49 protein-coding genes are annotated in these 57671 nt (G+C 61.3%); 18 read left to right on the top strand and 31 right to left on the bottom strand.

Annotated features, from left to right (window positions below; all coding sequences use genetic code 11):
• Positions 1-136: 136 nt before the first annotated feature.
• Both CH256_RS21695 and CH256_RS21690 read left to right on the top strand, forming a co-directional pair.
• Positions 137-976 carry a hypothetical protein gene (locus tag CH256_RS21695; RefSeq protein WP_037189180.1) on the top strand — a complete coding sequence of 280 codons (840 nt, stop codon included), beginning with the start codon at positions 137-139 and terminating at the stop codon, positions 974-976.
• Between the two features lie 82 nt (positions 977-1058).
• Complete coding sequence (locus tag CH256_RS21690; RefSeq protein ID WP_037189115.1) at positions 1059-2549, top strand: NAD-dependent succinate-semialdehyde dehydrogenase; 1491 nt, start codon at positions 1059-1061, stop codon at positions 2547-2549.
• A 126-nt stretch (positions 2550-2675) separates the two neighbouring features.
• On the opposite strand, the gene CH256_RS21685 is transcribed toward CH256_RS21690, so the two are convergent.
• Together CH256_RS21685 and CH256_RS21680 are read right to left on the bottom strand one after the other, a co-directional pair.
• Entirely contained in the window at positions 2676-3722 is a 1047-nt protein-coding gene (locus CH256_RS21685; RefSeq protein WP_037189181.1) for an NAD(P)-dependent alcohol dehydrogenase, read from the bottom strand.
• 98 nt (positions 3723-3820) lie between these two features.
• On the bottom strand, positions 3821-4483 hold the full coding sequence (locus CH256_RS21680; protein ID WP_037189116.1) for an SDR family NAD(P)-dependent oxidoreductase: 663 nt from the start codon (positions 4481-4483) through the stop codon (positions 3821-3823).
• A 497-nt stretch (positions 4484-4980) separates the two neighbouring features.
• On the opposite strand from CH256_RS21680, the gene CH256_RS21675 reads away from it, so the two are divergent.
• Positions 4981-5685, top strand: a complete 705-nt coding sequence (locus CH256_RS21675) for a serine hydrolase (RefSeq protein ID WP_176460809.1) — start codon at positions 4981-4983, stop codon at positions 5683-5685.
• Between the two features lie 592 nt (positions 5686-6277).
• On the opposite strand, the gene CH256_RS21670 is transcribed toward CH256_RS21675, so the two are convergent.
• Positions 6278-7513, bottom strand: coding sequence for an MFS transporter (locus tag CH256_RS21670; protein ID WP_256989509.1), 1236 nt, complete (start codon positions 7511-7513; stop codon positions 6278-6280).
• 767 nt (positions 7514-8280) lie between these two features.
• On the bottom strand, positions 8281-9366 hold the full coding sequence (locus CH256_RS21660) for a PQQ-dependent sugar dehydrogenase (protein WP_082323560.1): 1086 nt from the start codon (positions 9364-9366) through the stop codon (positions 8281-8283).
• Between the two features lie 592 nt (positions 9367-9958).
• Here CH256_RS21660 and CH256_RS21655 point away from each other — a divergent pair.
• The 3 genes from CH256_RS21655 (at position 9959) to CH256_RS21645 (ending at position 14102) form a co-directional block, all read left to right on the top strand.
• Complete coding sequence (locus CH256_RS21655; protein WP_037189118.1) at positions 9959-10162, top strand: hypothetical protein; 204 nt, start codon at positions 9959-9961, stop codon at positions 10160-10162.
• 213 nt (positions 10163-10375) lie between these two features.
• Positions 10376-11401: a zinc-dependent alcohol dehydrogenase family protein gene (locus CH256_RS21650; protein ID WP_094670545.1), complete on the top strand. Its 1026-nt coding sequence runs from the start codon at positions 10376-10378 to the stop codon at positions 11399-11401.
• A gap of 604 nt (positions 11402-12005) precedes the next feature.
• The gene (locus tag CH256_RS21645) at positions 12006-14102 is read left to right on the top strand and encodes a transglycosylase domain-containing protein (RefSeq protein ID WP_176460808.1); all 2097 of its coding nucleotides are present in this window, start codon (positions 12006-12008) and stop codon (positions 14100-14102) included.
• A gap of 738 nt (positions 14103-14840) precedes the next feature.
• Here CH256_RS21645 and CH256_RS21635 read toward each other — a convergent pair.
• Positions 14841-15782 carry a GlxA family transcriptional regulator gene (locus tag CH256_RS21635; RefSeq protein WP_037189121.1) on the bottom strand — a complete coding sequence of 314 codons (942 nt, stop codon included), beginning with the start codon at positions 15780-15782 and terminating at the stop codon, positions 14841-14843.
• Positions 15783-15890: 108 nt separating this feature from the next.
• Between CH256_RS21635 and CH256_RS21630 the strand changes: the two genes are divergently transcribed.
• Entirely contained in the window at positions 15891-16202 is a 312-nt protein-coding gene (locus CH256_RS21630; RefSeq protein WP_037189122.1) for a putative quinol monooxygenase, read from the top strand.
• A gap of 989 nt (positions 16203-17191) precedes the next feature.
• Here the strand turns inward: CH256_RS21630 and CH256_RS21625 are convergent.
• The 8 genes from CH256_RS21625 to CH256_RS21590 all read right to left on the bottom strand — a co-directional run bounded on the left by CH256_RS21625 (position 17192) and on the right by CH256_RS21590 (position 26459).
• Positions 17192-18301 carry a GGDEF domain-containing protein gene (locus CH256_RS21625; protein ID WP_037189124.1) on the bottom strand — a complete coding sequence of 370 codons (1110 nt, stop codon included), beginning with the start codon at positions 18299-18301 and terminating at the stop codon, positions 17192-17194.
• 619 nt (positions 18302-18920) lie between these two features.
• Positions 18921-19562 carry an NAD(P)H-binding protein gene (locus CH256_RS21620; RefSeq protein ID WP_037189125.1) on the bottom strand — a complete coding sequence of 214 codons (642 nt, stop codon included), beginning with the start codon at positions 19560-19562 and terminating at the stop codon, positions 18921-18923.
• Between the two features lie 93 nt (positions 19563-19655).
• The gene (locus CH256_RS21615; RefSeq protein ID WP_037189126.1) at positions 19656-20426 is read right to left on the bottom strand and encodes an SDR family NAD(P)-dependent oxidoreductase; all 771 of its coding nucleotides are present in this window, start codon (positions 20424-20426) and stop codon (positions 19656-19658) included.
• A 108-nt stretch (positions 20427-20534) separates the two neighbouring features.
• The gene (locus tag CH256_RS21610) at positions 20535-21485 is read right to left on the bottom strand and encodes an aldo/keto reductase (protein ID WP_037189127.1); all 951 of its coding nucleotides are present in this window, start codon (positions 21483-21485) and stop codon (positions 20535-20537) included.
• A 391-nt stretch (positions 21486-21876) separates the two neighbouring features.
• Complete coding sequence (locus CH256_RS21605) at positions 21877-22671, bottom strand: MBL fold metallo-hydrolase (RefSeq protein ID WP_037189128.1); 795 nt, start codon at positions 22669-22671, stop codon at positions 21877-21879.
• Between the two features lie 116 nt (positions 22672-22787).
• Entirely contained in the window at positions 22788-23843 is a 1056-nt protein-coding gene (locus CH256_RS21600; RefSeq protein ID WP_052047461.1) for an ABC transporter permease, read from the bottom strand.
• Positions 23827-25329 (bottom strand): ATP-binding cassette domain-containing protein, encoded by a 1503-nt coding sequence (locus tag CH256_RS21595; RefSeq protein WP_143536641.1) that lies wholly within the window; start codon positions 25327-25329, stop codon positions 23827-23829. The genes CH256_RS21600 and CH256_RS21595 overlap by 17 nt, the downstream gene beginning before the upstream one ends.
• Positions 25326-26459 (bottom strand): sugar ABC transporter substrate-binding protein, encoded by a 1134-nt coding sequence (locus tag CH256_RS21590; RefSeq protein WP_037189132.1) that lies wholly within the window; start codon positions 26457-26459, stop codon positions 25326-25328. Before CH256_RS21590 ends, CH256_RS21595 begins: the two co-directional genes overlap by 4 nt.
• 659 nt (positions 26460-27118) lie before the next feature.
• On the opposite strand from CH256_RS21590, the gene CH256_RS21585 reads away from it, so the two are divergent.
• Positions 27119-27985 (top strand): crotonase/enoyl-CoA hydratase family protein, encoded by an 867-nt coding sequence (locus CH256_RS21585; RefSeq protein ID WP_037189134.1) that lies wholly within the window; start codon positions 27119-27121, stop codon positions 27983-27985.
• A gap of 27 nt (positions 27986-28012) precedes the next feature.
• Here CH256_RS21585 and CH256_RS21580 read toward each other — a convergent pair whose 3' ends face one another.
• The 4 genes from CH256_RS21580 to CH256_RS21565 form a co-directional block, all read right to left on the bottom strand.
• On the bottom strand, positions 28013-28684 hold the full coding sequence (locus tag CH256_RS21580) for a TetR/AcrR family transcriptional regulator (RefSeq protein WP_037189135.1): 672 nt from the start codon (positions 28682-28684) through the stop codon (positions 28013-28015).
• 128 nt (positions 28685-28812) lie between these two features.
• Positions 28813-29589 carry an enoyl-CoA hydratase-related protein gene (locus CH256_RS21575; protein ID WP_037189137.1) on the bottom strand — a complete coding sequence of 259 codons (777 nt, stop codon included), beginning with the start codon at positions 29587-29589 and terminating at the stop codon, positions 28813-28815.
• 2 nt (positions 29590-29591) lie between these two features.
• Complete coding sequence (locus CH256_RS21570) at positions 29592-30098, bottom strand: nuclear transport factor 2 family protein (RefSeq protein ID WP_094670542.1); 507 nt, start codon at positions 30096-30098, stop codon at positions 29592-29594.
• A gap of 57 nt (positions 30099-30155) precedes the next feature.
• Positions 30156-31046 (bottom strand): enoyl-CoA hydratase-related protein, encoded by an 891-nt coding sequence (locus CH256_RS21565; protein ID WP_230596201.1) that lies wholly within the window; start codon positions 31044-31046, stop codon positions 30156-30158.
• Between the two features lie 157 nt (positions 31047-31203).
• On the opposite strand from CH256_RS21565, the gene CH256_RS21560 reads away from it, so the two are divergent.
• Complete coding sequence (locus CH256_RS21560) at positions 31204-31851, top strand: carboxymuconolactone decarboxylase family protein (protein ID WP_037189140.1); 648 nt, start codon at positions 31204-31206, stop codon at positions 31849-31851.
• A 23-nt stretch (positions 31852-31874) separates the two neighbouring features.
• Here the strand turns inward: CH256_RS21560 and CH256_RS21555 are convergent, their stop codons facing one another.
• From CH256_RS21555 to CH256_RS21535, 5 genes are all read right to left on the bottom strand, one after another.
• The gene (locus tag CH256_RS21555) at positions 31875-32855 is read right to left on the bottom strand and encodes an NAD(P)H-dependent flavin oxidoreductase (RefSeq protein WP_037189142.1); all 981 of its coding nucleotides are present in this window, start codon (positions 32853-32855) and stop codon (positions 31875-31877) included.
• Positions 32852-33742, bottom strand: a complete 891-nt coding sequence (locus CH256_RS21550; RefSeq protein WP_141215362.1) for an SDR family NAD(P)-dependent oxidoreductase — start codon at positions 33740-33742, stop codon at positions 32852-32854. The genes CH256_RS21555 and CH256_RS21550 overlap by 4 nt, the downstream gene beginning before the upstream one ends.
• Positions 33743-33756: 14 nt before the next feature.
• Positions 33757-34551 carry an SDR family NAD(P)-dependent oxidoreductase gene (locus CH256_RS21545; protein WP_230596202.1) on the bottom strand — a complete coding sequence of 265 codons (795 nt, stop codon included), beginning with the start codon at positions 34549-34551 and terminating at the stop codon, positions 33757-33759.
• Positions 34515-35843, bottom strand: a complete 1329-nt coding sequence (gene hisD / locus CH256_RS21540; protein WP_037189144.1) for a histidinol dehydrogenase — start codon at positions 35841-35843, stop codon at positions 34515-34517. The genes CH256_RS21545 and hisD overlap by 37 nt, the downstream gene beginning before the upstream one ends.
• Positions 35844-35904: 61 nt before the next feature.
• The gene (locus tag CH256_RS21535) at positions 35905-37881 is read right to left on the bottom strand and encodes a flavin-containing monooxygenase (protein WP_052047463.1); all 1977 of its coding nucleotides are present in this window, start codon (positions 37879-37881) and stop codon (positions 35905-35907) included.
• 212 nt (positions 37882-38093) lie between these two features.
• Between CH256_RS21535 and CH256_RS21530 the strand changes: the two genes are divergently transcribed.
• Together CH256_RS21530 and CH256_RS21525 are read left to right on the top strand one after the other, a co-directional pair.
• Positions 38094-39740, top strand: coding sequence for a class I adenylate-forming enzyme family protein (locus CH256_RS21530; protein ID WP_037189146.1), 1647 nt, complete (start codon positions 38094-38096; stop codon positions 39738-39740).
• A 119-nt stretch (positions 39741-39859) separates the two neighbouring features.
• Positions 39860-41254, top strand: coding sequence for an MFS transporter (locus CH256_RS21525; protein ID WP_052047464.1), 1395 nt, complete (start codon positions 39860-39862; stop codon positions 41252-41254).
• Positions 41255-41404: 150 nt separating this feature from the next.
• Here CH256_RS21525 and CH256_RS21520 read toward each other — a convergent pair whose 3' ends face one another.
• The 3 genes from CH256_RS21520 to CH256_RS21510 all read right to left on the bottom strand — a co-directional run bounded on the left by CH256_RS21520 (position 41405) and on the right by CH256_RS21510 (position 44466).
• The gene (locus CH256_RS21520) at positions 41405-42196 is read right to left on the bottom strand and encodes a carboxymuconolactone decarboxylase family protein (protein ID WP_037189148.1); all 792 of its coding nucleotides are present in this window, start codon (positions 42194-42196) and stop codon (positions 41405-41407) included.
• Positions 42197-42861: 665 nt separating this feature from the next.
• A complete protein-coding gene (locus CH256_RS21515) occupies positions 42862-43080 on the bottom strand; it encodes a hypothetical protein (RefSeq protein WP_143536640.1) in 219 nt (72 codons plus the stop codon).
• 249 nt (positions 43081-43329) lie between these two features.
• Entirely contained in the window at positions 43330-44466 is a 1137-nt protein-coding gene (locus CH256_RS21510; protein ID WP_037192489.1) for an ROK family protein, read from the bottom strand.
• 462 nt (positions 44467-44928) lie between these two features.
• On the opposite strand from CH256_RS21510, the gene CH256_RS21505 reads away from it, so the two are divergent.
• Positions 44929-46023: a zinc-dependent alcohol dehydrogenase family protein gene (locus CH256_RS21505; RefSeq protein ID WP_082323728.1), complete on the top strand. Its 1095-nt coding sequence runs from the start codon at positions 44929-44931 to the stop codon at positions 46021-46023.
• On the top strand, positions 46023-47366 hold the full coding sequence (locus CH256_RS21500) for an MFS transporter (RefSeq protein ID WP_052047827.1): 1344 nt from the start codon (positions 46023-46025) through the stop codon (positions 47364-47366). Before CH256_RS21505 ends, CH256_RS21500 begins: the two co-directional genes overlap by 1 nt.
• Positions 47367-47937: 571 nt before the next feature.
• On the opposite strand, the gene CH256_RS21495 is transcribed toward CH256_RS21500, so the two are convergent.
• The 3 genes from CH256_RS21495 to CH256_RS21485 form a co-directional block, all read right to left on the bottom strand.
• Positions 47938-48330, bottom strand: a complete 393-nt coding sequence (locus tag CH256_RS21495; protein ID WP_037192487.1) for a PaaI family thioesterase — start codon at positions 48328-48330, stop codon at positions 47938-47940.
• Between the two features lie 55 nt (positions 48331-48385).
• Entirely contained in the window at positions 48386-49570 is a 1185-nt protein-coding gene (locus CH256_RS21490; RefSeq protein WP_052047831.1) for an NADH:flavin oxidoreductase/NADH oxidase family protein, read from the bottom strand.
• Positions 49571-49669: 99 nt separating this feature from the next.
• On the bottom strand, positions 49670-50404 hold the full coding sequence (locus tag CH256_RS21485; RefSeq protein ID WP_230596334.1) for a hypothetical protein: 735 nt from the start codon (positions 50402-50404) through the stop codon (positions 49670-49672).
• 123 nt (positions 50405-50527) lie between these two features.
• On the opposite strand from CH256_RS21485, the gene CH256_RS21480 reads away from it, so the two are divergent.
• From CH256_RS21480 to CH256_RS21470, 3 genes are all read left to right on the top strand, one after another.
• Entirely contained in the window at positions 50528-51388 is an 861-nt protein-coding gene (locus CH256_RS21480; protein WP_037192482.1) for an SDR family NAD(P)-dependent oxidoreductase, read from the top strand.
• Positions 51388-52860 carry an amidase gene (locus CH256_RS21475; RefSeq protein ID WP_037192480.1) on the top strand — a complete coding sequence of 491 codons (1473 nt, stop codon included), beginning with the start codon at positions 51388-51390 and terminating at the stop codon, positions 52858-52860. The genes CH256_RS21480 and CH256_RS21475 overlap by 1 nt, the downstream gene beginning before the upstream one ends.
• Positions 52861-52944: 84 nt before the next feature.
• Positions 52945-53619 (top strand): winged helix-turn-helix transcriptional regulator, encoded by a 675-nt coding sequence (locus tag CH256_RS21470; protein WP_143536639.1) that lies wholly within the window; start codon positions 52945-52947, stop codon positions 53617-53619.
• Here the strand turns inward: CH256_RS21470 and CH256_RS21465 are convergent.
• The gene (locus CH256_RS21465) at positions 53609-54307 is read right to left on the bottom strand and encodes a TetR/AcrR family transcriptional regulator (RefSeq protein ID WP_143536638.1); all 699 of its coding nucleotides are present in this window, start codon (positions 54305-54307) and stop codon (positions 53609-53611) included. The two genes, CH256_RS21470 and CH256_RS21465, sit on opposite strands and share 11 nt — an antisense overlap.
• Positions 54308-54583: 276 nt before the next feature.
• Between CH256_RS21465 and CH256_RS21460 the strand changes: the two genes are divergently transcribed.
• Together CH256_RS21460 and CH256_RS21455 are read left to right on the top strand one after the other, a co-directional pair.
• On the top strand, positions 54584-55288 hold the full coding sequence (locus CH256_RS21460; protein WP_143536637.1) for a helix-turn-helix domain-containing protein: 705 nt from the start codon (positions 54584-54586) through the stop codon (positions 55286-55288).
• 336 nt (positions 55289-55624) lie between these two features.
• Positions 55625-55924 (top strand): helix-turn-helix domain-containing protein, encoded by a 300-nt coding sequence (locus CH256_RS21455; RefSeq protein WP_230596333.1) that lies wholly within the window; start codon positions 55625-55627, stop codon positions 55922-55924.
• Between the two features lie 505 nt (positions 55925-56429).
• Here the strand turns inward: CH256_RS21455 and CH256_RS21450 are convergent.
• Positions 56430-56765, bottom strand: coding sequence for a response regulator transcription factor (locus tag CH256_RS21450; RefSeq protein ID WP_052047825.1), 336 nt, complete (start codon positions 56763-56765; stop codon positions 56430-56432).
• An 800-nt stretch (positions 56766-57565) separates the two neighbouring features.
• Positions 57566-57655, bottom strand: a complete 90-nt coding sequence (locus CH256_RS21445; RefSeq protein WP_256989511.1) for an alpha/beta hydrolase — start codon at positions 57653-57655, stop codon at positions 57566-57568.
• Positions 57656-57671: the final 16 nt, after the last annotated feature.

The following is a 57671-nucleotide window of genomic DNA, read 5'->3' as shown; positions in this document are numbered from 1 at the left end:
TCGAAGTCGCGGTGTGTTGTGTCTCGGTGACTGCGGGATTGTGACCCGCATCTATCTATTATTGGACAATATCCCGAACTGTGGGATATTGTCAACGGAGTTCGGATCGAACATCCACGTGGTGAAGGAGCAGAACATGCGAGTGAGTAGGGCATCGGAGACCGGTGAGGAAGCCGTCGGCACAATGCGTGAGGGAAAGCTCGAACAGAAGCATCTACTGTTCGGTGTGGACGGCTCGCCCAACAACTACGACCTGAACACCGGCTACACCGGTAGCGGTGGGTGGAGAACCCCGCGTCACCGGCACGACTTCGATCAGGTCCGTTACGTCGTCGAGGGTCGGCTGCCGTACTCGGAGACCGACTACCTGGAACAGGGTTGGGTCGGCTACTTCCCGGAGAGTGTCCATTACGGACCGCAGGAACGTGAAGAAGGTTTGCGCACACTGGTTCTGCAGGCAGGTGGAGCCAGCGGCAACGGCTATCTCTCTGTGGCGCAGCGTGAGGCGACCAACGCCGAGCTGAACGAAAAGGGTGTTTTCAAGAAGGGGCTCTACCACTACACCGATGAGAATGGCGTGGAGCAGACCTCGGACGGTTCGCAGGCGATCTTCGAACACGCCACCGGCCGCAAGCTCGAGTTTGCTCCTCCGCGATACACCGACGTAATCGCCATGAACCCAGAGGCGTACGACTGGATCCAGCAGGGTGACTCGGGCGTGTGGGACAAGTGGCTCGGTAACTTCACCGAACGCAACCTCCGCCTCGGGTTCGTCCGCCTGGACGCAGGGGCGACCTACGGGGCCGGACAATTCTCGTCGATCGAGATTCTCTTCCAGCTCGACGGCAACGTGCTTGTCGGCGGCGAAAAGTACGGTGCCGAAACAGGTTACGAGTTCCTGGCCAACGAGGGGCCCGTGACCATCGAAGCTGTCGAGCCCACAGAATTCTTCCGCGCGGTACTGCATACCTTCTGAGCCTGCTTGCGCCGCATGCTCGCGAGTTGGACGGCCGGCGACGGGACGACATTCCATCACCGGAAAGTAGGCTGAGAACACCATGACTACCCAACTCGGCGACTCTCGTTCGTCCCAACGAGCAAGGGCGGCTATCGCCGCAGTCCCCACCGGTGTATTCATCGGTGGGGAATGGGGAGAAGCGGCATCCGGTGACCGTTTCGAGGTCATCAATCCGGCAAATGAGCACGTCATAGCGACGGTAGCGGACGGAGGGCCGGGGGACGCGCGTCGTGCCATCGAGGCCGCGGGCCGCGTCCAGAAGGAGTGGACCAGGACCTCTCCCCGCGAGCGGAGCGAGCTCCTGCGCCGGGCGTACGAACTGATGCTGCTCGAGCAGGAGGACCTCGCACACATCATCACCAGCGAGATGGGCAAGCCCATCGAGCAGGCGAGAGACGAGGTCGCCTACGCAGCCGAGTTCTTCCGGTGGTTCTCGGAGGAAGCCGTTCGCATCGGCGGCGACGTCACAACGACGGGTGACGGAAAGAATCGCATCATCGTCTCTCGTGAACCTGTCGGACCATGCGTTCTCATCACGCCGTGGAACTTCCCCCTTGCGATGGCTACGCGCAAGATCGGGCCGGCCATCGCGGCAGGATGCACCGTGGTGTTCAAACCCGCGAATCTTGCACCGCTCGCGTCCCTCGCACTAGTGGACATTCTTGTTCGGGTCGGCCTGCCCAAGGGCGTCGTCAACGTCGTGTGCACGACCGATGCTTCGGCTGTCGTGTCGCCGTGGATGGCCAGTGGAATTGCCCGCAAGATCAGCTTCACAGGCTCGACGGCGGTCGGTGTCAGGCTTCTCGAGCAGGCGTCCCAGCACGTCATGCGGTCGTCGATGGAGCTCGGCGGCAACGCTCCGCTGATCGTGTTCGAGGATGCGAACCTGGATCGAGCCGTGGAAGGCGCGTTCGCGGCCAAGATGCGGAACATGGGCGAGGCGTGCACGGCGGCCAATCGCATTCTCGTGCAACGATCGGTCGCAGATGAGTTCGCCAGGCGGCTGGCAGCGCGGTTGGGCGCGCTCACGCTCGGGGACGGCGTCGACGCGGGTACGGAAGTCGGCCCTCTCATCGATGCGAAAGCCCTGGCGAAAGTCGAGGATCTCGTCGGCGATGCCGTCCGCGGAGGAGCCGAGGTGATCTGTGGCGGTACGAGGCCGGACCGTCCTGGCTACTTCTACTTGCCGACTGTTCTCGCCGACGTGCCTGCCGACGCGGACCTCATGTCCGAAGAAATCTTCGGGCCCGTGGCTGCCATAGTTCCGTTCGACTCGGAGGACGAAGCCGTGCGTCTCGCCAACGACACCCCGTGGGGTCTCGCTGCGTACCTGTTCACCCAGGATGTCGATCGAAGCTTCCGGGTCGGGGATGCCCTCGAGGTCGGCATGGTAGGTCTGAACACGGGCATCGTGTCCAATCCTGCTGCGCCGTTCGGCGGCGTCAAGGCGTCCGGTTTGGGGCGCGAGGGTGGACGGGTAGGGATCGACGAGTTCCTCGAGTACAAATACATGGCGATACCGCGCGCCTGAACGGCACCGGAATCCGTCCGGCACGCAGAACCTGCAGTGCCGACTTCACGGAGACGACGGCACCGACCGTCGGCGCAAGCACCTTTCGGGCTTGCACCGACGGCCGGCACATAGTCGGATTGGGACTCAGACGAATGTCGCGGTATCGATGACGAATCGGTAGCGAACGTCGGAGGCGAGCACTCGTTCCCACGCGTCGTTGATCTTGTCCGCGGAGATGACTTCGATGTCGGCTCCGAGATGATGCTCGGCGCAGAAGTCGAGCATTTCCTGAGTTTCGGCGATCGATCCGATGGCCGATCCTGCAAACGTTCTGCGGTGGGGGATGAGCGAGAAGACCTGCAACGGAAGGGGTTCTGCAGGAGCACCCACATTGACCATCGCGCCGTCGACGGCGAGCAGGGACAGGTGTGCGTTCAGATCGATCGAGGCGCTGACGGTGTTGATGATCAGATCGAACGTGGACGCGAGCTTGTCGAATGTGTCCGGGTCGCTGGTTGCGTAGTAGTGGTCGGCTCCCAGTCGAAGTCCGTCCTCCTGCTTCTTCAGCGACTGCGACAGAACCGTCACCTCGGCACCCATCGCGTGGGCAATCTTGACGGCCATGTGGCCCAACCCGCCCATGCCGACCACCGCGACCTTCTTGCCGGGACCTGCTCCCCAGTGGCGGAGCGGCGAATAGGTGGTGATCCCGGCGCACAGCAGAGGCGCGGCGGCGTCGAGGGCGATGCCCGCGGGAATCTTGACGACGAAATGTTCGGTGACGACAACCTGCTGGGAGTAGCCACCCTGGGTCGTCGTGCCGTCGCGGTCGGTGCCGCCGTAGGTCTGAATATTGCCGACGAGGCAGTACTGTTCCAACCCTTTGACGCATTGGGCGCATTCGCCACACGAGTTGACCATGCACCCGACTCCAACGCGATCGCCGACGGCGTGCGTGGTGACCTCGGATCCGACTTCGGCCACCGTTCCTGCGATCTCGTGACCGACGACCAGCGGGTACGGCACCGGGCCCCATTCGCCTCGCGCGGTGTGAATATCGGAGTGGCAGATGCCGGCGAACTCGATGTCGATAAGGACGTCGTGCGGTCCGAGATCGCGGCGCTCGATCGTGATGGGGGACAGGGGCTGGTCGGTTGCGGTGGCGGCGTAGGCCTTCACGGAAGTAGTCATGTGATCAGCGAACACCGTGGACGGCGATCGAGGGAGTCTCTGAGAAAGGGTGTACCGGCAAGGTGCCCTTCGTCGACGCTCGACCGCCGGCTCCGGGCTCAGTCGAGAGGCGCGACGAAGATCCGGAATTCCTTACGCTCGGTGTGGATCTCCCACAGAGACTGTGCGAGGGCATCCGGCTCGTGCGAGGGCTCACCTGCACCAATTCCCCGCGGGATGATCAGCTGACCGACGTGCAGACCCTCGGGTGCGAGGGCATCGTGCAACAGTTGCGCGTAGGCGCTTTCCCCGGCGAACGCGATCGAGGTGCCCGCGACGGAGGCTCCGGGGCGAACAGCGCTCGACCCGTTCACGAACAGCACCGTGCCGCGCCCGAGGGTGCGCATTCCGGGCAGCACGTGTGTCACGGCCGTGACAGGACCGTAGATCGAGAACTCCACCGGACCGGCCAGATCCTCGGCGCTGGTTTCCAAGACGGGCTTCATGAACTCCTTGGCCGGCACGGGGCTGTATTGCAGTACCTCGATCGGGCCCAAATGCTCGACTGCTGAATCCAGTGCTGCCGTAAGCGATTCAGCATCCCGTACATCGGCGGCGAAGCCACGGGCGGTGATCCCTTCGTCGACAAGTCGGGCGGCGATGCGGTCGACGTTGTCCTGGTTCCTGGAAATCAGCGCTACTGCGAGTCCTTCGCGTCCGAAGCGGCGAGCCACGGCGGAGCCGAGACCTTCACCCGCACCGATGATTGCGATCGTGGTCATTTGTCTTAACTCCTCGTGTTGGGTTGTGAGTACCGATTCCTGTCCTTCCCACACTGTCGTGTCGACGGCCGAGTGGCAAGTTCGATGCCGGCGGTGACCTGGTCTTTCGTCCACTGAGTGGTTCCCTGTCAGTACACCCCACAGCAGGGACTCCCGCCGTCACCGTTCCCGCTGTTTACTCGACCCCGTGCCCCTACGACAAACGCCTTCCATGAGGACTTCTCGTGCAGAGCGCTGAGGTGCCGCGTCAGCGGTTCGCTCGGGCCGGGTCTCGAATTGCAGTCGGCCGTGCTGCTGTGACTGCAGTCGTCGTCCTCTCATTGTCTGTATCGGCGCCGATGCACTGCACTGCAACCGACCTGGTTACTGCTCCGAGCGCTGTCGAGAGTGCGGGACCATCTGCCGCGACGGCCACCGAAGTGTCAGGATTCGACGCGGCTCGCCTCGAAGTGCGAATGCGCACGGCTACCGAGGTCGGGGCGCTGAACGGTGCGCGAGTGTCTATCGCTTTCATGGACCGTGTCAGCAGGAGCCGGGCCACCAACGGCAACGAGGAGCCCATCGAAACCGCATCGGTGTCGAAGCTCTTCATCGCGGACGATCTGCTGTTCCGTGACGATCGAGGTGAGGTCGATCTGAGCGGAAGTGACATGGCGCAAATCGACGCCATGTTGCGCTCCTCGGACGACTCCGCGGCCGAGCAACTCTGGAACCGGTTCGGGCGCAACGACATCGTCGAGCGCGTGGCTGCTCGTTATGGGTTGCCCTTCACATCGGTGCGGCCGGGCGACGAATGGTGGCGGACTCGAACCACGATGAACGATGTGGTCACCTTCTACTCCGCACTGATCGACGGTGCTGGTGGTCTTTCGCCCTCTCGGTCGGTTGCGATTCTCTCGAACTTGGAGAACTTTACGCGTTTGGGTGCGGACGGCTACTACCAGCGTTTCGGACTTCCCGACGCGTTGCCAGATGAGAGCGAGCTCGGGGTCAAGCAGGGGTGGATGTGCTGCGTGGGCAGTGACTGGATCCATCTGTCGACCGGGTTCGTCGGTCCAGACCATCGCTACGTCGTCGCAATCGCCTCTCGTGAGTCCGCGAACACGTTCGGCGGAGGTTCGGTCGGTGCGGACCATGCTCGCCGGACCATGACCGCGACGGCGTCCGCGCTGTTTCCCTCGGGCCGAATCGATCTGCGCTGAAACCCCCAAGGTCACACCCTGAGTTCAACTCCGCGTGGTCTCGTCGTTTTCGAGTAGTTCTCGGCTTTGGGAGCGGACGATCACTGCGTTCAGGACTTCTCCGCAGCGAGGGCAAGAGGACCGGCAGTCCCGGACATCGGGCGAGTTCAAACATTGGCCCCACGATTCGAGGACCAGCAACTCGAACGCCGGGTCCATTCCTTTGGTGATCCGAGCCGATCCGCCCGGCTAGGTACACCGACCTACGTCTTCTCGTCGGTGAGCCTGCGCAAGCGACGGGCCTGCACGTCTTTCGGTGCTTCTGTGTCGGCGACCATCGGTGAACCGTGGATTGGAATCGAGGGGTACGTCGGCTCCTGCCGATGTCGCATTTCGCTGCCGATAGGCGCGCTGAAGATCGGGGTGAAGTGAACAGTGCAATGGTCGCGCCTCGGCCGTGGGCGGCGGGCATGCAACGCTCTCGAGCGCTCTGGACACGACGTCGGGTGTGGTTCGACACCACGCCCGACGTCGCTGAACAATTGGGATCGTCGACGGTGTGCTCACCGTTCCAAACGACCGTGGCACCGCGATGCGTTGACGACGGGATCGGTCAGCACACCGGCACCTCGTCACGGGTCACCGACTGCTTCGATGCAGACGCACCATGGATACCCCGACGTGCCCGGTCCATGATCACGAGTGTCGCCAGCGGAGCGAGGAGTAGCACCGCGAACAGTGCACCTACGACAGGAATCGCGGCGGGTCCGTATCCGCTGATCGCCTGTGCGGTTACCCATGTGCCGACCGCGGTTCCGAGGTTGAACATCGATGTGCACAGTGAGGTGGCCAGAGTCGGCGCGCCCTCTGCGAATCGGACCGCCATCGACATGAGCACGGGGTTCGTGCCCAGACCGGCCATCCCGGCTAGTGCGAGAAGGGCGATCGATGGCGCAGCGAACGACGAGAAGACGCTCAGCAACCCGAGTGCGATCACGACTATGACGCCACCGGTCAGCGCGGTTGCATAGGGCGCGCGGTCTGCGAACCGACCGCTGTAGAGCGTGCCGGTGACGGCACCCACGCCGAAGACGGCGAGACCCACGGGAAGAAGTCCGGCGGACAGGCCGGAGCGTTCTGTGAGTAGGGGCGCGATGAACGAGTAGGTGGACATGACGGCAGTCGAGATCAGCACGCATGCTGTCATGACCACCCAGAGTCGCGCGGTGGCGATCGATGCGAGTTGTGACCGCAGAGGGATGACCGTCGACGACGAACGACCACCGGGAACGAAGCGGGCAATCGGCACTGATGCGAGGACGGCAAGTACCGCGAGGATCCAGAACGGACCGCGCCAACCCACCAGCTGGCCGGCGACAGAGCCAAGGGGCACGCCGATCACCGTCGCGAGAATGCCGCCACTGAGGACCAGGCCGATGGCGCGCGCACTGGCGTCCGGACCCGCAACGCGGGACGCGACAGATGCAGCGATCGACCAGAATGCGCCCGTTGCGAGCGCGGTCACGAAGCGGGCCACGAGGACGATGGAGAGGTCGTCTGTGAGTGCAACCACGATGTGTCCGGCGGAGTAGACGGCGAGCGCGAGCAGAAGAGTCGTCCGTTCGGGCATCTTGAGTACCGCCACCGCGATCAACGGGGTGGCGATCATGCCAATCGCGAACGCAGTGACCAGCAGTCCGGCTTCGGAGATGCCGATTGCGAGGTCGGAGGCGATATCGGGCAGGAGTCCGGCAACGACGAATTCCGACGTGCCCATGAGGAACGTACCCATTGCGAGGACGTAGACGAGGAACGGCAAGGACTTTCGTTTATTGGTGGAAATAGACACAGCTGAATTCTCTCGGATGGGGTCGTATAGGTGTCGAGTTCGGACCAGGCGCGGGCGAGATCTGCGTCGGGTCCTGGGGTGGCGATACCGACTTGCCCCCTAGGACAGGAATGCCTTGACCTGGTCCGTCTTCGACACTATTTGCTACGAAGCATCCGTGGAAGGCACGGACAGGGAACCCCATCAGGATCGATCGGGAAATGGAGTATGGCACGGTTGTGGCAGAAATGCCCGAAATTCGAGTACGCCTCATGCGTTCGCGATCGTGGGCGTGCCAAAGCTATTCGCACTAAAGGGTTTTGACCGAACGAGGGTGGTATTCTCGACGATCTATCGCTCATTGGCGGGAGGTAGGGTCTGCCAAAATCGTTGTGCGGCTGCTCGCTCGAATGAAGCTTAAGTGACACAGATCTCGATGTCAGGATTCAGTGACATCGATTGCATTCGGGAACAACTTAGGTGAGCCGCGACTGATAGCGGCCGGGACGGGAGTGGTTGGCACTACACCACATTCCAACGGTCGCCGTCATCCGAACTATCGAGCTACACGGTCATTTCAACTACCGCACGCGTCCAGGTAAGTCAGCACCCCCAGCAGAACTATCAGCACGACAAAGAGCACAACGGTGGGCATCTGAGGGTCGGGTCCGGGTATTTGACCGCGCCGGGTTTCGTTGTCCATGTTTTGTCCTTTGTCGACGTTTGCGGACCGACGCACTTCCTCTTCCCAACCGCTGCGAAGCTGCGGCATCGGCGCGCATTTCACGTCATCGGATGCTGAAGCGGAGAAGCCTGTCGTCGCCGGCGTTTGGGTTACCGCGCCCATCGGTGTTGTTGGTCAGTATCAACAGTGAGCCGTCCGGGGCGACGGTGACGTCTCGCAGCCGCCCGTATGTTCCAACGAGTCGATCGACTACCGAGGCGGGGTCGTCGAGATCCACCTCGATCATGCGTTCGCCCCTGAGATTCGCCATGAACAGGGTGGAACCATCGATAGCGATGCCACTCGGACTGGCCTCACTCGTGGCCCATTGGTGGATCGGATCGACGAAGCCCTCGGTATCCCCGATGCCTTCGATCTGTGGCCAGCCGTAGTTGCTTCCGGGCTCGATGCGGTTCAGTTCGTCCCACGTGTTGGCACCGAACTCGCTTGCGTACAGCACGCCATTTGCGTCCCATGCGATGCCTTGAGGGTTGCGGTGACCGTAGCTGTACACGAATGAGTCCGGGTAGGGATTGTCCGGTGGTACAGCCCCTTCGGGGGTGATTCTCAGGATCTTGCCGGCAAGCGACGAGAGATCTTGGGCCCGGTCACGTTGTCCGGCGTCCCCGGTTGTGGCATACAACATCCCGTCCGGCCCGAAAGCCAACCGGCCGCCGTCGTGATAGCTAGCGGCCGGGATGCCGTCGAGCACAGTGGTTCGTTCACCCAGGGCGAGGGAGCCGGGTGCGCCGAGGACGTCAAATCGGTCGATGCGATTTCCATCTGCGGCCGTCGAATATGTGTAAAGGTCACGTTCGCGGACTGCGAGCCCCAAGAGCCCGGCTTCGCCCGCAGGGGCCACATCAACTGTTCCCGCAGTGCTGCGGTTGCCGTCTGCGCCGAGCTCGATGATCTGTCCGGTGTCGCGCTCGCTGATCAGCATGCTGTTCTCGAAAAATGCTATCGCCCAGGGTGCATCCAAGCCATCGGTCACGACTGAGGCACTGGAGGTCGACGGCAGGTGTAACTCGACGGGCCCCGCGGGCCCCTGAGGTGTCGACTCGTCGTCGGACGACGATGCACATGACGAAAGTGTGACGGTGATGATGGACGCGGCGACGCAGGCTGCGGCGCGGTACGTGGTTCTCATCGGATGCTTGTGGTTGCGGTCGAGCCAGACGTCGGCGTTGTTTGTTGCACAGTTCGGAGTGGGTCGGTCAGGGGAGCCGAAATGGAGTGTCCGGCACCCTCGTGCATTGCTCTGGGAGACGTATCAAGATTCGAACCAACTGTTGCGCTGAATAATTCGCCTTGCACCATTGTGTTGCTCCTGTGGGTAGATCGCGTTGGAGGCGAGCACTGCGAACGAAAGCCGCTGTCGACCGAACTGTCGGGCGGTGCCAGAACCAGGTCCGGCTTCTGTCGCCCACTGGTCTCGTACCGAACCCGTTCTTGCCTGCATCGTCTACGGCCCGTGAGCAGATCTCGTGAGGCATGGCTCGACAGTAAGTGACAATTGGGGCAATTAGGATGCCCTGCTGGTACACCCATATCGGGGGGGGGGGGATTCCACCCGCGGGCGTAGGACAGCTGATCATCTTGTTGCGTGACTCTGCCGCTGCAACCGGAAAGTCATCCTCCCTGCCGCGCCTTCTTGCCACAAAGTGTGCGGTCGAACGAGGACGTGAAGCTTTTCTCAGAATTTCGTTCAACCTATCGTGCTTTGCTTCTCGATCTGTCGGATGTCGCAACATCAGGCAGATTGCGGGCGCAGGCTTCGCGACCATCCGATTGCCGGCAACAGTGGCATTGCCGAGCAACCGGACCCTGCGTCGTCCAACGTGTCGTCGACGACCTGGTTGTCCACCATTCACGATGGGACCGGCGATCGCGTCGAGAATCAGCAGTTCGCTTTCCGTGACCAATTCGAGATGGAAGTCGAGTGAACGTTGCTCGTTCCACACGACTTTGACCACAAAGGCGACACCCCGCCATTGTGGTCGGACACACGAAGAGCCGGTTGCCCAAGAGGTGCCCTGCCAGGGCCTCCCGCATTCCTTCGCGACCGGGTTTGATCAGACGAAGAACACGGCTCAGACTCAGCTCTCTTAGCAGGGCCTCGCCGTGACCAGCTACAAACGAACTGAGGAGTAATCATCATGCGTAGTGTGACAATGTACGCAGCCGGCGATGTTCGCGTCGAAGACCGCGAGAAGCCGACGATTGTCGAGCCCACCGACGCGGTTATCCGTGTCACAGCTACTTGCATCTGTGGTTCGGATCTTTGGCCCTACCGTGGCTCGGAGCCGTTGTACGTGACTCCTCAACCGATGGGCCACGAATACGTCGGTGTTGTCGAGGAGATCGGCGCATCCGTCGAACATGTGAAGGTCGGCGACTACGTCGTCGGATCCTTCGTCGCCTCGGACAACACCTGCGAGATATGTCAGGCCGGCTATCAGTCACGCTGTGTGCACAACGTCATGATGGGTGCGATCGGCACGCAGGCGGAGTACGCACGCATTCCGTTGGCTGACGGAACTCTTGTCGCGACTCCGTCTCATCCGGACGCAGACCTCGTACCGTCCCTATTGGCTGCTTCGGACGTTTTGGGCACGGGGTGGTACGCGGCTGTGGCGGCGGAAGCTGGCCCGGGGAAGACCGTAGCTGTTGTCGGCGACGGCGCAGTCGGTCTGTCCGCGATTTTGGCAGCCAAGCAACTAGGGTCCGAGCGAATCATCGCATTCAGTCGTCACGCAGATCGCCAGAGACTGGCCGTAGAGTTCGGTGCAACCGATATTATCGAAGAACGCGGAAAAGACGGCGCGGCCAAAGTAAAAGAACTTACCGGCGGTTACGGTGCGCATGGAACTGTCGAAGCAGTCGGCACACAGGAGTCCATGTGGCAGGCGATCGACGCCACACGGCCGGGCGGGTTCGTCGGCTATGTCGGTGTTTCGCATGGAGTCACACTCGAAGGGCTCGGTCTTTTCTTGTCGAGTGTCCATCTTCATGGTGGGCCGGCACCTGTTCGACGGTTCCTTCCCGAGTTGATCGACTTGATTTGGAGTCGAAAGATCAACCCGGGCAAAGTTTTCGATTTGACGCTTACCCTAGAGCAGGCGGCTGAGGGATACCGGGCCATGGATGAGCGTCGCGCTACGAAAGTTTTGCTTACCCTATAGACGGGGAGGCTGATATCCATCCGAAAGCGGAGTTGTGTTGAACTTCTGGCACGGCTGTCGCATCGATGAGGATACAGTGAAGTTCTTCCGGGAAGCATTCCCTTCCGTCTGCCACAATCGACGTGCAAGCCCCCGGTCCGATTTCTCTTTAATCAGTTGGTTTCGACCCGGACTATCGGCAAAGACAGTCGCTTCGCAATGTTATTCCGACCGCCATGGACGCACGGGCTTTACATGGTCAATAAGGGGGACGCCCTCCGGCAACACAGACGGCCCGCGTAGCGTTCCAAAATTCAGATTTATGAAGCGCTGTCCGCTCAAATCCAAACTCCGTTCCGCTTTCTTGCGCCGCCGGTGTCACTCTGATAGCTGTCACACTTGGTGTCGAGTTCGTCCGGTGACTCGGTGCGCCCCGGAACCTCTCGGCCAGACGTAGCTTCGTCCGGCTTCGTTCCAACCCAGAACCCGATCGACATGCCCGCACAACCACTGTGCGGCAACAACTGCGTGTCACACGCTTTTTGACAATGACATCCGGTCCACTCGAGGCAAGAGCGCCCTCGAACAACCTTCGTGCATTTGATTGACAGGAACGAAGAACGACATGAGCAGACGAAAGACCTTGGTGAAGCTCGGCGGCTGCTGTGTCGTCGCTGGGCTGGCTGTGGCAGGACTGATGTTTCCGCTTGTGGGCGGTGCTGGATACGTGTCCTCGCGCGCACTCGACTCGTCTGATACGACTGCCGAGATGGTCGTGAACGGATCGGTGCCGGCAGTGTCGACGATGACCGATGCAGATGGCAACCCCATCGCGTGGTTGTACGATCAGCGTCGGTTCGAGGTGACAAGTAACCAGATCTCCAACGAGATGAAGCTCGCCATCGTGTCGGTGGAGGATCGCAGGTTTGGCGAGCACCGGGGTGTCGACTGGCAGGGCACGCTTCGCGCGGCGGTGACGAACACGACCAGTGGCGAAGTGCAGCAGGGTGCGTCGACGCTCGTTCAGCAATACGTCAAGAACTATCAGCTTCATGTGCTCGCCCGAACCGACGCCGAACGACGCGCGGCAATCGAGACGACGCCGTCCCGCAAGATCAGAGAGATTCGGACTGCGCTGGATCTGGACCGACGGCTGAGTAAGGACGAGATTCTGACTCGCTATCTGAACTTGGTTCCGTTCGGCAATTCGTCGTTCGGCATTCAGGACGCTGCACGGACCTATTTCGGTGTCGAGGCGAGCGCACTCGATATCACGCAGTCGGCCATGCTTGCGGGAATGGTGCAATCCAGCTCGGCACTCAATCCGTATACGAACGAGGCCGGAGTCATTGCGCGTCGAAATGTGGTTCTCGACACGATGATCGAAACAATCCCCGACCGCATGAATGAATTCCGGGCAGCGCAGCTCGAGCCACTCGGAGTACTCCCTGAGCCTCGGACACTCGAACGCGGATGCATAGCTGCGGGTGACCGAGGTTTCTTCTGCGACTACGCGTTGGACTACCTCGAGGATGCCGGGATCAGTCGGACGGATATAGCCAACGGCGGGTATCTTATTCGCACAACACTCGATCCTGAGGTCCAGGACTCGGTAAAGGCCGGGGTAGTGGCAAATACCAGTCCGAGCGCGAATGGGGCGGCGTCGGTGATGAACGTGATCGAACCGGGTCGGGACGATCGGCGGGTTCTCGCCATGGCCAGTAGTCGTACTTACGGACTGGACAGCGCATCGGATGAAACTGTGCAGCCACAACCCTATTCCTTGGTGGGTCACGGCGGGGGATCGATGTTCAAAATTTTCACAGCGGCCGCCGGGCTGGAAGAGGGGCTCGGGATCCGGTCGTTGCTGAACAATCCTCCACGAGTCGAGATGGAAGGCCTCGGAAACGGAGGTGCCCGGGGGTGCCCGCCCTCGACATATTGTGTGGAGAACGCGGCACCCACTTCGCCGCGTCTCAGTCTGACAGATGCTTTGGCACAGTCGCCGAACACTGCTTTCGTAGACCTCATTTCACGGGTCGGTGTCACCCCAACCGTCGACATAGCGGTTCGTCTCGGTCTCCGGTCGTACGACGAGCCGGGGTCGTCCGGAGGTGAGCAAAGCATGGCGGATTTCCAGAAGGACCAGAATCTCGGATCCTTCACCCTCGGACCGGCGTGGATCAATCCGCTCGAAATGGCAAATGTCGGTGCGACTTTGGCCTCCGGTGGAGCGTGGTGCGCACCGAATCCGATCGATGCTCTGTACGACCGCGACGGGGTGCCTGTTCCTATCCCTCGAGATGCGTGTGAGCAGGTCGTCGATCCAGGCTTGGCGGACACGCTGGCCGTGGCGATGAGCAGGGACGATCAACCGGGAGGTACGGCGGCGGCCGCCGCGGATGCGGTGGGATGGACACTGCCGATGTCAGGTAAGACGGGAACGACGGAGTCGAACATGTCTTCCGGATTCCTCGGATTTACGAACCGTTTCGCTGGGGCCGTTTACACCTACGGTGATTCCCCGAATCCAGGGCAGCTCTGTTCGTATCCGGTTCGGACGTGCCAATCCGGAAATCTGTTCGGCGGCAACGAACCTGCTCGGACCTGGTTTCAGGCCATGGACCGAGTTGTTCCCGAGTTCGCGTCGGTGTCTTTGCCTACTTCCGACGTTAGATACGTCGACGGCACGGCGCGGTGGCAGAACCGTCTGGCCGAATAGTTGTCGTCGGTCTCTGCCGCCAAGTGTTGTGCCGTTCCCTCGTTGTGGCGGACAGTTTGGTTCCGTTGATTCCGTTTCGCATGGACTGACGAATCGGGAACAATGGGGGACTTCCCCGACCTCGTTGTGGTTACCACCTCCGATCAAATCGATCATCGTAGCGATGTCCTCGGAGGCCGACGCTCGGTCGAAGTGGCCCCTGCGGCATCGGGTTAAGTTCTGCTGACAGTTCGTAAATCCAGGTCCTAGGCCAGGAGCTCAGCGCTGATGCCGGGGTGCCCTGACAGGGTCTTCCACCTCTGCAGCTGGTGGGCTTTCGGGCAAATTGTGAAGCGGGCATTGACGGCTCTTCCCAGATGAGGGTGTAGGTCGGCCGGGCGCGTCGGTCCGCAGGTAGACGTCGAGGTCTCCCGACGATGGAGGTTCCTACGCCATCCATCCGAAAGGCCTCGACGTGACCGACGCTACCCCGCCGGCCGGCTTCGGCCGCCCTGACCTGACCGCCTTCGCGTCTCATCCCAATCGACCCTGATCGAGTCTGCTGACCCCCTCGACGAGAACGCAGCGACATCACAGCCACCCAACCCCGACCGTCCGGGAAGCCGGGACACGTCACATGGCCTGTGCTGCGGGCGTGTCGAGTGGGTCGTCCAGGGGCGACGCAGGAGCGTCGACGCGACGTGCTGAGAGGTGGTTCCAGTCGAGCACTAGGACACCGGCTACAGGCATGGCGATAGGTCAGGAACGGCGTCGCTCCCTACGCAGGAGGGAGCGCAGAGTCTCGGCGTTCGCGTAGCCGACCCGTAGCGCGATCTCGGCGGAGGTGAGGTCCGTGGTTGCTGAGAGGTGCCGAGCTCGTTCGATGCGAAGCCGTTGGACGAAGCCGAGCGGAGTGAGGTTGAGCGCCGCACGGACTCGTCGTTCGAGGGTGCGCCGGCTGGTGCCGAGCGACTGCGCGACGGAGGCGACGTTGAACGGTTCGTCCAGGCGGGCGCGCACGAAGCGTTCGAACTCGACGACGATCGGGTCCTCGTGCCGGAGATGTTCGTAGGCGACGAAGGCCGCCTGCGACGGACGCTCGTCGATGATGAGGAGCTTGGCGACATGTTGGGCCAGGTCGGGGCTGATCGATCGCACGAGTGAGAGCGCGAGGTCGATGTGGGCGAACGCGGCGCCGGCGGTGACGAGGTTCCCGTCGACCACGACCATGGTGTCGAGATCGAGGGTGACGGTCGGATAGCGCTTCAGGAACTCCGGCCCCAGGAACCAGCTGGTCGTCGCCCGCCGATGATGCATCCGTCCGGTCTCGGCGACAGCGAACACGCCGGTGCACGCCGCGGCGATCCGGGTGGTCGCGTCGTCGAGGCGCCCGAGCGAGGCGATGACCGAACGAGCATCTCGGCTCTGGAGGGCGTCGTTGGTAGCGGCGGCCGTGAGGGTTCCAAGCGCAGGGACGACGACCACGTCGAACTCTGCGGACTCCGACAGCGGGTGGTCCACCGACAGGGTCATCGATGCCGTCGTGGTCACTCTCCGTTTCGGTCCGAGTATGGCGAGTTCGATCGGGTCGATCCGCGGGTCGACATCGCCGCGGGCTCCGTCGGCCACCCGCACGATGTCGATGACCGACGCGACAGCCGAACCGAAGCAGCCGTCGATCGCGATCAGTCCGATACGCATGGCGCGAACAATAGCAATACTGCCGTATACGCCACTTCTCACATGCCCTTGCTCGTCATACGCTGAACTCGCTTCACCAAGAAACCTCGACACCTAGGAGAACCCCTCATGTCCACACCCGCATCACTTCCGTATGCCTTCGTCGCCAAGATCGTCGCGGCCGATGGACAGCAGGACGCGCTCGCCGATCTGCTCGCCGGCGCTGTCGCGCTCGCCAACGAAGAAGTAGGAACGATTGTCTGGTTCGCGGTCAGGACCCACGCCGACACCTTCTGGATCTTCGATGCATTCCCCGACGAGGCCGCTCGCGACGCCCACGCCAACGGCGCCATCGTCGCAGCCCTGATGGCCAACCAGCACCTCCTCGGCGCAGCACCCGAGATCCTGGCGGCCGACGTCCTCGCGTCCAAGCTCCCGTAGTCCGCCAACGCACGAGACGATCGCGCCCCGCCGAGCCGTCGCCAGGTCGCGACGCAACGCCACGCTGCGTTGCCGAGCGGTGCGAGGCCTATCGGCACACGGACAGGATGCCGGCCGCGAGCGCTCAGCCGGCGAGGGTTCCGTCGCAGAGGAGAGCGACGTCGGTGTCGGGCAGAGCCGTGGGGCCAGCGCATCGCGCGACCACCAGAACCGAACCGCCCCTGCCCTGCGTTTCCGCAGGTCAGGGGCTGTTCGCCGGAGCCGCCTGTCGGAATCGAACCGACGACCTAATCACGTCGGCTTTGCGTCTATCGCTTGATGCGCCCACTGGGCGAACGAGCCGCTGACCTGCGCAAACGCCGAGCGTGGGGGACGCCGCCATCCGGTGGTGACCGACGACGACCGACCAGTACCGACCGTTTCACCGGCGCTTGCGGCGGCGTCGAAGCCGAGCAAGCTCCATTCCTTTAGCTCACCGCGCCCTCCTCCTCGCCGGTCCCGTCGTCGTCGAAGACGTTTCATTGACGAGGTCACCGCGCAAACTGCGGAACTGGAGAGCTTGATTGCGCTTGTCCGGCGGGCAGATCGGCCGAGAGTTCGCAACCACCACTTCTCTGCGATAGGGGGTTGGACTTTGTCAACGCACCTCAGCGGAACACACTGGTGTGCACTGTCGAAGATCGGGTCTGGCAACTTTCACCGAGCGCGATCACAGCGAAGCTCGCAATAACCAGGCTGAAGTCGGGTGGCGGACCCTGGCCATCGGATCGAACCGTCATACTCGGCAGACGTAGAAGAGCTCGTCGACGGCCTGCGGTTAGGTCATTTTGGTTCAAGAACCCCGCGCCATTTGCCGAGCAAGCCAGCGTTGCGACGTACAGATGCGGCCTGGCATCCCTCTTCCCAAAAGGTAGACGGGTTGGGTGGATCGACCGAATCGCATTGCGCTTCGTCACTCGGCAAGTAATCGTTCAGGCGGGCACCGTTGGCTAGTCAGCCGGGTCGCATTTAGGGTGGAGCAGCGCGTTTTTCCTGGCCTTTTTCGCACGGTACATCTCGGCGTCGGCAGTTCTGAGCAGAAGCAGTATTTCCTGTTCAGAGCTATCGGTGCGTACCTCGCTGATCGCCGACCCCACGCTGACAGTTACACCAGAAATTATCTGAGCGCTGGTCAGCGCTGTCACCAGGTCTGCGACTCGACGTTCGGCTTTGCCCAGATCTGCGATCGTCACGCACGCGAACTCGTCACCGCCGAGGCGGGCGACCACCCATTCCTTCACCATCGATGCGCGTAGATGTTCGGCCAGATCCAGTAATACCGCGTCGCCGGTGTGGTGACCGAAATTATCGTTTACGCCCTTCATGCCGTCGACGTCTATGACCACTGCACAGATCGCCATCTGTCGGTTTGTCGACGTTGTGATGATGATCGCTTCGATCGCAGCGAACAGCCCTCGACGATTCCTCAGGCCAGTCAAGGGGTCCACCAAGGAATCGCGCGCTCGGGACCGAAGTTCGCCGACGTACACTATGAGAACCAACGGTGCTGAGAACATCAGCAGCATGGTCAGCGTATGCGCCACAACCACCCACCAGCTAGCTGCATCGTTCAGTGCAGCCCTAACCGCGATGATGCCCAGAACGACTACCGAAGACGCTATGTGAGTCCAGCAAGCCATTGGCGAAACAGCAATGACTGCGAACGTGGTGACTACTGCGAACAGAACCGTCCCACCAATTGCCGTCAATAAGTCCTGTTTCAGGAGTAGGCAGACTGTAATAGTTATGTCGGCGTAGATGACGAATGCAACTAATGTTTTGGGGCTGGGCCAAGAACCGACGAACCACCGCGCGGCAATTGGGAGTGTCGTGAGGCTGATCAGGACCACCACGGGGACGCCGAGGCCTGTGTACTCCTCCGATGGTGCGCTGACGAACCCGATAATTCCGATGATGAGCGTCGCGACACCTGCAAGGTACTGTGTCAGCTTCGCCCGCCCCGCGGGGAGTTCGTCGAGGCCTAGCCGACCGACAGGTCGATCTGAAGTTAGTGCCCACGACCGTAGTGATGCCGTGAAGCGGGCAAGTACGGCGATCATGAGAACCTCTGGTCGAGAATGCGAGCCCCCGCAAGCTGTGCAACGACAACCTAGCAGAATCGCACCTTTCGCATCTGTAAACACATATGTTGACAGATTGCGCCGTTAAAAACAGCTCGAATGGCAGGCGTCGATCCTTTTGGTGCTCGGTGCTATGTCCGGATGCATTGGAGCGGTACAACGTCGCATGCTCGTTCCGCTACCTCTGCCACCACCCGCGCCTATACTGCCGGACACGAGTGCACCTGTGTCGCTGGTGGAGACCAAGCCGCCGTGAATCTGAGCACCGTCAACCTGGTCGGTCTCGCACACCGCCGCTGCAATTGCGAAGCGTTGAACGAAGTCCTCGATTTCGGCACCGGTCAGCTCGTGCGGCGGTAGTCGCTCCGGGAAATTCCGACGACACCAAGCTGAGTGCGCCCGGTGTGTGTGCCGACGTCGATTGGATTAAACTGGCGTCCAGGGTGATTCAGCTATACCCAGGTCGATACCCCGCCGTCCTGGGTAGTCTTCGACCACTGCGTCATTGCCTCGAGGTCGCCGAGCGCCATAGATCACCACATTGCCGGGCTCGGCGAGCTGTGTGCGACACGAAATGATCGAAGCCGAGCAAGAGGAGTCAGCGGTACGCCGCCGGCCTGTCCCCGTCGGTGTCCGGCTGCGTAATTCCCAGATTCTCGCCGACGTGGGAATCGGGGTCGGCGACGATGCCCGCGATGAAGTTCCCGAGGCTCGCGCGAGAGGTCTCGGTGCCCTTGTAGGGTTCGCCTTTCCGTGTGAGTTCCACATCCGTCACCGTCTCGTCCGTCAGCCAGACCGGGCGGAGGATGGTGTGGGCCAGCGATGACTGCTCGACGACATCCGCGGACTTCCGGTTCCTGGGGCGGGTCGCCCCGGCGCGCTGGTAGTCCCAGGTGTTGAAGGGCTCCGGCAGCTCGTCGTAGATGCCTCCCGCGTTGATAGTGACGATTCGTCGAACGCCGGCCTCCTCCGCAGCGTCGACCACTGCGGCCGTGGTGGTATCAAGGTCTTCGCCGCCGAGGGCGACGATCACGATGTCCTGGTCGATCATCGCCGCACGGAGCGCGTCCCGGTCGTGTGCGTCACCTTCCACCAGCGTCATGGTGTCCGTCGCGATGCCGTCGAGGCGATGCGGCCGGCGCAGGAACAGCGTGAGGGCAACGTCTTTCTGCTGGGCCAGGCGAGAGATGATCTCTCGTGCAGACCGGCCGTTCGCTCCGATGATGACGACGTTCTTCATGGGTTACTCCTTCTGAACGGGCGAAGTCGATGCGTGACTGGCAAGCCACACCACGGGCCAGGTCACACTCGGGACGGCCGGCGGATACGGGTGCTAGCTGATGCCGATGGTCTGGCCACCGTCCACGACCAGGGAATGGCCGATCGTGAAACCCCCGAGATCTGAGCAGAGCCACAGGACGGCTGAGGCGATCTCTTCAGGGGTGCCCATGCGCCCGATTGGCTCCTGAGCGATGACCCGCGCTCGCCCCTCCGGTGTGTCACCAGAGAACCGGCCCATCATTGGAGTCTCGATGATGCCGGGGCAGATCGCGTTGATCTGGATGCCCTGCGCCGCGTAATCGAGGGCCGCCGACTTTGTCATACCGAGGATGCCGTGCTTCGCAGCCGCGTAGGCGGACTGGCCTTTGATGCCGATAACCCCGGCACCTGAAGAAATGTTGACGATCGAGCCGCCTCGTTCTGTCATGGCGAGGATTTCATGCTTCATGGAGACGAACACCCCACGCAGGTCGACCGCGATGAGACGGTCCCATTCCTCATCGCCGATCTCGGCAAGGGGCTTCGGCGGTTGCTCGATGCCGGCATTGTTCACCCCGATGTCGATCGGACCGAGAGCGTCGACAGAGGACTTCACCGCGTCCTCGACACTCTTGCTGTCGGTGACGTCGCAGATGGCGATGTGCACGCGTCGGCCGTGCGCTTCGACGAGCTCAGCGGTCTCATGTAGAGGCTTTTTTGTGGTGTCGGTGACGGCGACGTCGGCACCCGCGGCTGCGAAGGCTTCCGCCGTGGCTCGACCGATGCCGCTTCCGGCCCCGGTGATGAATACGTTCTTGTTCGTGAAGTCGAAAGTGACTGGCATGATTGACCTTTCGTGTTTCCGGGGTAGATCTTCGGACCCGCTGTAGGTGAGTGAGAGGCCCCCGGGTAGCCGTGGCTGCTCGGCCGCCTCAGGGGTCGCGCGGGGTGGTCAGGGCACGTTGTGGCCGGCAGCCTGAATCAGTCCGTACCACTCTCCGCGAGTCAGTGCTATGTCCGACCCCGCCGCGGCGTCGGACACCCGTTGCGGCGTGGTCGTTCCAAGGACGACCTGGATCCCGGCGGGGTGGCGGGTGATCCAGGCTGTCGCGATCGCAATCGGGGTGACACCGTACTTCTTTGCGAGCCGGTCGAGTTCGGCGTTCAGCTCGGGATAGTCCTCGGAGCCGAGAAACACACCATCCTGAAAGCCCTTTTGAAAGGGTGACCACGCCTGAAGGGTGATTTTTTTGATCCGGCAGTAGTCGACGATGCCGCCGCCGTCGCGGGTCACGGAGTCCGCTTGCCCGGCCATGTTCGCAGACAGGCCCTGAGCAATGATTGTGGAGTGCGTCAAAGACAGCTGCACCTGGTTTGCGACGAGTCGCTGCGTTACCGCAGTCTCGAGGAGGTCGATCTGCCGCGGTGTGTGGTTGGAAACTCCGAACGCGCGAACCTTCCCGGTGGATTCCAGGTGATCGAACGCACGGGCAACCTCCTCCGGCTCGACCAGCGCGTCGGGACGGTGCAACAGCAACACATCTAGGTAGTCGGTGCCTAAGGCTTGCAGGGATTTCTCTGCCGAGGTCACGATGTGCTCGTAGGACTGGTCGTATCCCCACGGATCGGCGACGATACTGGTCTTTGATTGCAAAGTGATCTGCTCGCGCTCCGACGGACTCAGCTGTAGAGCCTCGGCGAACCGGCGCTCGCATAGGTGCGGACCACCGCCGGGGTGGTTGAACCCATAAAGATCGGCGTGGTCGAAGAAGTCGATCCCCGCCTCGCGAGCCGTCCTGTACAGCTGCCGGATCTCCTCATCGGTACTGCCCGCAATCCGCATCATGCCGGCGACGATGTTGGACACCTGGATATCGGTCGATCCGAACCGGACGGTACGCATAAATCCTCCGTAGGTCTCGTCAAGGGTGATCCGCCGCGTCGCCTCGTTGGGGAAGGATCTGCGGACGGTTGAGCCTGCCGACATGCCATCTCGTGTTCGCAAACGCCACCGCGACGAGAAGCACGTTCGCTTACGCCGGCTTCGCTTTCCACCGTAGGACGATCGGCAGGCAGGGTGGAATACCCTGACAGGGCACCCCGGGCCACCGGCGGCGGTCAGCTGCCGGCGGAGAGCCATAAATGTGGGGGTCCGGATTCAGCTCGACGTCCCGCGACCTCCGATGAACCGGGTGGATTGCGGCCAAGCCGTAATCATGGCCTCACGCCTCACCGTCGCACGAGTTCTTGGATGGGTCGGCGATCAGTTCTGATACTCGAAAATCTGATGCTGCTCACTGCGCCCAGGTGAATCGACGGAGTCCGTCGAGGGTGGCCAGGCGGCCGAAGGCGAGTTCGGGAAAATGTGCGGGAGCGAATGGATCGCCGGTGGAGGCGAGCTCGTCGGCGATGCGGTTGCGCATTATTCCCGCTGCGATGGGGTCGACATCCCACATGCCGATCCATTCGGGCTCGGTGAGTTCGCCGACAGTGTGGAGGGTGTCGCCGAGGAGAAGGGCACGTTCTTTGCCGTCGTGAACGATGTAAATGGTGCTGCCCGGTGTATGCCCCGGTGCCGGCCTGGCGATCAGGCCTGGAATGATCTCGTGTTCGACGGAGAACGGTTCGACGTGGTCCTCGATGGGTGCGATGATTTCGCGTATCCGGGGGTCCGAAGTGGTACCGGTCATGAAGTACGTCCAATCGTCCTGGTGCAGGCGAAAGGTCGCATTCGGGAACGTGATTCGGCCGTCGACGGTAGACCAGCCGATGTGATCCCAGTGCATGTGCGTGAAACAGACGTCCGTCACGTCGGACGGCTCGACTCCAGCGTCTCGAAGATTGTCGAGCATGCTTCCAGTTGTGGTGTCCGCGCCGGAATGAACTCCACCTCCAGCGTCGATCAGGACGACACGGTCTCTGATTCGAATCAGGAACGAGCCGATGTCCAGACGGATGCGACCGGTCTCGTCGGTGGGATGCTCGACGCAATCCCAGATTTTGCCGTCGGGATGGGTGACCGCGTTACCGATCGGTTCGTGTGCGGTGCCATCGATGATGGGCACTATGTCGTGGGTGCCGACTTTCATAGCGGTCTCTTTCGGTCGGGCCTGACGCTGGACTACGTATGCGCGACAGGTCTCCCGGACGCGAACACGGCCGGTGGCCGCGCGCGGTGGGAGACCCGTTCCGTGTCGGTCTGGACCTATGCAGGCTTTTTGGCTCGAGACTTGCGTCCGGACTTCGAAATCGACTGTGACAGAACAACACCGATTACCAATGCTGCGCCTTGAAAAACCGGTTGGAACCAGAAGGGTGCCCCGAGCAGGCTCAGTCCGGAAAATCCGACGGCCAGAAGAACGACGGCCAGCATCGTTCCAGCGACATTGAAGAATCCGGGACGAACGGTGGTGGCACCCAAAAAGGTTGCCGCGAAGGCAGGTAGGAGCAGGTTCGCTCCGAAGCTGGGGTTCGCCGCGCCTGCCAATCCGAGCTGCATTATTCCGGCGAGGGCTGCCAGTGCACCTGCTGCACTGAACATCACGCACTTGATGAGTCGAACGCGTATACCGACCATCCGAGCAACCTGCTCGGAACCGCCAACCGCGTAAACCTTGCTGCCAAATGGTGTCTTCGTCAGAACTATGTACATGACCAGTGCGATCAGCGCGACAATCCACACTGCAGAACCAACTCCGAGGATCTCGGTCTGAACGAAGGTTCGGAAAACCGAGGGAATGTTTTGCGAAAGTGTCATTCCCCCACTGACTCCCACGGTGACACCGCTGACAGCCAAGCCGACTCCCAGTGTCGCAATGAGCGAGACGACCCGCAAGCGAGCCACCAGCAATCCGGAAGCCAATCCGACGAATGCACCGGCGAGCAAGGCAATCGTGACGGTCAACGGCACCGGAAGCCCGGACTCACCGGCGAGCTTCGCCGTGAGTACCGCCGACAGCCCCAAGGTATATCCGACCGACAGATCGAATTCGCCGACGACGAGGACCAGCAGAACCGACAGTGCCAGAAGCGCACTCACGGCCTGGCCCAACGCGAGCCCCTGCAGATTGGCAGTAGTGGGGAAGGTCCTGGGAAGCAGGATCGAGAACAACGCTGTGAGTCCGATGATCAGGGCCAAGATGCTGTGGTTCTGAAACAGCGTCGAGACTTTCCAGGTTCGCGGCGACGACGAGCCGGGTGTACGAACGGCCGCGTCCTCGGATTTCTCCGCCACGGCGTTGTCACTATGCGTAGGTTGCACGGCTGATGTCCTCCAGATTGAGATCAGTTAGTTCTTCGACGATGCGCCCACCGTTGACGACGATGACGCGGTCGCATAGACGAACGAGATGTTCCGGCTCACTCGAGCGGATGATGACGGTGGTCCCGCGGGCGGCCAGTTCGCGCAAGGTGTCGAAAATGATCTCGCGAGTATTTGGGTCGACGCCCACCGCGGGATCGTCGAGAAGCAATATCCGCGGCTCCAAAAGCAGCCACCTGGCGAGGAGCACCTTTTGCTGGTTGCCGCCGCTCAGGCTTGCGTACGGAACGGTCGGGTCGGCCGGACGGATGTCGAGTTCGCGAATCATCCGGTCGACGTCGGACGCGGCTCGGCGCCGATTGGCACCGTAACGTTCCACTCGGGGGAGTACGACGTTGTCGTGCACCGTCATCAGCGCGATGCCGCCTTCGTTGAGTCGGTCGAGGGAAAGGTAGAAAATCCCGGCCCTGATGGCGTCCCGTGCACCGGTGATCGGTGCGTCGTTGCCGTCTATCTTTGTTGTTCCTACATGTGTGGACTCGACCCCGCCTATGAGACGAAGCAGCTCGGAGGCTCCTTCGCCCGATCGCCCCGTCACACCAAGAATTTCCCCGGTGCCGACTGCCAAGGACAGCTCACGGCTGACGTTTCCGGCCAGATTCTCGACGACGAGTGCAGGACGACCGCGACCGCGACCGCGGCTGCGGTCGTGGTCGTGCGAGGAAGCGCTGTGGCCCGCGCCGCCGACCATTGCGTGGATCACGTCGGCCTCCGAGAAATCGTCGGCACCGATGTTGCTGACGAGATTGCCGTCTCGGAGCACGATCGTTCTGTCGCTGTATTCGCGTACCTCGGGCAGGCGATGGGTGACCATCAATACTGACAATCCCCGATCTGCGACACCTCTGACTCGATCGAGTAGTCGCGCGGCCTCGCGAGTGGACAACGGAGCAGTCGTTTCGTCCAGTACCAACAGTGCGCGTTCGGGAGAGATGCCGGCCATCGAAATCACCAGTGAAACCAACGCCCGTTCGCCCGCCGTCAAGTCCGCACAGAGCGTGTTCGGGTGGACCGCGACGTCGAACTCGCGGAGTATGCCCTCGGTCTTTCGCGCCAATGCCCTCCTCTGGACAAAGGTGGCGCCCACGAGGGGAAACCCCGTGTGCAGCGCGGTCATCTCGGCAACCGTCATGTTTGCGATCAGTGGTGACTCTTGGTGAACAACCCGGATTCCGATTTTCCGGGCGGCTACGGGGGTGAGGTCTTTGGCGCGAATTGGGTTGTCGTTGAACGTGACCTGCGACTTCGCATGCAGCGGATTGACTCCGGTCAATGCTTTGACCGTGGTGGATTTACCCGACCCGTTTGCGCCCAGCAGAGACACGATCGAACCGCGCTCTACAGCGAAGTCGATGCCGTGTACTACCTCGTGTTGACCATAGGAGACAGTGAGGTTCCGTACGGCCAATCGCACTGGGGTGGTCACGGCGTGACACCCCACAGTTCGAGGTAGCGGTCGACGTAACCGTTCTCGGCGACCCAGTATTGGTCGGTGACCTCGTCGACATTGTCGATCGTCAAAAGGCGCGATGGCGCGCCCTGGCTGTATCGCAAACGATCATCGGTGACACCGGGTGTCTCCCAGAGGGGCTGACCCGACAGGACCCGGATCATCTGATCCACAGCACCGTAACCGAGGAAGACGTCGTCCTGAACGACATCGGCGGCCTGGATGTTGCCGTCGCGAATGAACCCAAGGTTCTGCGGTGCGCCGACGCAAGACACGAGCGTGACACGATCGGAGAGGCCCGTGTTGCCCATTGCGGGCACCATGTCGGCTGCTGCCGAATCGAACGCTCCGCTGACGTAGTCGATGCTCGGCTCTGCCTGCAGTGCGCTGGCAATTCGCTGGCCGAGGCCGTTCCCGATGTCGGTCACGACAAACTGCTGCGTGTCTTGGACTACGCACTCGTCACAGCGGTCTACTGCTGCGACCATCGCATCGGCGATCGCCGGGGAACTCGGAAACTCTCGGTCGACGGTCGGCAAGAAGTTCGCCGTACCACCGGAGTCCGTGACAATCCACGATCCGAGCTGGTCACCCCACAACGTGTAGTCCGGAGCGACGTCGAACAACACGCCATCGGTTGCGGCAATGCCGAGACCTGCGGCTCCAACCGGAATTCCCCGAGAGGCAGCGAGTTCGATTGCGCCACTGAGCGGAACGGGATCTGTCGCGGCGAGGATGATGGCGTCGACGCCACTATTGATTGCTTGGGTCATCGCTTGGTTTTGTCCGACCGGATCGCCCTTGCCGTCGAACCGGGTAACTGTCCACCCCAGGGCTTCACCGGCTTGTGTCACCCCGTCTGCCTGCCGCACACACCCCGACACGGACCCGGAACAGACCACGACTGCTATCGAGATGTCGGTCGGTGGTGTCGGTGTTTCGGTCGGGCCTGTCCAGTCGGTCACCGGTGCCAGCGCGTCGTCGACGACCGCTTGAAAGGACGATAAGTCCTGCGTCGAGGTCCGGTCCTGGGACGCTGCCTGTGAGTCGCACGCGGTGGTCAGTAGTAGTAGGCCGACGACCGGCACGATCCATTTGATCTTCACAGAGGCTTCTTTCGTGAAATGGGTCCGGAGAGCTACCGGACAGGTGAGGGTCCTTTGAGGAATGCAGCCAGCGTGGATCGCAAATTGTTCAGATGCACATGAACCAGTCAGCGACACGTGTTCGTGAAGATTCATTGGGCAGCACGTCGATCGCTGCCCAATCGACGGCCCGGTGGGACAAGTGGTGTTCTGTGTCACATTCGTGCAGGACTATTAACGCGCCCGGATGTCTCTGTGTCCAATACCGATCTTGAATCATGCATATAGCCGTCGGCTATGCACAATGGTTGCAACGGTTGGGGGCAATTCGACGTTGAGCATCGTCTCGGCAGGAATTCGGGCTGTCGCGCGCTTCGCGAGTAAATTCCGCCGTTCCCTGTAAGTCGTCGACTGCGACACGTTCTGATGTTCGGCCATTGACTTCGGCCGAGTATTCAAGGGTCGTGCTTGCGCCGAAGCGAGGTCGGCAACGCGACTGTTGACAGGCTGTGGTGGGAGTGTGACGATAATGGTCGATTCTGAGGAAAGAGTTTCCCAGCACCCGCCTCGCGGGACGCACTCAGCGTGCACTTCGTCGCCAACGACTGGACGGATGGCACGGACAGTCTGAGGTCCAGGTCGAGCCTGTTCACCAGGGTGATAAGTAGTCAAGGAGGCAAATGAACTACGAGACACTCGACTGGTCCGTCGATGAAGTCGGCATTCTTGTTCTGACACTGTCGAGGCCTGAATATCTGAATGCATTCTCGGTGACGATGGCAGAAGAATTGGAGAGCGCATTCCGGCGTGTGCGCATCGACCCGGCGATACGCGCGGTCGTGGTGACCGGTGCTGGTCGAGCGTTCTGTGCCGGCATGGACCTGGCTGTCGAGGGAAATGTCTTCGGGTTGGACGAGTCGCTGAGTCCGACGGTGTCGGACATGCGCGAGCGGCTGGCCGAGGAGCCGTTCCAATCCGGTGTTCGGGACACCGGCGGGAAAGTCACGCTTGCCATCCATTCCTGCGACAAGCCCGTCATTGCTGCGATCAACGGTGCGGCGGTCGGTATCGGCGCGACGATGACTCTTGCGATGGACATTCGCATGGCCTCCACCGATGCAAAGATCGGCTTCGTGTTCGGTCGACTCGGCATCGTTCCCGAAGCCACGTCTTCCTACTTCCTGCCGAGGATTGTCGGCCTGCAAACAGCGCTCGAGTGGATTTACTCGGCGGATATTCTCGATGCCGACCAGGCGCTGGCGGGTCGGCTCCTCAGATCGGTGCATCCACCCGAGGAATTGCTTTCTGCGGCAATCGAGCTGGCCCGAAAATTCGTCGCCGGGCGTTCGTCGTCAGCCATCGCACTGTCTCGTCGACTGGTGTATTCCGGTTCGGGGTCGGCGCATCCCGTGGAGGCGCATCGACGGGAAAGTTTGGCCATGTGGCACGCCTCGATGGGTGACGGAAAGGAAGGCGTTGCCGCATTCCTGGAAAAACGGAAGCCGAGGTTCTCGGGTACGGCCGCAGACGTACCCGACCTCGGGTGAACGGACTCTCGCGCACTGGCTGCTTTGTCAGTCCTCGGCTGCGCCCTCCGCCATGATTCCGTCGAAGAATATTGCAGAGAACACGCGTGAGAGATCCTCTGCCGAATACCGGCTCTTGCCGGGCACGAACCACCGATGCGTCCACTGGGTCATGCCGAAAATACTGTTTGCTATCAACGTGTTCGACAGATCGGGTCGGAACGTACCGTCGGCAACCCCGAGTGCAATGGCGTCCAGGAAATACTTCTCGATCTTGTGGGTGTTGTCCACCATCTCCTGGGCCCACTTCGAGTCGAGCGATGACACCCGGCCCCAGTCTTCCTGCATATAGACGTACATGTAGGGGTAGTGCTCCACCTGAGATGCAAGCAGCATCGCAATGAGAGCTTCGAGCGTCTCCCGCGGTCGTAGCTTCTTGGCCACGATCTCGTCGGCTCGTGACAAGTTGGTCACCACGGTGCTCGTGATGCACTCCTGGAACAGTTCTTCTTTGCTGCCGACATAGTAGTAGAGCGAAGCTCGGTCGGTGCCGTATGCCGCCGCAACGTCATTCAATGATGCGGCGGCATAACCTTTTTCGCGAAACACTTCTGCGGCGACCCTGAGGAGCCCAGCTCGCTTTGCAGAATAGTCGGCCGAATTTTCGGTCAGCGCGCTCTTACGCCGTTTTGCAATTCCGCTGACTGGTGACTTCGCCACAGCCCTGCCTCGCCTTCGTGACCGTCGCTTCTCGAATGGTTCAGCCAGTATAGGTTCGACAAATTCCGCTACGAGAGGCCACTGTTGACCGGCCTCGCTCGCGCCGTTCTTGCGAGGGGCTCACGGCGTCACTTCCCCGCCCACTGTGGCTTGCGCTTCTCCTCGAACGCTTTCCGGCCCTCGAGGACGTCGGACGATGCGGCGTAGGCCTCGATCATTTCGAACTTGGTCGACAGTGCCACTTCCAACGGGTACGAGGCGCGGGAAAGGACGGCGTGTTTGGCCGCCTGTTGAGCCAACGGCGACGCGGTGGTGAGCTTCTTCGCCCATCTCAACCCGGCCGCATCCAGATCCTCGAACGGGACCACTTCGTTGACCAGGCCGTGAGTCAAGGCGTCCTGCGCCCCCATACGGTCACCGGTCAAGATCAGTGCCATGGCGATGCGATGCGGGAGATGGCGAATTGCCCGATGAACAACGCCGGATTCGCCGATAATTCCGGCTTTGACCTCCGGAAGGCCGAATTGGGTGTTGTCTGCGGCGACGATGATGTCGGCGCACATGGCAAGCTCGAACCCGCCGCCGAGGACGTAGCCTTGGACAGCCGCAATCAGGGGCTTGTTCAGTACTCGAAGCGGTCCTCCCACGCCGGTCAGGCCGCCTCCGAGTGCACGCCGGGATGGGCTCGCAGCCGTACCGCCGCTGATGTCGGCACCTGCGCAAAATGCTCGTTCGCCGGTTGCTCCGAGCACGGCAGCCCAGATATCTGGGTTGTCCTCGATCTCGTCCCATCTATTTGCCAACTGCTCGTCGACTTCGGCCGAGATTGCGTTGAGGACCTTCGGACGGTTCAAGGTGAGGTAGGCGACGTGGTCCCGGACCTCGTAGAGAAGTTCGTCGGACACGGTCAGCTCGTCTTCTGTGTGCGTGGCGTCGGGACGAGCGCGTGGGCCTTCGCGTGGTAATTCTCGGTTCCGGCCGTCTTCTGTTCGCGACGTGAGATCTTCCAGCCCTCGTCGGTCCGGGTGAACTCGTCGTGGTACTGGGCGTACACGATCCCGTCCGGACGATCTCGGTAGTACTTGTGCCACGCGTAGAGAACCGACCGCACTTTCGCAGTGTCCTTGTTCACGAAGTCGATCACGATGTTGCTGACGTGATGACTCGTGCCTGCGAAGAATGCGGCGATTCCAGTCTTATCGTTCGAAAGCACATCGAGGTAGCTTTCTGCGCCGGTGGCACCGTGGGAGGGGCCGTAAGCAACGTACAGGTCCTCGACGAAGAGGGGGAGCATCGACTGGGGGTCGGCTGCGTCGAGATGAAACGCATACTGGAAAAGGACTCGTTCGATATCCCTTTCGTCTACAAGACGCTGTACGACTGCCATAATGTTGTCTTCGTTGACCGAAGTCATGACGCTCCATTCATTCTCAGATGTCGATCCGGTTCCATGGTTCATGTCAGTCTACGGTCATGTTGACAGCTCGTCAACGGTACCGTTGCCTGTGAAGGGAATAGCCTGGGTCGGTGCTGAGAGATCGGAAGTCGGTGCGACGCGGAACGATTCGATCACCGACTTCAGGCCTTCTTCGGCGATGCGGGCACGTAAGGCTGCTACCTCTGGGGTCATGTGGGCCAATGCGTCCGCATCCGCTATACCTCCCAGCGCATTACGAGTTCCCATCGCCTCCATCGCGCGATTGATCGAAACCTTCTTGATGGTCAGCAGGCTGGGCGGCACCTGAGCGATTCTTCGTGCGAGCGAGGCCACGCGCGCTATCAGTTCGCTTTCCGGGACGGCGTGATTCGCCCAGCCCCACTCGACTGCGGTTCGTCCGTCGATGCTGTTGCCCGGAACGAACGCAAATTCCTTGGCCCGTTTCGGTCCGACGAGAGTTGCCCAGACGGGCGAGACGTAACCGGCCCCGATCGGAATGGTGACTTCGGCGATTTTCGCGTTCTCGGTAACGATGGTGATATCGGTGAAGGTGGCCAGCTGCGTTGCTCCGGCGACGCAGTATCCGTGAATTGCTGCGATAACCGGCTTGGGGTGGTCCCAGATGGCGAGATACCGATCGATATTCCTCTGCAATCGGGTACGGTCGGCCACGGGGTCCGCGGCCGTGGTCGGCGCGACTTGTCCAAGGTCGTATCCGGCGCTGAAGCCTTTACCCTCTCCCCGGATGGCGATCACCGGTTCGCCCGAATGTTTCAGCCGCGCAAGTGCGTCGGAGAACTCGTCGAGCAGTTCGTTGGACAGTGCATTGGCCTTGTCCGGTCGATTCAGCACGATCCAGGACACGGGTGAATCGTGCTCGACCCGGATGTTGACGTAGTCGGGCATTGCCGGATGTTCGGGCATGTGGCTCCTTGATTCGAGACGTGTCCGGTTCGAGACGCCGCTTCTGTACTCGTCACACTAGGCAGCCGGTACCACGCCGTCAACACTTGTGTTGCCAACACTTCAGTGAGGTCGATAAGCTCGGCTCGACAACGTTTTTCGATCGACGAGGAGAGTCGTGACAGTCAGTCAGCAACAGGTCGACACGCAAGCGGCACGGCTGTTGAAAGGGGTTCCCGACGGGGACGGTCTGACCGAAATCCAAGTTGCGTTGATCCAATTCGCACTCCGCGCCACCTCCTCGTCCCTCGACACCCTCGGAAGCAGGAGATGGGCGGAACGTGCAGTTGCGGCGGGAGCAACGTTCGACCAGCTGCACGAGATCGTTACGCTGCAATCCAGCGTCGGAGTCCATGCATTCTTCGAGAGTTCTCGTGCCCTGGCATCGGCGGCCTGCCCGGAGGGTGGTTGGCCACCCCTGGACGAGCAGCGGCAACATTTGTGGGACAAACATATCGGTGGCACGAAGTACTGGACTACCATGCAGGAGGAGATTCCAGGCTTCTTGGAGTCCCTGCTCCGGATGTCTCCCGAAGCGTTCGAGGGATTCATTACCTATTGCGGACTACCGTTCCGGGCACAGTTGGTTCCGAACATCACGAAAGAACTCATCAGCATGGCGTCGGATGCAGCGACAGCGCATAGATACCTACCAGGGATGCGGATGCATCTACGAAATGCTGTCAGGATGGGTGCAGGACGTGCAGCTATTGATCACGCGCTGAGGCTCGGTGCCGAATCTCCGAGTTTCATCGGCGTCGAGTAGGGCGTGCATCGGCCTACTCGACGCTAGTAAGCGACGAGGCCCGTCAATCGGCGGTCGATCAATTCTTCGGCGTCGTTGATGATCTGCTTCACGACATCCGCGCAGCTCAGAATGTCGGTGACCAACGCCTGGCTTTGTCCGACCCACCACAGTCCGTCATCCATCCGGCCTTCAGCGAGAACGTTCTGACGCCCCCGAGCACCCGACGCCAGCGATGCGATGTCCTCGAATGTCGTTCCTTCTCGCTTCTCGACGTCGAGGATCTCGTCAGATACCGCGTTCTTGGCAACTCGCGCGGTATTACGGAATTTACGAAAGATCAGATTGGTATCGCGTTCGGTATTGGCCACAATCCGATCTTTGACGTTGCGATGCACAGGAGCTTCCGCAGTCGCGACGAAGCGGGTTCCCATATTGATTGCGTCCGCGCCGAGCGCGAGAGCCGCGACGAGGCCTGCGCCGGTGGCGAATCCGCCCGAAGCGATGATCGGTAGGTCTGTGCGTGCCGCGACGGCCGGAATGAGTACAAGACTGGATACGTCGTCCTCGCCGGGGTGACCTGCACACTCGAACCCGTCCACGGATAACGCGTCGACGCCGAGTTTCTGCGCGGAGATCGAGTGCCGCACGGCGACGGTCTTGTGAATTACCTTGATACCGGCGGACTTGAGTGACGGTAGGTGGTCCTTCGGGCTCGAGCCGGCTGTTTCGACAATCGAGATTCCGTTGTCGATGATGACCTGGCGATACTCGTCGTAAGGAACGGGCGCGATCGTGGGGAGTATTGTCAGATTTACGCCGAACGGCCTATCAGTCAAGGCCTTCGTTCTTCGAATTTCTTCGTCCAGGGCAGCGGGCGTCGGCTGCGTCAGGGCCGAAAGAAATCCCAGCGCACCGGCATTGGCGACGGCGGCGATCAAGACAGCTCGCCCGGCTCCGGTCATCCCGCCGCACACTATCGGATGTTCGATATCGAACTCTTGCGTGAATCGGGTGGAGATCATCGGGGTTCTTCCTTGCTGAGGTGGCGAGTGAGTTGCTGAAGCGTCCGGTCCGACGCTCCGTCTCGGAGGTCTTTCAAGCGCGCCTCGATCTCGGCATCGGGGTAGCCGTGGGTGAGCACTGCGTTCTGGCCTGACAACACGGCCTCGACGGCGAGTTCGCCGAGTGTCTCTGCTGCTACGGGAAGGTTGTACGTGAGCGTCGCGGCTCGTTCGGGCTCATAGGCCACAATATTGCGAACCGCTGATCTATCGGAGCCGGGCCGGAGGCGTTCACTGGTCGCGATCGAAGTAGGGACGAGGCCTGGGTACAACACGGTGACGCCGAAGTCGTCGCCATGGTCCTCGAGTTCGTATCGCAATGCGTCGGACAGTGCGGTGACTGCGGCTTTGGAGGCCGCGTAGGGCGCGTGTCCAGGAGCGATGTCGAGCGCCGTCACAGACGATGTGTTGACCAGGTGTTTGTGGCCGGGCTGCTCGCGCATTCTGGGCACGAAGCTCACGATCCCGTGCACCACGCCGAAATAGTTCACCTCCATCGCCCACGCAAAGTCTCTGATCGACGCGTTCCAGGATGCGCGGTGGGGCCGCATCGACACTCCGGCGTTGTTGCACAGAACATCGACACGACCGTGCCGAGAGAAGACCGAATCGGCGAGAAGGTCGACCGAATCTGCATTGCTGACGTCGACTCTTGCGGCGAAGGCTGTTCCGCCGAGCTCGGACACCTCGGTGACGAGTCCGTCGGCAGCCGCTTCGTCGATGTCGGCGACGATTACTCGAGCTCCACGAGCGACGAACGATAGCGTCATCGCTCGCCCGATCCCGGTCGCGGCACCGGTGATGACGACGACGGATTCGCTGTTCAACGATGCCCCGGTCATGTTCATGCGTTCCTCACCTTTCACCACGCGGTGTAACCGCCGTCGACCAGCAGAGTGTGGCCGGTTATCAGACCGGCTGCGTCGCCGGCCAGAAAGGCGACGGCACCGACGATATCCTCGGGTTCCCCGAAGCGGCCCAACGGGATCCGAGCGCGCAGAGTTTCGCCCCACCCGGGTCGCGACAGGGTGTCAGCGGTGAACTCGGTCCGTACGAAAGTGGGGGCAACAGTGTTGACTCGGATGCTGTGTGGGGCCCACTCGAGTGCGAGAACTTTGGTGAGTTGGTCGAGGCCACCCTTGGTCGCGCAGTACACCGCGCGTTCCTCGATCCCCACCGCGCCTGCTTGAGACCCGATATTGACGATAGCACCAGAGGTACCGGCCGATACCCATTGCTGTGCAACGGCTCGGGTGAGGAAGAACGTACCTCGCAGATTGGTGTCGACAATGGAATTCCACTGCTCGATCGTCACATCAAGTGCCCGTGCGGGGTGATTGACCCCCGCGTTGTTGACCAGAATGTCGAGGGAGGTGCCGCGCAGACGTGCACTGAAACGCTCGACGAAGGGCGCAATCGAGCTCACGTCCTCCAGGTCGAGAACGAAACCCGTTGTGCCGAGCTCGGATTCGATGTGCCGAACACCGGCATCGGTTCTCGATGTCCCGTAGACTGTTGCACCGAGTTCGGTGAGCGCTCCTGCGATGGCCTTTCCCAGACCCCTGTTCGCTCCGGTGACCAGAGCAGTCTTTCCTGAAAGCGAGAACGTGAGCACAGTGTCTACCGCGGCCGGACCGAGAGCGTGGCTGGAGCCCATGGCAGCGGTGCGCCGCCGTACTTCGCTGCACGCACATCACCCGAGCGGGCGTGGCCCTCGAAGTACTCCACCCGCGCAGCTCTTCCACAGAGGGTTCCGAGTTCGGCGCTCGCTGACTCCGAGGTGATCTCCTGATAGGTCACGGTCTTCAGGTACTTTCCTACCCACAGCCCTCCCGTGTAACGCGCTGCACCGCGCGTGGGCAAGGTGTGATTGGTGCCGATCACTTTGTCTCCGTACGAAACACATGTCTTCTCGCCGAGGAAGAGTGCACCGTAATTGCTCATAGCTTCTAGTGCTCGACGCGGCGTGTCGGTCAAGATCTGCACATGCTCGGACGCAAATGTGTCGGCGAGGGCGTAAGCGGCTTCGATGTCGGCGGTGACGATCACCTGTCCGTGGTCTCGCCATGCGACACCTGCGAAGTCGCGGGTAGGCATGTCGGGCAGGATCGCGTCGATGTGCTCGATAACGCTGCGAGCGAGGGCTTCGGAATCTGTGATCAAAACGGCAGGCGAATCCGGGCCGTGCTCGGCCTGGCTGAGAAGGTCCACTGCGACAATGAACGGGTCCGCATTCGAGTCGGCGACGATCAAGACCTCGGTTGGCCCGGCGAACAAGTCGATTCCCACCTGGCCGAACAGTTGGCGTTTGGCCTCGGCAACGAAGGCGTTGCCGGGGCCGGCGAGCATGTCGACTTTCCGAATGCTTTCGGTGCCGAGTGCCATTGCAGCAACCGCCTGCACACCACCGAGTAGGTAGATGTCATCCGCACCTGCGAGATGGAACGCGGCAACGGTTGCTGCAGGGACTTCGCCTCGGATCGGTGGGGTGCACGCCGTGACGTGTGGAACGCCTGCGACCTTCGCCGTCACGGTAGTCATGTGCGCAGAAGCGACCAACGGGTATCTACCGCCCGGTGCATATGCTCCGGCCGCGGACACCGGCAGATTGCGTTGTCCCAGATGGACACCCGGCGAGGTCTCGACCTCGAAGTCGTGCAAGGAATCGCGCTGATGCTGAGCGAAAACTCGGACGTTACGCTGAACGGTCTCGATGTCGGCGATGACCTCGGCAGGAACTGTCGAGATGATCTCGTCGATTCTCTCTGCGCTCAGTCTGAAGCTTTCCGGGCTCCACCTGTCGAATTTCTCGGAATATGCGCGGACCGCAGCGTCACCGCGGTCGCGGATGTCGGCGATGACCGTGGATACGGTGTCCGCGACCGAGGGGTCACCGGTGGTCGCGGTGTCGACCTTTGCGGGTGTCTTCAGATGAAGTGTGTCGGGCATGATTGCCGCCTTTCTGTGGTGCTGGTGGGGTCGGGAAATATCCGATGCGACGGTGACCGCACTACCGTGCCTGCTGAACCGCTGCGTCTTCGAGGATGTCGAAGTCCGCGAGGTCGGGGAGTCTGACCATCTCCCAGTATTCGACGTTCAGGAAGGGCATGACGAAAATGACTCGGCCCTTGGAATTGCGGTAGTAAGTCGCGAATCCTGGATGGGTCCACACCGTCTTGGAGTGCATCGTATCGACGAGTTCGTTGTATCGGTTCGTAGAGTCTTCGGTTGCGCTGATAGCAATGAAGTTCTTGCGGAACATTTCGGCCAGAAGGTCACGGAGGTACCGAGCTTGAAGCTCCATGAAGTACATGAAGCTTCCGCTACCCGGTAGCGAATGCGGTCCACCGAGCATGAAGAAATTGGGGAAATGCGGAATGGAAACGCCGAGGTAGGCGCGGGGGTCGTCGTCGTCCCAGGCCTTGCTGAGGTCGAGCCCTCCCTCGCCGCGTACCTCGAGTGAACTCAAGAACCGTGCAGCCTCGAATCCTGTTGCCCAGATGATGACATCGACGTCGAGTTGTTCACCCGTGGACAATGTGAGTCCGGTTCGCGTCACATCCGAGACACCGCTCGTGAACAGATCGACGTTCTCGCGCTTGAGAGTTCGATACCACCCGTTGTCGAGGAGCATTCGCTTGCCGAAGGGCGGATAATCGGGGACGGCTTTTTCGATCAGATCGGGTCGTCCTTCCAAGGCGGACTCGATGTATCCCGTCAGGAATTCGCGCTGTCGGTCGTTTCTCCGGTTCACCGACCGTGCGGGGTGCGGCCACGACGGATCCACCCTGAGTGCGTCGATGATCTTGTCACCGTGCTGATAGAAGAGCCCGATCCAGTTCCACGCCCTGTAGAGCGGAAGATGTTGCAGGAGTGTGCGTTCGGCAGCAGGCACTTCCTCGCGGAACTGGTCGAAGGGTGCAACCCACTGCGGTGACCGTTGCACGATGGCCAGGTGTTCGACGATCGGAGCGATCGATGGTGAGATCTGTTGGCTGCTCGCGCCTGCCCCGACGATCGCTACACGTTTGCCGGTGAGATCAAGGCCATCCGGCCATCTGTTCGAGTGGAATTGAAGTCCCCCGAACTTCTCGCGCCCCGCGATCGACGGTAGTTTCGGCTGGTTCAGCGAACCCACCCCACTGATGACCATGTTCGCGACATGGGTGTCCAGATCACCGTCCCGGCTTCGGGTGGTGACGGTCCATAGTGCGGTGTTGTCGTCGTATACGGCGCTCACGACCTCGGTCTCGAACGAGACCTCGGTACGGGCATCCAACGAGTCGAGCACGCCGTTGAAGTATTCGTAGAGCTCGTCCCGGAGCTCGAAATGTCTATCCCAGTCTCGGTAATCGAACGAGAACGAGTAGAGGTGGCTCGGTGTGTCGACACCCGCGCCGGGGTAGCGGTTTTGATGCCACACGCCGCCGGCATCGGTACCCCGCTCAAACACGGTGAACTCGATACCGAGTTGCTGCAGTAGGTGGATGGCGGCAAGCCCGGAGATCCCCATTCCGATGACGATGGCGCGCGTCCCCGCAGGAGGGGTGACGTCCGGTAATTCGTCCAGGTCGCCGCTGTCGGCGGAGCGTCGACGGAGTTCCTCGGTCAGAATCGCTGCGTATCGCCGGTCGATCGGTTCACCGAGGAAAAAGCTCGCGGCCTTCTCCATGTCGCGAACGTCGTGCAGATCCAGCACCGGGCGCCGGTGCGCTAGCAAAGACGCGATCGCGTCGACGGCTGCGTCGCGGACGACGCGTTGATCGGCCTCGGCAATATCGCCGGTCGGGCGAGGTGAGACTCCTCGGAAATGACTGGGAGCGAATCGCGGTCCGATCCAGGACTCGTCTCCGGTCACCTGGTAGAGGACCATCAGCAGCACCGGTACCGAGGCTCCTTCGACCGCCTCGCGAACCTCGTCTTCTGTCAAGGCAGGTGCGCCGTGCGACTCGGTCTTGTGATGCACCTTGGTCGTCGTGTTGGTCATCGTTCCTCCGTATCGAGATTTCTCACTCAGTCAACATGATCGTTAACGACTCGTCAACATATGCGTTGAAACAAATTTCGTTAAAGCGGATGACCGTTAACGGGAGCGTTGACGACCGTGCGGGACCGGCCTAGTATTCGGATTCGGCCCGTAAAGCCCCGTCTCCAAAAAGAATCGACTTGGGACGATCTACGAATGCAAGGATCAGGTCCATGTACAACCAGTCCGTGTTCAGCGAATGCATGCCCCTCGGCGATGTGCTCATCCGTTCCGGCGAACGATTTCCCGATCATCCCGCGTTCGTATTGCCGAACGAGACTCTGTCGTACCGGGAGATGACGGCCGGCGCGGTCCGTATCGGCCGCCTGCTCATCGCCCTCGGGCTGCGGGCCGGTGACAAGGTCGGCGTGCTTGCGCCCAACTCACGCGAATTCGTCGAGGCCGCGTTCGGTACGGCGCTCGCAGGCGCAGTACTCGTGCCGCTCAACCCACGTCTTCGCAGTCGCGAACTGAGTTACATCATTGCCCATTCCGAGATTTCGGTCGTGCTCACCACGGACGCACTCGCACCCCGCACGGACTTCCGAACGGAACTGACTGCAGCTTTTCCAGGAGTGGCGACGAGCGACTCGTTGGGCCTGGCGCTCCACGAAGCACCACACCTTCGAGAAATCGTCATGTTGAAGGGTGAAGGGGGACCCGGGATCGTCGGTGCATCAGCGGTGGACGAACTTGCTCACTCGGTGACGAAGGCCGACATCGAGGTGCGAAGACAACGGGTGCGACTGCGCGACGACGCCGTAATCATTTACACCTCGGGAACCACTGCTTCACCCAAGGGTTGCGTGTTGTCGCATGAGGCCGTGACACGAGGGCCCATCGGACGCACGGCGCAGGCCGTCCCATTCCCTGAGCCGCGTGAGAACAGGGTGTTCTGGTCACCGGCACCGCTGTTCCACATCGCGGCACTGCAGGGCCTGATTGCCTGTGTAGCAATGGGATCGACGTATCTGACCGACGTGTATCTCGACGGTGGGCGGGCGCTGGACATGGTGCGCAAGTGGCGTCCGACCTCGCTGTGGCCGATGTTCCAGTCGGCCTTCGATACTTTGATGGACGCACAGGGCTTCCGGGAGGTTGACTTGGAGGATGCGACGTCGTTGATCACGGTCGGCAGTGCCGACGAGATGCGCTTCGTCCAATCACGATTCCCGAAAGCATTGCTCATCAACGGATCTGGAATGTCCGAGATGTCAGGTCACTTTTCCCTGTCCAAGCCTACAGACGACGTCGAATTGAGGGCGGTCACCTCCGGGATGCCTGTACATGGGGTAGAGGTCAAGATCGTAGACCCGGTGACGTTGGGTATTGTGCCGCTCGGCGAGCTGGGTGAGCTTTACGTGAAGGGCTACGCAATGATGACCCGCTACTACCGAGACCCGGAGCAGACCGCCGCCGCAATCGACGAGGAAGGTTGGCTGCACACCGGAGATCTGTTTCGCACGTTGAGTAGTGGGCATCTTCGCTACGAGGGCCGGCTGAAGGACATGATCAAGGTGGGTGGTGAGAACGTCCCCGCCATCGAGGTCGAGTCATATCTGTGTACGCACCCCGATGTCGTACTTGCGCAGGTCGTCGCGAAGCGCGACCGCCGACTCGATGAGGTGCCCGTCGCGTTCGTCGAATTGCGCGAAGGTGCCACTGTAAGTGCCGACGACATCATTGCGTTCTGTAGGGGACAGATTGCGAGCTTCAAAGTCCCACGTCAGGTGTTCTTTCTGAGCGCGGAAGAGTGGCCGAGGTCGGCCACGAAGATGAACAAGAGGGCCCTCCGCGAGGTGGCCGCAACCAGTTCGTGATCAACGAATGTGTTGCCTGTCACGGTCGGCAACGCTAGTGTTGATCGCATAGAAGGTCCCACGAATCAATTCCCCCGCTGCGGCAGTTGCCCGGCGCTTCTCTGAACCGAGGAATTTGCATGATTCAGGAATCTACGCCCGCAGTCGCTTTGATCGAAGAACCCACGGCCCGACGTCGTCTCTTCGGCGGAGCAGTCGGAACTTTCGTGGAATGGTTCGACTTCGTGACCTACGCAGTGACAGCACCGACGCTCGCACTGCTGTTCTTTCCGAAGTCCAATCCCTCTGCGGCAGTGCTGGGGACGCTCGCGATCTTCGCGGTCGGCTTCATTGCCCGCCCATTGGGAGGAGTCGTGTTCGGGTATCTCGGCGATAAATACGGTCGTATTCGCGTCATGGCATCAGTTATCTTGTTGATGGGATTGGCAACCGGAGCAATTGGATTGTTGCCGACATATGCCAGTATCGGAATTGCCGCCCCAGTCCTTCTTTTGATCTTCCGGTTGATCCAGGGATTTTCCACTGGCGGAGAGCATTCCGGGGCACTGAGTTTCGTACTGGAATCGGCACCGTCGGACAAGCGAGCATCATGGATTGGCATTATCTACGCCGTGACCATTCTGCCGAGCCTGGTGCTCGGCTTCGGGATCATCGGCTTGCGTGGAGCGATCGGTGACGACGCGTACACCGACTGGGGTTGGCGTCTACCGTTCTTCCTCGGTGCACTTCTGGCTTGTGGTGGTCTCTGGATCCGCTTGCAACTCAGTGATCCTCAGGAGTTCGTCAAGGCTAAGAAGGAACGCGTAGCTGCGAGCAAGAACCCGCTCAAGACTGCAGTTGTCGAGGAATGGCCCGCCCTGCTGCGGGTGTTCCTGCTCCTTGCGCCCACGCTGATCGCGTACTACCTCGGGATCACGTACCTCTACACCCATATGGTCTCGAACCTTGGCATGAATCCGAACACGGCCTTGCTGGCCAACACGCTCGCAGGGGCCTCCATTGCGATTCTGGTTCCAGTCTTGGGGCGGGTGGCAGATCGTGTCGGCCGAAAGCCGTTGATGTGGGCAGGCGCGGCTTACATGACGGTTATTGCGTTCCCTGCGATGTTCTTGGTCAATACCGCCACGTTCTGGGGTGCGTTCGGCGGCAGCTTGCTGCTCGCCTCTGCTACGTCCCTGTTCGTTTCCGGGTCGATCGTGACGATGCTCGAACTCTTCCGGACGTCGAGCAGGTACTCAGGGCATGGGTTGTCCTACGGAATGGGTACAGTAGTGTTCGGAGGCTTCACACCGATAATTGCTGGCAGCCTGATAGACGCGGTAAGTCCGTCTGCTCCTGCTGCAATGGTGGTCGTCGCGGGAGTCGTCGGCATGATTGTCCTGCGGTACACGCCGGAGACCAAAGACGTTGCTCTCGCCACCGCCACCTCCCGATCTGTCGTCGATTCTGTGTCCGACGGTGCAGGGAACACGAAGCCCAACTTCACTGCTGCATCTAATCAGTATCGACGTTAAGTCGGTTCACGTACCAGTCTCATTGATGCGACGCCTGGCCCTTTCGGATCGTTCCACTGCTTGGCCGAGCATTCGACAGGAGACCCTATCCGCCCACGGCGGTGAATTGTATAGAGCTGTGCCGTTGACGAATGGGGTCCCGCGTCGTCTTTAGCGGGCAGCCAGTACATCTCGAAAGATGGGCATCGCAGAGAACACATTCGGCCACCCGGCGTAGAACGCTAGGTGGGTGAGTGTTTCCGACGCTTGAGCTGGTGTGAGACCGTTGTCCAAGGCGCGGCCTAGGTGAAACGGAATCTGAGCTGTCTGGCCGGCCGCCACGAGTGACGCGACAGTCACCACGCTACGGTCTCGTGGCGTGAGATCCGGTCGGAGCCATAAGTCCCCGAAGAGAGTGTCCGTCGTGAATTCGACCACGCCGGGGGCTGTTTGACCATAATCACGCTGGACGCCCGCGGCTCGTTGCGCTTCTGCCACTTGATCCTGCTCGAGTAAGGTCACATCGCCGCCAGGCAGATCTGCGGCTTCGACTCCGCGTTGCTCGAACACGGGTCCGGCCACGCGAGCTGCTGCAAGACCATTCGGCCAGGAGCTGTAGAACGCAAGATGGGTAATTGTCTCTGATATCGAAGCCGGTTCCAAGCCGTTGTCCATCGCTCTCGCGATCTCGTCAGGCAACTCACCACTTTGATTTTTCGTGACCATCGCCGCTACCGTTATCAGACTACGGTCGCGCGCCGCGAGCTCCGTGCGTTGCCAGAGGTTATTCTCAATTATGTCCGTGTTGTAGTCGGCAAGGGCAGGCGCAGCTGTATCGATTGTCCCCTCGGAGGAGGTTCCCTCGGAACCGTTTTGTGATTCGCCGCCTGTCTGGCTGCATGCAGTCAAAAGTGACATTGTGGTGATTATTGCGGCGAGGACCGACAGTTTGAACCTGTTCATGGTGATCAACTTCTTCCGTACTACTCGAGCTGGTGGTTGTTTCCAGCGACGAAGTTTCCAGGGTGTTGGAAGGCTCGAATTTGTCGGGCTCGTCCTTCACGAAACCAGACAATTCGCCCGGCTGGGAGTCACTGGCGAGGGGTGTACTGCCGGGACACCTGAACTGCTGGAATCCTGGCGACCAGGTTTGAGGCTTGGCAGATCCCGGATAGTCGGACCACCGCGTTCTTGAACCCCGGGCTGGTTGATTTCAGTCCATCTCCCAACCCCTCGATCGGTTGGTGGCGGTGGGTGCATTGGGCAGCGTATTCCGCCGTCGCGAGTATCTGAGCGACCGTGTCGATGGTGGCGGTCGTCTCCGAGGTCCTCGATCACCACCCTCGCGTTGAGCAGATTCGTCAAGTGATTGCGATTCAGGCACTCTTCGGTAGTTGGTTGTTGATCCCTCAGAGGCAGGTGCCTCCAGACTCGGTGGGTAGTTTTTTCGACGCATCCAGGGAAGGATGTAGGAGATGTCGACATTATCTCGGCAGAACTGTTGCAGCACATGCGAAATAGACTCCGTACCGTTGTCCGCTCCACGCATCAGCGGCGGACCGCCCCACAGCGCGGATGGCTTGTCGAGCTCGCCGGTCAGTCGTTTCGCGTCGACCGCCCCACAATGGTCAACACGGATTGCGGAAGTGCGTGGCGATCATCGACGCGATCTTGATCGCCTTACCATCAACAGTCGAATCGAACTGGAAGTTCATAGCGCACGCCGGTTTCGGTCTATCGGCTTCGATCTGCGGGCAGGAGTTGATGCCGGTGCGTCTGCGTGGATGGCAGATCTGAACCTGCGGATTCTCCTCGTTCCAGAGCGGGTGAACCTTCTTCTTGTTCACCGACAAGCCCGCAGTGTGCCTCAGGTGCGACGGAAGTCGTACAACGGATTGGAGATGTGTATTTCTGTGACGAGGCGCTCAGGCTGTCATCAGAACAGCAACTGGTCCGACTCTGCGATTCCATGTCGATGGGACTGGGATCGGTCAGCGTCCGTCTCAAGTTTGTCGCGAATGGGCTGCCGCGATGGAGGGGGCCACCCTAGGACGGCGGGCGAGCTTGCTCTATCCCCTGGATTCTCGATACCGGTCTCACGATAGGTATGGAACGATGGTCGGGTTGTCCAGCACTGTTCTGCGCGCGTGATGCCAGGCGCCAGTCAGTGGCGATTCCAGTCCGTAGGTGGCTAGGGTGATCTGGGGATTGAAGTGTGGCACCCTTTCGGATCGTGAGCGGATGAGGCCGTTGAGGTACGGCTCCAACCATGGAAACAACGCAGGGAGGATGCCGCCGAGTACGACGACGTCGACATCGGTGTAGTTGCTCATTGTTCCGACTGCAGATGCGAGCGCCTCGCCTCCACGATCCAACGCAGCATGCGCGTCGGCGTTGTTGGCCTCCAACAAATCGATCAGCTCCGTAACAGAGAGCGAACTGTCGAGGCCTGCGCGTTCCAGGAGCGCGTGGAGGCTGAGATATAACCCTAGGCATCCTCGGGCCCCACAGCTGCACTGTGGACCCGCCATGTCGACGCCCACATGTCCGACGAGTCCAGCCAGTCCATGCGACCCGCCGTAGATATTGCCTTCGATCACCAAGGCCCCGCCCACTCCCTCGCGTTGTGCGCTGATATAAGCCATCGCGCGAGGCCGAGTATCGCTCGGGTACGTGGCGTATTCGGCCAGGGCGCTCAGGCGCCCCTCGTTAATTACTTCGACGCGCCGGGGTTGCGCTAGAGCTTCTTGGAGCGGTGTTCGCACGTCGAACGCGCGTAGGCCCAATGGCAGGGCGGCCACGATGTTCGAGTCGTGCGCAACGATCGCCGGCAGAACAGCCACGGGATTCGCGATCCACGCATTGGTGGCGTGGTTTGCGCGTTCGATCGCAGAATCGAACATGTCCTTGAGCGCCGTAACGAAACCCGATCCATCGCCTGGTTCGGTGGTGTGGGCTTTGCGCGCGGACCACAGAACTTGACCCGCCATGTCTCGGACTTCGCCAGAAACCGATCTCGGAAATAGCTGGACTGCCACTGTGCGGACACGATCCGGCGCAGGCATCAACAGCCTCCGCGGTCGCCCCCGTCGTCCTTGGACGTTGCCGGACTCGACCAGTAATCCCCGTGCAATCAAGTCCTCCACCATGGTGGTTACAGTCCCGCTGACCAAGCCGGTCCGCTCGCGCAGCTCCATACGCGCGCACGGCGCGTTGTCGACGGCGGCGGCCATCACCAGAGACAAGTTGTGTCGGCCGACGTCTGAGGATAGTGCGGGAGAACCTGTCATGGATTCCTATTGTCCGCTACGTCTGCTGCAGGGTCGTAGAGAGGCCGACGCGGATTCGAAGTCCACAGCCATAGGGCACGCGCCTGAGCGTATCGGCGATGCGTTCTCTTGCCGTTGGCTTACGTTTCGGATGGCCACCGGATTCGCCGAAGACGCAGAAACCAATAACAGTTATAGCCTGCAACAAATCGGCAATGAACACTGAATTTACGTCGAAAAATCTTTTAGTCAATCGTTGACTTATTCACCTGAATCATCTTAGTGTCGTAGAGCACACCTTCGATGGTGAAGTTCCGGTGGACATCGACCCGCAGCCAACCAGGATTTATCGAAACCAGCTGTGCCGGAGATCAATTTGAGTCTCAGAATTCCGTTGCTGCCGAAAACGACAGAAGGAAGTAAGCCATGGAAGGCATCGTCTTTACAGGCAACCGCAGGGTGGAAATCCGCAATTTTCCGGTTCGAGAGCCCGGACCGGGCGAAGTAGTCGTCGCCGTACGAGCGTCCGGCATGTGCGGAAGCGATCTTCACGTTTACCGTGCCGCCCAGGACGGGGTCGACGGGGTCGGTCAAGCGATTGCAGGCCACGAGCCTGCTGGTGTAGTCCATAGTGTCGGGACTGGAGTGGGAAACCAGCTCGCTGCGCCGGGCGACCGCGTTATGGTGCACCACTACATCGGTTGCACGACGTGCGACAGCTGCAGGTCCGGGTGGCCGCAGATGTGCACAAAAGCTCCGTTTCGTGCGTTCGGGACTCAGGAGCACGGTGGGCACGCTCCGTATATTGTGGTTCCGGCAGCGACCTTGGTGCCTCTCCACGACTCGCTGAGCTTCGAGGCGGGTGCGGCCATCGGATGTGGCACCGGCACGGCGTGGGGTGGCCTGGAACGTCTTGGCGACATCGGGGGATCGACACTGGTGGTCTTCGGGCAGGGTCCGGTGGGGTTGTCGGCGACGATGCTCGCGACAGCGAGGGGTGCACGTGTCATCGCCGTCGACCCAGAACCGGCCCGCCGGATTAGTGCCGAGCGGTTCGGTGCTGTAGCCACCGTCGATCCGGCAAAAAGCAACGCGTCGGACATGATTCGGAACTTGACCGACGGTGCGGGAGTACCGCTCGTACTGGAAACCTCCGGAAACTCCTCTGCGATCTCCGCTGGAATGGCCTCCCTGCGACCATGGGGAAAAATCTGTCTGATCGGTTTGGGTGCAGGCGAGGCACGATTCCGCGTGACCGATTTCTACCGAACCCAAGTGACAGTGATGACGTCGTGGACGATGTCCATCGTCCAACAGCGACAGTGCGCCGAATTCGTTGCGCGCGAGAAGTTGCCAATTGACGAATTATTCAGTCATCGGTGGCGTCTGAGCGAGGCTGTCGAAGCTTACGAAGAATTCGACAAGCAGAACGCAGGAAAGGGTGTGTTCGTGTTCGACAGACTGGATTTGGACGCCGAACGAGTCGGTGCCGAATCCACTGTTCTCGGAGGGGACCGATAATGAACACAATAAATCCACGTCGCCGCTTGATCGGAGGGTGTATCGGCAATGTCTGTGAGGTCTTCGACTACTCAATCTACGCTCTCGCCGCACCGGCGCTAGCGCTGCACTTCTTCTCGCGAGAGAATCCTACCGCCGCCTTGCTCGGAACCTTCGCAATCTATGCACTGGCCTTCTTTGCGCGACCAGTGGGCGGCGTTCTCTTTGGTTTTATGGCGGACAGGGTCGGACGCCTGAAGATATTGTCGTTGACCATTCTGCTGATGGGCGGAGGAACGGTCGTCACAGGTTTGCTTCCTACGTACGAAACAATTGGCATCGCTGCACCCGTGCTCCTCGTCTTGTGTAGGCTCCTGCAGGGACTTTCGATGGGAGGCGAATCGTCGGGCGGCTACAGTTTCATCGTGGAATCCGCACCTGACGGCAAACGCGGACGTTGGATCGGTTTTGCCGTGTGCTTCATCTACGTCCCGACTTCGCTCGCCGCAGTGTTTGTCCTCGGCGTCCAGGCCGCCCTGGGCAGCGAGGCTTATCTGGATTGGGGCTGGAGAGTGCCGTTTATCTTCGGTGGTCTCATCGCAGTTGCAGGGTTCTGGATACGCCGCACGCTCGATGATCCGGAGGAATACACTGCCGCAGTTGCCAATCAAGGTGACGCGCGGAGCACACTTCGGGAAGTAGCTGCTTCTAGGAAATCGATGCTGAGGGTGATACTTCTGCAAGTTCCACAGGCTGTAGGAGCCTACCTTCTCGTCGGCTACATGTTTACTTTCGTCGTGAAGACAGGTGGTCTCGACGAAAAGCCGGCTCTGTTTTCCAACGCCGCGGCAATCCTGGTCTTGGCAGTAATCGCAGTATTCTTCGGCTCCCTGGGCGATCGTATCGGTCGAAAGCCACTGCTCATCGGGGGCGCGTCGTGGCTAGCGGTGACCGCGTACCCGGCGTTCTCGCTCGCCGCATCCGGAACGCTGTTGGGTGCAATCGTCGGGCAGAGCCTTTTAGCCATCGGAGTCGCGATCTTTGCCTCCGGTTACTTTGTCACCGCCGTAGAATTATTCCCGACTGCAGTGCGCGGCACCGGTCATGGGTTCTCGTTCAACCTGTCCGCTGCCATCTTCGGAGGTACCACACCGCTCGTTGCCACTGCCCTAGTCGGCTCGTTCGACAGCCCGGTTGCCCCTGCGTTCTACGCGATGTTGTTGATCCTCACCCTCGGTGCAGCTGGCATCGCTATGACGCCGGAGACCAAGAACACCGACCTACGCACATCTCTGCAGCCGACTGGACCGACCGGGAGGATCTTTTCGTCCGACCGATCCACTGCCGACACAAACAGCAAGTAGACCGTAACCGCACCAGGCGCACGTCTAGGTGTTGAACGAATAACAGCGCACCACTGCGTAAGCAGAAGAGGGTGCATAGCTTGCTCAAACTCCGCCCTCGCCAGACGGCTCCTAGGTTCAGTCTGGTGAGGGCGGGCTGAGGAGCTGTAGGGCGAGCTGCCCGGTGATCAATGACCATAACACCATTTTTGCAATTCTCACTGGCGCAACATCATTGGATTCAGCCCGCCCCAAGCTTGCCAATCCCCACCCGATACGCCGATACGGCCCGAGCAACGTCAATCGTGGAAATGCTGGGTACACCAGCGGACTAAACACGCCCAAAAAGTCCCGACCCCACGATGCAGTCAGGAACCACAGCACATCACCTCAGTCAGTGGATCGAGGCTAAGAGTTTCCGTGGAAGAACAACTAGGCTTGTTCTTGAAGTGCGATAACTGGTCGACTGAAATCTTTGCCGTTCGCGCCGTGTCCAGCGGCGGCCCCACACAGCTTCGCATTGGAACGGCGGAATCCTGGGTCGGACCTCATACTGGGCCCGTGTTTGTTCCGGTCGCATCTGCGCCGTTGGTCAATCGGGTAGCGGCACGTTTTGGAGTCGAACTTGGCCGCGGGCGACTACCTTGCCAGTGTCGACAGCCGTGATTACCACGAGCCAGAGTTGTTGTATCCGCCCTTGGTGCAACGGTTCGGCGACCACCTCGACCCGACCACCGGTGCTGGCTCGGATGAAGTCGGTCGAGTTGTTCACGCCTACCGCGAATTGACCACGTGCCTTGACCGCCTCGCTGGCGCCGATGCTCGCGGCCGACTCCAGCGCGGTGGAGTAGACGCCACCGTGCACCACACCCCACAGCGTGAAGTGTTCCTCGGTGAGTTCGATGTGTCCCACCACCTTCGTGCCGGAGACCAGTTCAGCCTCCAGTCCGGCGGCGGCGGCGAACGCGCTCGGCGGTGTCGCCAGGACGTCGTTGGGAGATACTTACTCCTTACTCCTTACTCCTTACTCCTTGCTCATCTCACATGCCTCGTTTCCGCCGGAAGGCTCCGGCACCGTTTCGTCGCACCATTGCGATCAGCGTGGCGATGCGTCCGCGCTGAAGATCGGGTTGAAGGCCCGCGCCCAGGCGGTGCAGTTGATCGGCGTGCCAGGACAGCTCCAACAGTCCGTCGAGCGACTTGATGTCGATGAGCTTGCCGACGACCGGGCGTAGTCCGGCTCGGATGCTTCTAGCGGACAGCGTTTCCGTGCGGCCGCTGAGGATGGCGTCTGCCGCGTCGGTGGTGGTGGCGGTAGGTCGCCCGAGACCGATGATGTCGCACTCACCCGATTCGACCGCCGCGGTCATCGCCGTCCGGGTGCGGAACCCGCCGGTGACTGCGAGCGGGACAGCCTTCGCGAGTTCGCGCACGGTGCCGGCATATTCGAGGAAATACGCCTCACGCGCCCGAGTGCTGGCTGCGGCGGACCCCATCATCGCCGGCTGCTCGTAGCTGCCGCCACTGACTTCGATGAGGTCGATGCCTTCGCCGGCGAGAGCTGTTATGACCGCACGTGACTCGTCCTCGGTGTAGCCGCCACGCTGGAAGTCTGCCGAGTTCAGTTTGATGCCCACGGCGAACCCGTGGCTCACCCTGGACCGGATGCGGCGGACGATCTCGATCACGAACCGCATGCGACGCTCGGGATCGCCACCCCATTCGTCGGTGCGCTTGTTCGACCGCGGTGAGAGGAACTGCGCCACCAGGTATCCGTGCGCCCCGTGGATCTGCACCCCGTCGAAACCTGCGGATTCGCACACCGCGGCTGCGGTGGCGAATCGCTCGATGATGTCCTCGATCTCGGCTCCGGTCAGCTCGCGTGGAGTGCTCGCTCCGGGGAAGTCGAGGGTAATGGGACTCGGCGCAACCGGGGTGTGGCGGACGTTGAGTGGATTCGACTGTCTGCCAGGATGATTGAGTTGGACCCAGATGGGGGTCCCGCCGTCCTGCGTCGTCTTGGCCCACCGCTTCAGGGCGTCGAGATCGTGATCGTCTTCGATCACGACATTGCCGGGCTCGCCGAGCTGGGCGCGGTCGATCATCACGTTCCCCGTGATGATCAGCCCGAAGCCGCCGCGACTCCACGTCGAGTAGAGCGTTTCGAGACGCGTATCGGGAGCGTGGTCCCGGTCGGCAAGCGCCTCACTCAGCGCAGCCTTCATGATTCGATTCGGCAGGATCTGACCGCAGGGAAGAGTCAGCGGATCGTTCAGCGAGGTGGTCAAAATGGTTCCTTGTCTCGGTTCGGTTCGATCGAGAAGTCAGCGGCGGGTGACCGGTGGGAGGTTGGGGAAGGCGGGTTCGTTGATGCCGAGGTTTCCGGAGCTCGCCAGCGGCCGTACCTGCAAGAACAACCCTGTTTTGTGGGTGGTCTCGTCTTTCGTCCGCTGCATGGCCGGCTTGTGGCCACCGGGTTTGTAGGCGTAGTCCATTGCCAATGCGTGAGTCTTCCAGAGGCTGATCGACGTGTGCTCGAAGGGGAACTTCGAGGCGACGTCGATGCTTCCTCGGTGGCCGGGGTGATGCCTCGCTCGTGACGCTGCGTCGATGTTGTCGTTGGCGAATGTCCCGAGATGTCGGGGATGCAGGATGCCGTGGACGACCACGATCAAGGGCTCGTCGCGCGTGATCGGAGCGGCACCCTCGGCGCAGGGGAGCCATCCGTGCCAGGTGTCGCCCGGATTCTCGAGGCGGACGCGGGTGACCTCGCCGTCGACCCTGAACCTCCCCGGTTCGTCGACGAGATCGCCGAGCGGTCCCGCGAATGCTGCTGCTGCGACATCGGCGTCGTCCCAGGCCATGACGAGTGCCCCGTTTGCGGGAAGTAATTTCGGGATCTTCGTGAAGGTGCCGAAGTTCGAGTTGTTGATCAGGACCGAACGCAGGCCTGCAGGTCGATCGGCGAGCACGCGCCGGAGCGCGCGTCGCCACCGCCGTACGCCGCCGCGCGGACGGCTGAGGTGGTCGAGTGTGATGTAGTCCTGGGTCTCGGGCACTGATCGCTCCTGTTTCATCGGTTCCGGCGTAATGGCCTCATCGCCCTCGCCACGCTACTATATGTTTCGTATAGTAGCCAAGAAGTCGTTTCCGAGAAATCAACTCTGACAGGAGATTCACGGATGATTCGTTACCCGTTGAAGGACAAAGTCGTCTTCCTCACCGGTTCCGGCCAGGGGGTCGGTGCGGCTACCGCCCGCGAGCTGAACCGTCGGGGCGCTCGGGTGGCGGTCGTCGACATCGACCTCGTGAACGCTCGCCGTGTGGCAGGCGAACTGCCGGCCGGTCGTGCGATCGCGATCAATGCCGATGTGACAAACCCGATATCGGTACAGGAGGCGGTCGCCGAGACGACCTCGATGCTCGGTCCCATCGATGTGGCCATCGCAAATGCCGGTGTGCTCGGGCGTCCGGGGCGCCTGCAGTCGCTCGCGTCTGCGGACTTCGAGAAAGTCATGTCCGTCAACGTTGTCGGCGCGGTCAATACCGCTGCAGCAACGCTGGATTCGATCATCGCGCGTCGCGGACAGATCGTGGTCGTGAGTTCGGTGTTCGCGGTTATCAACGGTGCTGCCGCGCTGCCGTACGCGATGAGCAAGGCGGCCGTGGAGAAACTAGGTCAGGGCCTTGCCGTTGAACTCGCCGCGCAGGGTGCGTCGGCGATGACGGTGTACTTCTCTCTGGTGGACACCCCGATGATCAGGGACGGCGTGGATGCGAGCCCCGAGGTGACACGGCTACTCGAAGAGTCCTCACCCGCACCGCTCCTGGTTCGTATCTCACCGGAGGCCGCCGCGAAGGCGGTCGTCGACGGGTTGCAGCGACGCGCCCACACGGTGATTGCCCCGAAGCGGTGGCGTGCAGTGTTCGCTGCGCGTGGGGTCGTCGGTCCTATTACCGACCGGAAGCTCATGAAGAACAGCCGGATCGGCGAATTGCTGTCCGGAATCGATGCGGCACGCCGCACAGGAAGTGAAGTCTGATGTCCGATGATCTCGCGTACGCGCCCGCACACGAACTACTGACGCTGCTCGGCAAGCAGGAAGTGACGAGCGTCGACCTGGTCGAGATGTACCTGGCCCGGCTCGACAAGCACAACACCCGTCTCAACGCGGTTATCACACTGGACGCCGAGCGCGCCCTGGCGGAGGCCGCGGCCGCCGATGCGGCCGCCGCGCGCGGCGACGCACAACTGGGTCCGCTGCACGGTCTGCCGATCACGATCAAGGACAGCTACGAGACCGCGGGCATGCGGACATCCTGTGGCCGAACCGATCTTGCGCATCACGTACCCGCGGTCGATGCCGAAGCCGTTGCGCGGCTTCGTAGGGCCGGTGCGGTGATCATGGGGAAGACGAACATGCCCGCGGGGAACATGGACGTGCAGGCAGACAACAAGCTCTACGGTCCGACCAACAACCCCTGGGACCTCGGTCGCACATCGGGCGGTAGCGCCGGTGGTGGGTCGGTCGCCAGCGCGGCGGGGTTGACGTCGCTCGACATCGGATCGGAGATAGGCGGGTCGACTCGGGTCCCTGCGCACTACAACGGCGTTTACGGACACAAGGTGACCTTTCGTTCCGTCCCGCTGGTCGGCCACATCTCGCCCGGTCCCGGAGTGCAGCGGTGGAGTGAACCCGACCTGGCCTGCTCCGGCGCGCAGACCCGTCACCCCCGCGATTTCGTCCCCGTTCTCAAGGCCCTCACCGGAACCCTCGCGCGCGACGGCGGGTTCTCCTATCGACTGGATTCGCCACGAGCGACGGAGCTCAGCGGTTTTCGAGTGGCGGTGTGGACCGAGGATCCCGACTGCCCCATCGATTCCGACGTCCGTCGCGCGGTCGACCTCACAGTGGCGGCGTTGCGGGATGCGGGAGCGAGCGTCGACTCGCATCCGGCGTCGTTGCCTGTGACGATCGCCGAGTCGCAGAGTGTGTTCGAGCCGTTGCTGTACGGTCAGCTCGGTTTGGACCGAAGCCAGAACACTCCGGCGATGCTGAGCGCAATGGGCGCTCGAATGGCGCAGAACCCTCGGGGTGACGCGGCCCGCGCAGCGCGTGGGAGCTTCTTGACCCACTACGCGTGGATGAAGGTCGACGGCAGACGGATGGAGATCCGTGAGCGGTGGACGCGCTTTTTCGAGAACTACGACATCGTGCTCATGCCTGTCACCGGCACCGCGGCCATCCCGCATCATCGCAAGCTCGTCGACCGGTTCGGCAGGCCTTACAGAGTCGACGGACAGGAGCGGTCATACTGGGATCAGGTGCGCTGGAGCGCTGTGGCCAACGTGTCGGGGTCACCCGCGACGGCGTTTCCGGTGACCCAGACGGCGTCGGGTCTGCCGGTCGGTCTGCAGGCCATGGGCCCGATGGGCGGCGACCTCACTACGATCGAATTCGCCGCGCTCCTCGGCGAGAGGCTCGGTGGGTATCGCCGTCCGCCGGTCGATTGACTGGAAATCGTGCGGGGCGCGAATGCGGGCACGGGGCGCATCGAGCAGGATAAGGACAGTCGAGCGAGTTGCGAGGAGGCCACGGTGACCACGAAGGACAAGGCAGCGCCGCGGTCCTATGGTCAGGCGTGTCCGCTCGCAACTGCGATGGACTTGCTCGGTGAACGGTGGACGCTCCTCGTTGTCCGGGAGTTGTTACTGGGACCGAAGAAGTTCGGCGAGCTGGGGGTACGTCTCGCGGCTGCAGGGCCGAACAGGCTGTCCTCCAGACTCGATCGACTTCGTGAGGCGGGCGCGATCGAGAAGACTGCGGCGGGTGCCTACACGCTCACCGATTTCGGCGAAGGTCTTCGGCAGCCGGTGATCGGTCTGGCGATGTGGGGGCTCGGACTCATGCAGGGTGGCGTCGACGCGCTGGAGCCCCGGCCGGACGTCATCGCGCTGGTTCTGACGACACTGGTGTCGGCAGATGCTCTCGATGGACTCGATGTCACCTGCCAGGTGCAGTCGGGTGACGACTTCGTGATCGACGTCCAGGACGGCCGCATGACTGTCGTCTCGGGACGCACAGACGATCCCGACTGCGCGCATCTGATGTGCAGTACGGCGACGTTCATCCAACTGGTCAGTGACTCAACGACTCTCGATTCTGCCATCGCACACGGCGACGCCCAGATCGCCGATGAGACCGGTGACGTGCACACACTCATGACGGTTCTCGGCACCACGGTGGCCGACATCCGCGCGATCAGTACCTGATCCCTCGGGATTGTATCGGGTTCGACCGCATCTCGGCTGCGGCTGTTCCGAAATTGCCGTCGCCGATGCGCCGAGCGCCGTCGGACCCGATCGCGACCAGACAGGCGACGACCTCTCGGCGGCTCAGCGCTATGTCGCCGTCGAGCCACTTCGCTACTACCTCGGACGCGCTGGCGATCAGAAGGTGTGCGGTGAGTTTTGCTCGAGGGTCGGGTGAACTGTTTGCGGTGAGGACGCCGAGCATGCTGTCGACGAACTTCGCGACGGCTCGGTCCTTGGCGTCGCGTATTCCGCGGTTGACTGCTGCTTCGAGGTACAGCTTGGCCATTCTCGCATCGTCGAATGTCGAGAGAATTGCCTCCACGGCCGCCGCGATGAACCCCCCGCTTGCGCCATCGGTCGGCTGGTGTGTGCTGGACGCGATACGTTCGCTGGCAGCGCTGAACGAACTTTCGAGTACCTCTTCCGCGAGGCCGTCGAGATTGTCGTATTGCTCGTAAAAGTGACGCTTCGACACTCCCGCCCGTTCGCACACCACGCTTACCGTCAGGGTGCCGATCCCGAGTTCCTGGACGAGGTTCAGCAGTGCTTTCGTGAGTCGGCCCGACCGTGCCGATCGTCGTTTGGATGCACTTTCGCCTCGATAGGGACGTTCTGCAACTTTCCTGGGTGGGTTTACGCGCTCCATGCTGCCACCTCGTTGTTCGGTGACCACTCTTGAATGCAGATTGCTGTCGACCTGCAACTAAAACAAGTCAGTTTCGGTTTCGGACGTCACAACGACACAGCTGATCACCCGGGACGGCCAGGTGCCGCTGCGGTGGTTCCGGGAGGTGTACCCGAATCTGAACCGTGAGCAGGGGTTCAGGCTCGGCGTCGAGTTCGCGCGATATGTACAGCCCACCTCCTTCGGCCCGCTCAGTCTTCCGCTGATCAGTGCCGGGTCGGTTGCCGAATCGTCGAGTTGCTGGAATATCTTCCTCTGATCTCGACCGCGCTCGCTGTGCACATCCACCACACCGCGCATGGGTTGACCATCGGGCTCGCGGGCCGCACCGGCGATGCAGGCTTGAACAGCATTGCAGTCGCCTACGGCGGTGCCAGTTTGCTCCGCCTCATCGACCTGCTCGCGAGCTCGGCTCAGAATGTCGAATTGCACCTCGATGTCCCGGTGTCCGCGGCTGCAGATTTCCTCGGCGACATGACTCGACGGTTCGTCTTCGATGCACCGTCACCTTTCGTTTTCGTGCCGGCGGCCATCCTCGACGAGGCCTGCAGATTCTCGGACTCGGTGTCCTACCGACTCGGCATCGCGGAATTGAACAAAGCCGTGGATGGGCGCCGCACGAAGTCGTACACGGACACCGTGCGTGCGCTCTTCGCCGCCGATCCGAGATGTACCGACAGCGCGTATTGCGCGCGCCAGCAGGCCATTTCGACCAGCACCCTCAAGCGACATCTCGGTTCCGAGGGAACCACGTTCCGTGAACTGCGCCAGGCTTTCCTGCAAGAACGCGCCACCGTGCGTCTACTCGACAGTTCGGTGACGGTGGCGGAGGTTGCCGCCGAACTCGGCTACAGTGACGTGGCCAGCTTTTTACACGCGTTCCCTCGATGGACCGGGCGATCGCCGAGGGCGTTTCGCAATCACTCCGTATCGCCGGGGTGACGGTCGCGGTCGAGTGCGGCTGACTGTTGTGCACCGACGGCGCTCGACACGCGAGCTCCACGAGCGTCTCCACCACGGCCGTATCCGGCTGATCGTTCATCGTCTCTCCTCGACCTCCCACCGCGTTGCGGCGGCTCCTCACCACTGTCGCCCCGGGCTCCCAGTGCTGGACAGGGCCATTCGTCACTGGATGGAAGGCCTTGAGGTAGACGCGTTGCGTGCATGCCGATCGAGGGCGGGAACCACAGGTTTAGTGTTGAGGGTGAATGCGACTCAGGAGCGGAACCTGAGGACGCGACCGAGGATCCACGTCCGCAGACCGCTCAGGAGGGTCCGTTGCTGACCAAGGATGCTCAATCCTCGACCCCGCTTCTACCGACGTTGCGCGCCTTTCTGAGCGTGGATGGCCGCAAGACCGAGTCTGCTGAGATTCTCTACGTGCAACGCCGAACGCTGTACAACAGGCTCGCTCGAATCTCCAACATCCTTGGGAAGTCGTTGGACGAACCGGAAACTCGGCAGCGCTTGCTGTTGGCAGTCAAAGGCTTGGAACTGCTGGAGGGCTCGGCTATCAGCTTGTCCAGACTTTCCCAAGGTGGTGCTGGTTCGTCCGCTGGTGCGGTGCCCCTGAGGTAGTTGGCCGGTTGTGTTCGGTTGAGTTACTCGTGCGCGCCGCACCGTAGTTGATGGCTGATTCCGACCGTGCCCAGCCCGAGAAGTGGGTGCGATCGACGACGACAAGATCGGGATTTCCAAGCGCGCGAGGATCGTGTGTTGGCCGCCGATGGCGTGGCGCATACAGAGCTCGCACCCTCGATCGCGAGAGTGGGATCTCGGTGGCATTGTTCGCCCAACGGGCGAAGTACGTTGTTAAGCAATGGAGTTTCAGATTGCTTGCCGACTACCCGAAGATCGGGCACGCCCTTGTTGCTCGCTTGTGGTCCCAACTTGGCGTTCAGTCATGGTTTACGCCACGCAAGGCGGGTGGCGGGGGCGTCGTTACCGCAGCAGATGCTGGCGAAGTGTGCCGTGGTGTCGTCGATGAGGATGGTGATGTGCGCGGAAAGGCCCTAGGCATCACCGCTCTCGTTTTCCTCGACCGCGTTGGTTCTCGTGGACGAGAGAGAAGGTGCATATTGGGTCAGAGAATCAGACCTGCTCGCCGGGCAGTGTGCGCCGCTTCGTATCTCGTCGAAGCGTCGAGCTTGGCCATGATCGACTTCATGTAGCTCTTTACTGTGGACACGGTGAGTCCGAGCGCCTCGGCGATCGCGATGTTGGATCGCCCCAACGCCACGAGCAAGAGCACGTCACGTTTGCGCGAGGTCACGTGTGGAGCGGCGGACGTCGCCGCGGCCGGTTCGAGGAATACCCGAAGGGAGTCGAGTACGGACGAGACGTTCGATGCGTCCATTCCTGCTGCGGCAGAACGGAGTCGGGTGTAGAACTGTCGAATATCCTCGCGAAGACGGTCCATGTCTCGGCGGGTGGCGACGATCGAGTGCGCGGCGACGGTCCTCGATCGTTCGACATCGAAGTGCGCTGATGCAAAGTCGTCGCGCTTTCCTGCTGACTCCGTGGCGATGTGGTTTCGCTCGGATGAGTCTCGTTGTCACGAGTCCGCGCACTGCATCATTGCGTCAGGACGCTCTCCGTCCACCCGATACCATGGCTGTCCGGCACCGATCGGGACGGTCCGGTGCCGGAGAGTCGACGGCAGTTCGGTGTCACGAGAGTGTCACAAGTCGGTACGATCGAACATGGACTCGTCCGGACAATGATGTACGAAAACCGTTGCAAATAAACAAATATCGAGTCCATTGAAGTTCATGCGAATCCACTTCCAGGGACTTAAAATCCGCACAGTGTCGGTTCGAGTCCGACTGGGGGCACCAGAGTCCATATGGATCCGGAGGTTTCGTGCAAGTAGCGAGTTTCGGTGGGTGACAACGCCCTCTGCTGACGTCACTGGATGTGAATGGATAAGTGGCGCAGCGGACTTCAGATCCGCGCAGGATGTACGTTCTCCATCGTCGCCTCTTCGTATTCGTGCAGCGTGGGCCCAGTTTCCTGCAGACCGATTTCTTCGCATGCGGCTCGGTATCGCGACGCTGTCACAACTGGACCTGGCTGACCTGTTCAACCTGCTCGAGACCCGCGGTGAGCGGCGTCCGAAGCCGACGCGCTGCACACCGATGCGATTGCGGTAGCTCGTGATTGAGCGCAGGGACGGCTGAGCCATCGAGCGGATCACGGCCGCTCGATGGCTCAGCAGGGTCAGATGGTGCAGCGCGCACCTTCATCCGGCAGTTCGAGGTCGATCAGGTAGTCGGCGACCGCTCCGTCGACACAGGCGTTGGCGGAGATGATCGTCCCGTGTTGG

This window comes from Rhodococcus sp. 05-2254-6 (assembly GCF_002258565.1).
Lineage (GTDB): Bacteria > Actinomycetota > Actinomycetes > Mycobacteriales > Mycobacteriaceae > Rhodococcoides.
Note: the sequence above shows the minus strand (reverse complement) of the source record. Positions and strands in the feature narration are given on the sequence as shown.

Bases quoted from the DNA above. Each gene is read 5' to 3' on its own strand.
- CH256_RS21695 (WP_037189180.1), top strand. From the start codon at position 137: ATGCGAGTGAGTAGGGCATCGGAGACCGGTGAGGAAGCCGTCGGCACA.
- CH256_RS21690 (WP_037189115.1), top strand. From the start codon at position 1,059: ATGACTACCCAACTCGGCGACTCTCGTTCGTCCCAACGAGCAAGGGCG.
- CH256_RS21685 (WP_037189181.1), bottom strand. From the start codon at position 3,722: ATGACTACTTCCGTGAAGGCCTACGCCGCCACCGCAACCGACCAGCCC.
- CH256_RS21680 (WP_037189116.1), bottom strand. From the start codon at position 4,483: ATGACCACGATCGCAATCATCGGTGCGGGTGAAGGTCTCGGCTCCGCC.
- CH256_RS21660 (WP_082323560.1), bottom strand. From the start codon at position 9,366: ATGAGAACCACGTACCGCGCCGCAGCCTGCGTCGCCGCGTCCATCATC.
- CH256_RS21655 (WP_037189118.1), top strand. From the start codon at position 9,959: ATGTCGCAACATCAGGCAGATTGCGGGCGCAGGCTTCGCGACCATCCG.
- CH256_RS21650 (WP_094670545.1), top strand. From the start codon at position 10,376: ATGCGTAGTGTGACAATGTACGCAGCCGGCGATGTTCGCGTCGAAGAC.
- CH256_RS21645 (WP_176460808.1), top strand. From the start codon at position 12,006: ATGAGCAGACGAAAGACCTTGGTGAAGCTCGGCGGCTGCTGTGTCGTC.
- CH256_RS21635 (WP_037189121.1), bottom strand. From the start codon at position 15,782: ATGCGTATCGGACTGATCGCGATCGACGGCTGCTTCGGTTCGGCTGTC.
- CH256_RS21630 (WP_037189122.1), top strand. From the start codon at position 15,891: ATGTCCACACCCGCATCACTTCCGTATGCCTTCGTCGCCAAGATCGTC.
- CH256_RS21625 (WP_037189124.1), bottom strand. From the start codon at position 18,301: ATGATCGCCGTACTTGCCCGCTTCACGGCATCACTACGGTCGTGGGCA.
- CH256_RS21620 (WP_037189125.1), bottom strand. From the start codon at position 19,562: ATGAAGAACGTCGTCATCATCGGAGCGAACGGCCGGTCTGCACGAGAG.
- CH256_RS21615 (WP_037189126.1), bottom strand. From the start codon at position 20,426: ATGCCAGTCACTTTCGACTTCACGAACAAGAACGTATTCATCACCGGG.
- CH256_RS21610 (WP_037189127.1), bottom strand. From the start codon at position 21,485: ATGCGTACCGTCCGGTTCGGATCGACCGATATCCAGGTGTCCAACATC.
- CH256_RS21605 (WP_037189128.1), bottom strand. From the start codon at position 22,671: ATGAAAGTCGGCACCCACGACATAGTGCCCATCATCGATGGCACCGCA.
- CH256_RS21585 (WP_037189134.1), top strand. From the start codon at position 27,119: ATGAACTACGAGACACTCGACTGGTCCGTCGATGAAGTCGGCATTCTT.
- CH256_RS21570 (WP_094670542.1), bottom strand. From the start codon at position 30,098: ATGACTTCGGTCAACGAAGACAACATTATGGCAGTCGTACAGCGTCTT.
- CH256_RS21565 (WP_230596201.1), bottom strand. From the start codon at position 31,046: ATGCCCGAACATCCGGCAATGCCCGACTACGTCAACATCCGGGTCGAG.
- CH256_RS21555 (WP_037189142.1), bottom strand. From the start codon at position 32,855: ATGATCTCCACCCGATTCACGCAAGAGTTCGATATCGAACATCCGATA.
- CH256_RS21550 (WP_141215362.1), bottom strand. From the start codon at position 33,742: ATGAACATGACCGGGGCATCGTTGAACAGCGAATCCGTCGTCGTCATC.
- CH256_RS21545 (WP_230596202.1), bottom strand. From the start codon at position 34,551: ATGGGCTCCAGCCACGCTCTCGGTCCGGCCGCGGTAGACACTGTGCTC.
- hisD (WP_037189144.1), bottom strand. From the start codon at position 35,843: ATGCCCGACACACTTCATCTGAAGACACCCGCAAAGGTCGACACCGCG.
- CH256_RS21535 (WP_052047463.1), bottom strand. From the start codon at position 37,881: ATGACCAACACGACGACCAAGGTGCATCACAAGACCGAGTCGCACGGC.
- CH256_RS21530 (WP_037189146.1), top strand. From the start codon at position 38,094: ATGTACAACCAGTCCGTGTTCAGCGAATGCATGCCCCTCGGCGATGTG.
- CH256_RS21525 (WP_052047464.1), top strand. From the start codon at position 39,860: ATGATTCAGGAATCTACGCCCGCAGTCGCTTTGATCGAAGAACCCACG.
- CH256_RS21520 (WP_037189148.1), bottom strand. From the start codon at position 42,196: ATGAACAGGTTCAAACTGTCGGTCCTCGCCGCAATAATCACCACAATG.
- CH256_RS21510 (WP_037192489.1), bottom strand. From the start codon at position 44,466: ATGGCCGCCGCCGTCGACAACGCGCCGTGCGCGCGTATGGAGCTGCGC.
- CH256_RS21505 (WP_082323728.1), top strand. From the start codon at position 44,929: ATGGAAGGCATCGTCTTTACAGGCAACCGCAGGGTGGAAATCCGCAAT.
- CH256_RS21500 (WP_052047827.1), top strand. From the start codon at position 46,023: ATGAACACAATAAATCCACGTCGCCGCTTGATCGGAGGGTGTATCGGC.
- CH256_RS21490 (WP_052047831.1), bottom strand. From the start codon at position 49,570: ATGAAGGCTGCGCTGAGTGAGGCGCTTGCCGACCGGGACCACGCTCCC.
- CH256_RS21480 (WP_037192482.1), top strand. From the start codon at position 50,528: ATGATTCGTTACCCGTTGAAGGACAAAGTCGTCTTCCTCACCGGTTCC.
- CH256_RS21475 (WP_037192480.1), top strand. From the start codon at position 51,388: ATGTCCGATGATCTCGCGTACGCGCCCGCACACGAACTACTGACGCTG.
- CH256_RS21465 (WP_143536638.1), bottom strand. From the start codon at position 54,307: ATGGAGCGCGTAAACCCACCCAGGAAAGTTGCAGAACGTCCCTATCGA.
- CH256_RS21450 (WP_052047825.1), bottom strand. From the start codon at position 56,765: ATGGACCGTCTTCGCGAGGATATTCGACAGTTCTACACCCGACTCCGT.